We start from the raw sequence: 57,671 nt of genomic DNA on the forward strand, positions 1-57,671 counted from the left end.
AGGGACGCGGCGACGTCACGGAGCTTGAGGTTGCGGTTCTGGGACGCGTTGCGCAGGATCCGGAACGCCTCCTCGGACGAGCAGCGGTTCTCCGCCATGATGACGCCCATCGCCTGGTCGATCACGGCGCGCGAGGCGAGCGCGGCCTTGAGGTCCTCGTTGATCTCCGCCTGGTCCGCCGAGCGCAGGCACAGCCGCAGGGTGCGGGCGACCTCGTCGGCGTACATGTCGGCGGTGGCGAGCGCGTCGTCGTCCCACGCGCCCGGCTCCTCGGAGTACAGGTTGATCGCGATGTCGACGCCCTCGCGCACCGCGCGGGGGATCGCGGCGGCCGACCGGAACCCGGCCTGCCGGGCGGCGTCGGCCCACGCGGGCCAGCGCTCGTCGCCGCGCTCGAGCTCCTGGATCACGATCCGCTCGCCGGTGTCCGCGGACGTCAGGCACGGGCCCTCGTTCGCGGCGAACTCGACCTCGTCGCACTGCGCGGCACGCTCGTCGCTGCTGGCCACGCCGGTGGGCCGCCCCTGCCGCTTGAGCATGATCGCGACGTGCGCGTCGGGCCGGATGCGCGCCGCCGCGGCCTGCGCGACGCCCTCGACGAACTCCTCCACGCCCGCCGCCTCGAGCAGCAGCGTGTGCAGCTCGGTGATCGCGTGCGCGCGCTCGACGGTCCGGTCCATGGGTGCGCTCCTCGGCTCGACGACGTTCACGGGACAAGGATCGCGCGGGCGCCCGGTTCGCGCACGTGCCCCGCGCGAGGCAGGTCGGACGCCCGTCCGGCTCGGGTCGCGAGAAGCGCTTCTCCGGCGCACCATCTGTCCCAAGAGCCGCGTCGGCTCGGTCCTCCAGCCAGCGGGGACGCCCGCCCGGGTCCGCCCGGGTGGGACGGTGCCGCCCGCCACCCGTGGACGGCCCGCCCGCCGGCGTCCGTGTCCGCTTCCGTCGACGACCGTCGGCCCGGACCGGCGTGGGTACCCACGGGCGGGATCGGAGGGGTGCGTGATGAGCACGCGACGGGTTGGACTGTGCGGGACGGTGGCGGCGGCCGGGGTGCTCGCGCTCGCCGCGTGCGCGTCGGGCAGCGGGGAGCCGACGCAGGCCGAGGTGACGTACGGGTCGGACGCCGCGATGAGCGGCGAGCTCACGGTGATGGGGTTCGGGACCGGCGACGACGTGGCGCAGGTGCGCTACGACCGTGCCACGGAGGAGCTCGGCGACGACGTCGACGTCTCGCTCGTCGAGGGCGACCTCGACATCCAGGCGTTCCTCTCCGCGGTCGCGGCCGGAGACCCGCCGGACCTGGTGTACGCGAACCGCGACCAGATCGGCACGTTCGCCTCGCGCGGGGCGATCCTCCCGCTGACCGACTGCATCGCCGCGGAGGACGTCGACACCGGCCAGTTCCGGGAGGCCGCGTCGGGCCAGGTCACGTTCGACGGCGAGGTGTACGCGCTGCCGGAGTTCAACCAGGTGCAGGTCACGATGGCGGACTCCTCGCTGCTGTCCGCGGCCGGGCTCGGCATCGAGGCCGTCAACGGGTCCGACTGGGACGCGGTCACGCAGGCCACGTCGGCGCTGGTCCGCCGCGACGGCGGGGCGCTGTCCGTGATCGGCTTCGACTCCAAGCTGCCCGAGTTCTTCCCGCTGTGGGCCAAGTCCAACGGCGCGGACCTGCTGTCCGACGACGCGCGCACCGCCCAGCTGGACTCCCCGGAGGCGCTCGAGGCGCTCGAGCTCGCGGTCGCCGTGTACGACGCGCAGGGCGGGTTCCCCGCGGTGAAGGCGTTCCGCGACTCCGCGGACTTCTTCGGCGAGGGCAACCAGTTCGCGACGCACACCCTCGGGGCGATGCCGATGGAGAACTGGTACGTCAACGTCCTCAACGAGGTCTCCCCGGACGCGACGCTCGCGTTCGACACGTTCCGCACCCGTGAGGGCGAGCCGCTGGCGTTCGCGACGGGCTCGGCGTGGGCCATCCCGGCGGGCAGCCCGAACGCGGCGGCGGCGTGCCGGTTCGCGGCGACGATGGTCGAGCAGGACAGCTGGCTCGCGGCCGCGCAGGCCCGCGCCGACGCGCGCGCCGAGTCGGGCCAGGTCTTCACGGGCCTGCTGACCGGCAACGCGGACGCCGACGAGGAGATCCGCTCGACGCTCGTCGAGCCGTCCGGCTCCCCGGTGTGGGACCAGGCGGTCGAGGCGGTGTACGAGGCGAACGAGAACACGTTCTCGCTGCCCGCGAACCCGGCCGACGCCGAGTTCAAGGCGGCGTGGCAGGACGGCGTGAACCGCGTGCTCAACGGCCAGCAGGAGCCGGCCGAGGCGCTCGCGCAGGCGCAGGAGGAGGCGCAGGAGGCGCTCGACGACGCCTGGGCCGAGTGGGACGAGCGGTCGGACGGCTGACGTGACGACCACGACGGCCGCCCCGGTGGCCGCGGGTCCCGTCGCGCCCACCCGCACCGCGCGGGCCCGGTCGCGGCGCAACCTGTGGTCCGCCCTGCTGTTCCTGAGCCCGTGGATCGTCGGGTTCCTCGTCTTCACGCTGTGGCCGGTGCTGTACTCCGCGTACCTGTCACTGACGGACTACGACGTGATCAACGACCCGCGGTTCATCGGGCTCGAGAACTACCGCGACATGGCCGCCGACCCGAAGATCGCGCTCGCCCTGACGAACACGGTCGTCTACACGGTGCTCGCCGTCCCGCTGCACGTGGTCGGCGCGCTCGGGCTCGCGCTGCTGCTCGAGCGGGCCGGGCGGTCCTCCGGGTTCTTCCGCACCGCGTTCTTCCTGCCCAAGATGACCCCGCCCGTCGCCGTGGGCGTGCTCGTGCTGCTGCTGTTCAACGGGCAGAACGGGCTGGTCAACGAGGCGCTCGGCGCGGTCGGCGTCCAGGGCCCGTACTGGACGACGGACCAGGCGTGGATCAAGCCCGCGCTCGTGCTCATGAGCATGTGGACGATCGGGTCGACCGTCATCATCCTGCTCGCGGCCCTGCGCCAGGTGCCGTCCGAGCTGTACGACGCGGCACGGGTCGACGGCGCCGGGTTCTGGCGCCGGACGTTCGCGGTCACCGTGCCGATGATCTCGGGGACGCTGTTCTTCGTCGTCGTGGTCAACACGATCGCCGCGTTCCAGATGTTCACCGAGGCGTACACCGCGTTCTTCGGCTCAGGGAACACCACGTACGCGAACGAGGCGGCGCTGTTCTACGTCATCTACCTGTTCCAGCAGGGCTTCGAGAACCTCAACATGGGGTACGCCTCGGCGATGGCGTGGCTGCTGTTCGTGATCATCCTCGCGGTGACGCTCGTGCAGCTCGCGGTCTCCAAGCGCGTCGTCTACTACGAGGGGGACCAGAAGTGACCCGCCGCGTGGGCCGCCCGCTCGTCCTCGCGGCGCTCGTCGCCGCGACCGTCGTGTTCGTCTACCCGTTCGTGTGGCTCGTGAGCGCGTCGTTCAAGCCGCGCGGCGAGGTCTTCGACAACCGGCTCGTGCCCGAGACCTTCACTCTCGACAACTACGTGCAGGTGTGGCGCGAGGTGCCGATGGCCCAGTGGCTCGGCAACACCACGCTCGTGACCGTCCTCGCGGGGATCACCGTGACCCTGTCGAGCGCGGCCGTCGCGTGGGGGTTCGCGTACTTCCGGTTCCGGGGGCGCGGGTTCCTGTTCGGGCTCGTCCTCGCCACGATGATGCTGCCCGGCGCGGTCACGCTCATCCCGACGTACCTGATCTGGAAGGAGCTGGGCTTCGTCGGGACGCTGACGCCGCTGTGGGCCGGGAACCTGTTCGGGAGCGCGTTCTACATCTTCCTGATCCGGCAGTTCTTCCTCGGGCTGCCGCGCGAGCTGTTCGAGGCCGCGCAGCTCGACGGCGCCGGGAACTGGACGATCTTCCGCGCCATCGCCCTGCCGCTCGCACGCCCCGCGCTGGTGCTCACCCTGCTGTTCGAGACCCAGGCCGCATGGACCGACCTCATGCGCCCGCTGATCTACGTGCAGGACTCCGACAAGTTCACCGTCCCCCGCGGGCTCAAGGCGCTGCTCGACCAGTACGGGTTCGGCGGGGAGTGGCACTGGGAGATCGTCGTGACCGCCTCGGTCATCGCGACGCTGCCGATGATCCTGCTGTTCTTCGTCGGTCAGCGGCACTTCGTGCAGGGCATCGCGACGACGGGCTCGAAGGGCTGACGGCGGGGCGGGCGGGCCGGCACCGTGCCGGCCCGCCCGCCCCGTCCGGTCACCACGCCGAGCGGGCGTAGTCCTTGAGGAAGCAGCCGAACAGGTCCTCGCCCGCCTCGCCGCGCACGATCGGGTCGTACACGCGCGCGGCGCCGTCGACCAGGTCGAGCGGGGCGTGGAAGCCCTCCTCGGCGAGGCGCACCTTCGTCGGGTGGGGGCGCTCGTCGGTGATCCAGCCCGTGTCCACCGCCGTCATGAGGATGCCGTCAGTCGCGAGCTCCGCGGCGCTCGTGCGCGTGAGCATGTTGAGCGCGGCCTTCGCCATGTTGGTGTGCGGGTGCCCCGGGCCCTTGTAGCCGCGCGAGAACACTCCCTCCATCGCCGAGACGTTCACGACGTACGTGCGCCGGGCGCTCGCGGCCCGCATCGCCGGGCGCAGGCGGCTGACGAGGATGAACGGCGCGGTCTGGTTGCACAGCTGGACCTCGAGCAGCTCCATCGGGTCGACCTCGTCGACCGTCGCGACCCAGCTGTTCGTGTCGTGGGTGTCCGGGACGAGCCCGCCCGCGTCGATCGACGTGCCCGCGACGAGGCGCTCGAGCGACGCGGCGTGCGCGGTGAGGGCCTGCGCGGTGAGCGCGTCGGCGTCCGCCGCGGCGAGGGCGAGCGCCGGGCTGGTGAGCTCGCTGACCGCGCCGGCGAGCGCGCGGGGGTGGGCGTCGCTGGTGTGCCCGAACGTGCGGATCGCCGGGAGCGGGCCGGCGGGCAGGGGGGCCAGCTCGGCGTCGGCGAGGCGGGAGTACGCGCCGGGGGAGCGGCGCACGGTCTGCGCGGCGTTGTTGATCAGGACGTCGAGCGGTCCGGCGGCGGCGACCGAGTCGGCGAGCGCGACGACCTGGGCGGGGTCGCGCAGGTCTATCCCGACGATCTCGAGCCGGTCGAGCCAGTCGGCGGCGTCGGGCATCGCGGCGAAGCGCCGGGCCGCGTCGCGCGGGAACCGGGTCGTGATCGTCGTGTGCGCGCCGTCGCGCAGGAGGCGCAGCGCGATGTACATGCCGATCTTGGCGCGCCCGCCCGTGAGGAGCGCGCGGCGTCCGGTCAGGTCGGTGCGGGCGTCGCGCTTCGCGTGGTTGAGCGCCGCGCACGACGGGCACAGCTGGTGGTAGAACGCGTCGACCTCGGTGTAGAGCTCCTTGCAGATGTAGCAGGGGCGGGCCTTGAGCAGCGTCCCGGCGGTCGCGCCGCGCGCGTTCGACACGAGCGGGATCCCGAGGGTCTCGTCGTCGATGCGCCCCGGGCTGCCGGTCGCGGTCGCGGCGACGACGGCGCGGTCCGCGGCGCTGATCGCGGCGCGCTTCTGGGTGCGGCGCTGCTTCTTCACGGCCTTGAACAGCCCCGACGTCGCGCGCCGGGCGACGGCGTGCTGGGGGTGGTCGTGGGGGAGTGCGACGAGCTGGTCGACGACGCGCAGGAACGTCGCGAGGTCCGCGTCCCCGACGCCGGGCCCGTGCTCCTCGGGCTGCTCGTCCGCCCGCGCGTCCGGCTGCTCGTCGGGCCGGGCGGCGGTGGGGCGCTCGTCGGTGGGGTGTGCCTCGGCGTCCCGGTGCGGGGCGGTGTCGCGCGCGTCGCGGCTGTCGGTGACGGTCATCGGGATCTTCCATCTCTGCCGCCCCGGGCGGACGACGGGCCTCGCGGGGCCTCGTCCTCACGGGCACACGCCGGCGCGAGGTGCGCGCCAACCGCTCAGCGTACCGGCGGGCGGGCCGATCCCTCGGGTGACGTTCGCCCCACCCGGGCCCGGGTGCGGCGACCCCGAGTCGACGAGCCGCGGGTGTGCGGTACCGCGTCCGCGTCACGAGCCCTCGGCATCGAGCCGCGTCTGCGGTGATATCGTCCGTTTCGTGACGCACTTCCGGATCGCCGAGGCCGCCGAGCTGCTCGGGGTGAGCGACGACACCGTGCGCCGCTGGGTCGACTCCGGCCTGCTGCGCGCCGGCTGGGACAGCGCCGGGCGCCGCCTCATCGACGGCGCGGACCTCGCCGCGCGCGCCGTCCAGAACGCCCGCACCCCCGAGGACCCGGGCGCGGGCGCCAGCTCCGCGCGCAACCGGTTCGTCGGCCTCGTCACCGCGATCACCGCCGACACGGTCATGGCCCAGGTCGAGCTCCAGTGCGGCCCGCACCGCGTCGTGTCCCTCATGTCGAGCGAGGCGGTGCGCGAGCTCGGCCTGCACGTGGGGGCGCTCGCGGTTGCGGTGGTCAAGGCCACGACGGTCATGGTCGAGACGCCCGGCACGAGCCGGTGAGCACGGCCCGCCCGGGACCGCGGTCCGGCGCGACGACGGCGCGGCCGGGCGCGGCACGGGACGGCGGACCACGCCGGGCACCCGGGACCGGGACCGTCTCGCCCCGGCTCCGGCTCCGGGCGACGCCCGGGTCGCGTGCGCGCCGGGCCGCCCTCGCGGTGCTCGCGACCGGCGCCGCCCTCGTCCTCGCCGCGTGCGGGACGCCGGCCGGCGGCCAGGACCCCGTGCGCGTGCTCGCGGCCGCCTCGCTGCACGGGCCGCTCGACGAGCTCCTCGCGCTGCACGCCGAGCGTGCGGGCGGACCGGCGCCGCAGGTGACGTACGACGGGTCGGCGGCGCTGCTCGTCCAGCTGCGCGAGGGAGCCGTCGCCGACGTCGTGGTGCTCGCCGACGCGGCGTCGACCGCCCGGGCCGCGGACGACGGGCCGCTCGCGGACCAGGGCGTCGAGATCGCCGCCAACACGCTCCGGATCGCCGTCGCCCCCGGGAACCCCCTCGCCGTCGCGGGGCTGGCCGACCTCGCACGCCCGGACGTCGCGGTCGTGCTGTGCGCGGCGCCCGTCCCGTGCGGCGCGGCCACCCGCACGCTGCTGGCCGACGCCGGCGTCGACGTCCCGCGCGCGAGCGAGGAGCAGGCGGTGACGGCCGTCCTGGCGAAGGTCGCCTCGGGCGAGGCGGACGCCGGCGTCGTCTACGTCACGGACGTGCTCGGTGCCCGGGGCGCGGTCGACGGGGTCGAGATCCCCGGGGCGGCGCGGGCGCGCACCACGGTGAGCGCGGCGGTGCTGGACGGCGCCCCGCAGCCGGACCGGGCCCGCGACCTCGTCGCCCTGCTCGCCTCGCCGGACGCGCGCGCGGTGCTCGCCCGCCACGGCTTCGAGGCGCCGTGACACCACGGACCGCCCCGCCCGGGGGTGCCCCGCCCCGCACGCTCGGTCCCCGGGTGCCGCGCACCGTGGCGGTCGCCGCGGCCGCGGGGCTCGCCCTGCTCGTGCTGCCCGTGCTGGCGCTGCTCCTGCGCGCCGACTGGGCGGGCCTGCCCGCGGCGGTCACGTCCCCGGAGGCCGTCGCCGCGCTGAGCCTGTCCCTGCGCACCGGTGCGGCCGCGACCGCCCTGTGCGTCGTCCTCGGGGTCCCGCTCGCGGTGCTCCTGGCGCGCTCGGCGACGCGTACCGCGGACGTGGTGCGCGCGCTCGTGACCCTCCCGCTCGTGCTGCCCCCGACGGTCGGGGGGATCGCGCTGCTGTACCTCCTGGGCCGGCAGGGGCTCGCCGGGGAGCACCTCGACGCGCTGCTCGGGGTGCGGGTGCCGTTCACGACCGCCGCGGTCGTGCTGGCCCAGACGTTCGTCGCGCTGCCGTTCCTCGTGCTCGCCGTCGAGGGGTCGCTGCGCACGCTCGGCACCGGGTACGAGACGGTGGCGGCGACGCTGGGGGCGGGCCGCTGGACGGTGCTGCGCCGCGTCACGCTCCCGCTCGCCGCGCCGGGCCTCGCGAGCGGGACGGTGCTGTGCTTCGCCCGGGCCCTCGGCGAGTTCGGGGCGACCGCCCTGTTCGCCGGCAACGTGCCCGGGGTGACCCGCACGATGCCGCTCGCGATCTACACCGCGTTCAACGGCGCAGGGGTCTCCCCGGACACCGCCGTGGCGCTGTCGCTGCTCCTGGTGGCGGTGGCGGTCGTGATCCTCGTCGTGGCCCGCGCCTGGCGCCCGGGGGTGCGCGGATGAGGCCCCGGTGGGGTGCACCGGCAGGCGCCGGCACCGCGGGTGAGGACGGGGGGACCGGTGCGGGCGTCGTGGCGGTCGCCGGCACCGGTCGTGCCCCGGGAGCGGAGGCCGGCGCGCGCGGGCGGTCCCTGCGGGCCGACGTCCGGGTGCACCGGCCCGCCTGCGGCGCCGCCGAGGCGTTCACGCTCGACGTGCGCCTCGACCTCGACCCCGGGCAGGTGCTCGCCGTCGTCGGGCCCAACGGCGCCGGGAAGTCGACCCTCCTCGCGGTCCTCGCCGGGCTCCTGCGCCCGAGCGCCGGGACCGTGCACCTCGCGGGCCGCGCCCTGACCCACGTCGACGCCACCGGCCGGGTGCACGCCGCCGTCCCCCCCGAGCAGCGCGGCGTCGGGCTGCTCGGCCAGGACCCGCGGCTGTTCCCGCACCTGAGCGCCCTGGAGAACGTCGCCTTCGGCCCCCGCGCCCACGGGACCTCCCGCGCCGCCGCCCGCGCCGCCGCCGCGGCCTGGCTCGACGCCGTCGGGCTGCCCGGCCTGGCCGCGCGGCGCCCCGGTGAGCTCTCGGGCGGGCAGCGCCAACGGGTCGCCCTCGCCCGCGCGCTCGCCGCCCGGCCCCACGCGCTGCTCCTCGACGAGCCCGTCGCGGCCCTCGACGCGACCCACGCCCCCCTCGTGCGCCAGCTCCTGCGCGAGCAGGTCACCCGCACCGGCACCACGACCGTCGTCGTCACCCACGACGTGCTCGACGCCGTCGTCCTCGCCGACCGGGTCCTCGTCCTCGACGCCGGCCGGGCCGTGCACGACGGGCCCACCGGCGCCGTGCTCGCCGCACCGCGCGACCCCTTCACGGCGGCGCTCGCGGGCGTCAACCTCGTCGTCGGTGCGGGGGACGCGGGCGGGGTGCGGGCCCCGGACGGGCGCGTGCTGCGCGGCACCGGCACGGTGCCCGACGGCGTCGCGGCCGCCGCGGTGTTCGCCCCGGGGGCGGTGTCCGTGCACACCGAGGAGCCCGTGCACGCGAGCCCCCGCAACGTGTGGCCCACCACGGTGGTGGCGCTCGAGCCGCGCGGGCCGGCCGTGGGGGTCCGCACGAGCGGACGGCCCGAGGTCGTCGCCGACGTCACGGCCGCGTCCGTCGCCGAGCTGGGCCTGCGGCCGGGGGTGCGCGTGTGGCTGTCGGTCAAGGCCACCGAGGTGGGCGTGCACCTGCGTTGAGCAGGGACGGCCCCGGCGGTGCTCCGCTCGACCGCCGCCACCGGCGGGACCGACCGCGCCACCCGCCGCCGCCACCCGCCGCCGCGCCACCGGGCGCCGCCAGCGGCGGGGCGTCAGTCCGCGCGCCGCGTCAGTCCGCGCGGCGCCGCCGCGGCGTCAGGTGAACGTTCGGCAGCTCCGGGGCAGGGATGCGGGCCCCGTCGTGCCCGTCGACCACCCCGAAGCGCTCCTCGCGGGCGTGCTCCCAGTCGTGCCGGGCCCGGGCCACCTCCTCGTGGCTGCGACCCACGAAGTTCCACCACATGACGATCTCGTCCGCGAACGGCTCCCCGCCCAGCAGCAGGAACCGTCCCCCGGCACCGCTGGCCACCGCGAGCCGGTCTCGGCCCGCCCCCAGGTACAGCAGCGGACCCGCCGGCAGCACCGCCCCGTCGACGGTGACGTCACCGGCCAGCACCAGGACCGCGTGCTCGAAGTCCCGGCGCAGCCGCAGCTGCGCGGTCGTCCCCGGGGCGACCTCGACGTCGGCCCCGAGCAGCGGCGTGTGCACGACCGCGTCCGACGCCGCCCCGCCCAGCTCGCCCACGAGCACCGTCGCCACGAGCCCGTCGCCCGTCACCCGCGGCAGGTCACGGTGCTGCGCGAACGCCGCCGGGCCGTCCGCCGCGCTCGCGGGCAGCGCGACCCACAGCTGCGCGCCGTCGAGCAGCGGGCGGTCGCCGAGCGACATCTCCGAGTGGGCGATCCCGTGGCCCGCGGTCATGATGTTGAGCTCCCCGGGCCGCACCACGACGTCGCTGCCGAGGCTGTCCCGGTGGTGGATCTCCCCGGTGAGCGGCCAGGTGACGGTCTGCAGCCCGGTGTGCGGGTGGGGGAGGACCCGCATGTCCGTGCGGTCGGGCCCGAACCGGTCCAGGAAGCACCACGCCCCCACGAGCGGCAGGTCACGCTGGGGGAGCGTGCGGCTCACCTGCATGGCCCGCAGCCCGCCGAGCGGGACGTCCCGCGGCTCCAGCACCCGGTGCACCCGGCCACGCTGCAGCACGGGGTGGCACAGGGTCTCGTCGGGGCGCACGTCGAGGTTCGTCACGCCCCCACTGTCTCAGCCTCACCGGTCCCCGCGGCAGACCTCCGCCCCCCGCGCCGGCCCGCGCGTCGGCCGCACCGCACGCGTCGGCCCGCCCCGGGAACCCCCGGGACGGGCCGACGTGCTGGTCGAGCCTCAGCGCGCCCCGTGACCGCGGCGCGCGCCCGGTCGGCTCACCCCGTCGTGCACGCCGCGCCGTTCAGCGTGAACGCCGACGGCCGCGCGTTCACCCCCGAGTAGGAGGCGTTGAACCCGACCTCGGTCGTCGCGCCCGCGGCCAGCGTGCCGTTCCACGCCGCGTTCGACACCGTCACCGCCGTCCCGCTCTGCGCGAACTCACCCGACCACCCGTTCGTGATCTTCTGGTTCCCCGCGAACGCGAACCCCAGCCGCCACGACGGCACGGCGCTCGCGGACGTGTTGGTGATCTTCACCGACGCCGTGAAGCCCGAGCCCCAGTCGCTCGTCGTGTACGTGACCCGGCACGCGCCGGGGGCCGTGGTCGCGGTCGGGGTGGGCGTCGGGGTCGTGGTGACCGTCGGCGTCGGGGTCGGCGTGACCGTGGGCGTCGGGGTCGGCGTGCGCGTCGCGGTGGGCGTGGGCGTCGCGGTCGGGGTGGGCACCGTGCCGTCGGGGTCGCCCATCACGATGCCGCGCCCGTTCGTGCCGACGTACACGCGGCCGTACACGTCAGGGTCGCCCGTGATCGCCCCGCCCGTCCACGCCCACTGGTGCTGGTCGTCGTTGATGCGGACCCACGTGGCGCCCGCGTCGTCGGACCGGAAGATCCCGCGCACGCCGCCGATCTTCGACGAGGTGTACACCGCCGGGTAGGTCCTGCCGGGGGCCGCCTTGCCGAAGCCCACGACGTCGCCCTGGTCGACGTTCGCGAGGCGCGTGAAGGTCTTCCCCGAGTCCGTCGAGCGCCACAGGCCGTACGCCGACGTCGCCGCACCGCCGGCGAGCCACACGTCGCCCTCGACGCCCGGGACGGCCGCGAAGCGCAGGTTGCCCTCGGTCGGCAGACCCGTCGCGGGAGACGCGGTGAAGCTCGCGCCGCCGTCCGTCGAGACGTACAGCGTCCCCGCGGCGTACGCGTAGAAGGTCTTCGGGTTCACGCGGTCGGACTCGACGCGCGCACCGGCCGGGACGCCCGTCGACGCCGTCCACGAGGACCCGAACGTCGTCGAGACGTGCACGCCGGTGCCGTCGGGGCTCCAGACGATGGTCCCGCCGTCCGCGCTCATCGCCACGGTGCCGGCGCCCGTCACCCCGGGGGGCTCCTGCCCGGCCCACCAGCTGCTGCCCGAGCTCGTGGAGACGCCGATGTGGGACTCGACCGCGCCGTCGACCGCCTGGCCGACCCGCACCATCGTGGCCGGCTCGAGCGCCGCGAAGTCCACCCCGGTCACCGAGCCGTGGTAGGGCTGCGTGTACATCGTCGACGGGACCTTCGTGACGTCGGTGTGCACGAACCCGCCGATGTCCCCGAGGCCCGAGACGAGCTCCACCGCCCCGGGAGGTGCGGCGAGGTCGAGCACCGCCGTCTCCTCGAGGCCCTGCGCGCGCACCGTGAGGTCGATCTTCCCGCCCGCGTCCCACCGCGTGAGGTTGTCGGTGCCGTAGATCGTCGCGCCCGTCCCGTACAGCGCCCGGTCGGAGTCGAACGGGTCGATCTCGAACGACTCCGTCATCCACCCGAGCTTCGGGCTCAGCTCGGGCTCGACCGACTGCTTGCCGAACGTCAGCCAGGGCGCGCCGCTGATGTCCTGGGTGTAGCGCAGCGTCCGCGCCGGGTAGCCCGCCCAGTCCCAGATCCGCGTCCACGTCGCGCCGCGGTCGGTGCTGCGGAACACGTTGATGTCCGGCCACCACGACACCTGCGTCGTGACCATGATCGTGTCCGGGTCCTGCCGGTCGATCGTCAGGCCCGAGTACCCGAACGTGCTGTCCGCGCTCGACGACGGGACCGGGCTGATCTGCGTCCACGCACCCGACGTCGTGTCGAGGCGCCACACGTCGCCCTTGCCGCCGTCGTACGGGCCGCCCGTGTCGGACGTCGCGACGTAGAGCTGCTTGCCGACGTGGTCGAAGACGCCCTTGTGCGGCAGGTACCCGGTCGGCTGACCCGGCACCCGCTCCCACGTCACGCCCGCGTCCGTGGACCGGTAGACGCTGTTCTCCTTGTCGGCCACCCCGACGTACAGCGTCCTCGTGGCCTGGCCCTTCGAGCCCGTCGTCGGGTCGAACGTCGTCCACAGGACACCCTGGTTGTCGGCCGTGTAGTCGTACGACGCGTCCTGCACGTAGTTCCCGACGTTGGGGAAGCTCGTCACCCTGTTCCAGGTGGCCCCGTAGTCCGTGCTCCGCCACAGCCCGTTGCCGCTCTCGGCGCCGTAGTACAGCACCGAGCTCCTGTTCGGGTCGATGCTCAGGCGCTCACCCATGCCGCGACCCGGCATGTTCCCGCCCACCTTGAACGGCAGCACGGTCGTCTTCCACGTCTCGCCCTTGTCGGTCGAGCGCATGATCGCGCCGTTGTTCGGGTCCCAGCCGTTCGTGTACGTCCCGGCCGCCACGTACACCCGGTTCGTCTCGACCGGGTCCGTCGCGAGGCTCAGGATCCCGTTGTGCCCCCAGTCGTCCCAGCCGACGTGGTCCGTGATCGGCACCCAGCGCCGCGTCGCCGGGTCCAGCCGGTACGCGCCCCCGATGTCCGTGCGCGCGTACACGAGGTCCTTCTCCGACTGGTTGAAGACGATCCCGGGCACGAAGCCCCCGCCCACGACCTCCACGTTGCCCCAGGCGTACCCGGTGGCCGCAGCCGCCTCCGGGGCCGAGGCGGCGTCCGCCGCGCTCACACCGACCGCCGCCGCAGCGACCAGGCCGAGCGCCGTCAGTGGCGCCATCACTGGTAGGACACGCATCCGCTTCACTCCTTCGGGAACGGTGGGGTGCCCCCGCAGCCCGGACAGCGGGCCGTGGCGGCGCCCGACCGTATCGAAGCGGTTCGACGCCATCGAGGCCTCGAAACCTTTCAGCGCCACCCCAAGCGCCCATTCCCCCCGAAACGCCCAGCCGATACTGTGCACCGGTACGCGGCACGAGGGGCACGAGGGCAGTTGCAACGACGCAACGGGACACCCAGGCGAGGTGCGTATGACGACATCAGGCCACCCGGCCCTGCTGCGCAGCCGCACCTGGCCACCCCCCGCACCCCCCCTGCACCGCCCCCACCTCCTCCGCTCCCTCCTCGGGCCCGACGCTCCACCCCTCGCCGCGCTCGTCGCCCCCGCCGGCTGGGGCAAGACCACCCTCCTCGCCGACGTCACCACGACGAGCACCGGCGCTCGCGGCTGGCTGACCCTCGACGCCGGCCTGCGTGACCCCGCCGCCCTTCTCGCGCACCTGCGACACGCGTGCACCGAGCTCACCGCCACGCGCGAGCCGTGGACCACCGCGGAGCACGCCGTGGCCGCGCTGCACGAGCCCGGCCCGCCCGGGGTGCTCGTGCTCGACGACCTGCACACCCTCGGCGCCGGCCCCGCCGCGGACGTCGTGACGCTCCTGCTGCGCCACCAGCCCGCCCGCCTGCGGGTGCTGCTCGCCTCGCGGACCACGCCCGCGGCCCTCCTGACCCGGAGGCTGCGCGGCACCGCGACCCAGCTGGACGCGGACGACCTGCGCCTGCGGTCGTGGGAGGTCGCCGAGCTCGCCCGGATCCACGGCGGCCCCGTCGCGGCGTCGGACACCGACGAGCTGGTGCGCCGCACGGGCGGCTGGCCCGCCGGGGTCGAGCTGTTCCACCTCGCGACCCGCCGCCTGCCCGCGTCACGCCGGCGCTCCGTCGCGGGGGAGGGCACCGACCTCGAGCACGAGTACCTGGACCGGCACGTCCTCGGCGACCTCCCGGACGCGACGCGCGAGGTCCTCGTCACGACGAGCGTCCTCGCGCACCTGACGGTCGCGCGCTGCACCGCGCTGCTCGACACGGACGGCGCACGGCAGCACCTCGACACCGCGCACGGACTCGGTCTCCTGACCGCCGAGCCCGGCGACCCCGGCCGGCTCCGGCTGACCGAGCCACTGCGCGCCCACCTCCTCGCCGCGCTCGCGCACCGGGACGGCCCCGCACGCACCCGCGCCCTGCACGCCGCCGCGGCGCACCTCGCGGCCGCCGACGGCGACCCGCACGACGCGCTCGACGCCGCGTGCCGCGCGCACGACCACGCCACGGTGCACCACCTCCTCGCCGTCGACGGCCCGGCGCTCGCCCGGCGCCCCGGTCCCTGGCTCGACGCGCTGCCCGACGTGCTGCGCGCGAGCGACCCGTGGGCGGTCCTCGCGCTCGCGCGCCGCCACCTCGCCGAGGGCGACCTGCGACAGGCCTCGAGCGCCTACCGCACCGCGCTCGAGCACGCCGCGACCCCGGCCGACCGCGCGGGGGTCCAGCGCGAGCTCGCGTGCGTCTCCGCCTGGGTCCCGGGAGCCGACCGGCTGGCCGTCCGGCGCGAGCCCGCCCGCGCCGCGCTCGTGACCCCCGACCGCAGCCGCGCCGGCGTCGCCGCCGGAGACCCGCCGACCCTCGTCCCCGCGCTCGCCGAGCTCGTCGCGGGAGACCCCGGCCGCGCCGCCGCGCAGCTCGGCGCTCTCCTCGACGCCGGCACCGTCCCGCCCGTCGTCGAGGCGCTCGCCCTGCTCGCACGCGCGGCCGCACTGAGCCTCACGGGGGACGCCGCCGCGCACGACGCCCGCACCCGCGCCACCACCGCCGCGCACCTGCTCCGCAGCGCCGCCCTCGAGCGGCTCGCCGACGGCCTCGAGCTCGCCTGCCGTCCGCGCCCGCACCCACGCGCGCTGCAGCACCTCACGGCGAGCGCCGAGACCGCCGGCGACGACTGGGGCGCCGCGGTGCTGGGGCTCCTCGCGCTGTGCGCCGACGTCGTGCGGCGGAGCTCGACCCCCGAGGACGCCGACGACGTCCGCGCCCGGTTCGAGGCCCTCGGCGCACCGGCCCTCGCCGCCTGGTGCACCGCCCTCGCCGTGGTCGCCCACGCGCACGCGACCGCACGGGCCACGCCGCGGACCGCCGGCCGGCACTGCGAGACCGGCGTGCCGGACGCAGCCCCCGGCGAGCGTGCACCGCGCCTGACCGGGGTACCCGCCGCACTCGTCCGGCTGGCCCGCACCGCAGGCGCGACCGACCACGCGACGTCCCCGCCCGGCCCGCCGCGCACCCCGGCGCGCGTCCCGGCGGACGGCGGCGTGGACGGCGGTGCGGACGACCGGCCCCCCACCGCCGGGACAGGCGCGCCCCTCGCACCGTCCGGGCGCAGCTGGCTGGACGCGGTCGCCCGGTCCCTCGAGGCACCCGGACGCGCCCGCCCGCCCGCCCCGGCCGGGTCCGCCGGCGTCGTGCCCCTCACCGCAGCCCGCCGCGTGGCGACCCACGGAGCGGGACCCGCGCACGCGCGGACCGAGCACGCCCGGCTCCAGCCCCGCGGCCCCGTCGCCGCCGTCGACCTCGCGACGCGACCGCACGCACTCGTCCCACCCGCGCCCTCCCCGCTGCCGCCCCTCGCGCGCCGGACGCGCCTCGTCGTGCGCTGCCTCGGAGGCTTCTCGCTCGTGCGCGACGGCCGCCCCGTCTCCCTCACGCACCTGCGCCCGCAGCACCAGGCCCTCCTGCGGGCGCTGTGCGCGCACGCCGGCGCCCCCGTGAACCGCGACCGGCTGCTCGAGTGGTTCTGGCCCGGGCGCGACCCGGAACGCGCCCAGCACAGCCTCCAGGTCGCCGTCAGCGAGCTGCGCAAGCTCCTCGAGCCGGCCACCGCGGGCGCTCGCGGCTCGGTCATCTGCCGGGACGCCGGGGGGTACGGGCTCCAGCTCGGCCCGGACGACGAGCACGACGCGCGGACGTTCGAGCGGCTCCTGCACGACGCCCGGATCTCCGCTGACGGCGCCGCGGGGACCGCGCTCTACCAGGCGGCGGTCGACGCGTACCCCGCCGACCTCCTGCCCGACGACGGGGTGAGCGAGTGGGTGGTGCACGAGCGCGAGCGGCTGCGCAGCTCCGCGGTGTCCGCGTGCCGGGTGCTGGCCGACCGGCACGCCCGCGCCGGCGACCACGCGGCGGCGATCCAGGTGTGCCGCCGGGGTCTGGCCGTCGACGCCTACCAGGACGGTCTGTGGCAGCGTCTCGCGCTCTCGCTCGACGAGGCCGGCGAGCCGGCGGCGGCCGCGGCGGCGCGGCGCGCGTACGCCGGGATCCTGCGCGAGCTCGACGTCCTCGTCGGGCCGGGGCCCGGGCGGCCGGCGGCGGCCGGGCGAGCGGTCGAGGACCCGCCCCGCACCGCGCCGGTCCGCGCCGTCCGTGCGGCCGGCCCGCTGGTCGCCTCGGCGCCGAGGCGCGCGCCGTCCTGACCACGGTCCGACGGCGCCGCCGGTCGCGACGGCCCGGGCGCGCGCCCTCCGGCCCTACGCCAGCCCGTGCCGCACGGCGTACGCGACGGCGTGCGAGCGGTTGCGGAGCCCGAACCGACGCGTGATGTCCTGGATCACGGTCTTGACGGTCCGCTCGGAGTAGCAGAGCCGGTGGGCGATCTCCCGCGTGTCGGAGCCGGCGGCGAGCATCCGCAGGACCTCGATCTCGCGCTCGGAGAGCGCCGGACCTGCACCGGGGCTCGCCGGGGGCGCCGGGTGGCCCGCACCGTGCACGCCGCCGTGCGCCCCGCCGTGCGCCCCGCCGTGCGCAGCGGCGGGCCGCGCGTGGTCGACGTGCGGCGCCGGGGCGGCGGCTGCCGCGCGCAGGAGCGCGGCGAGGCTCGACCGGGTCACGTCCCGGCGCCACAGCACGCCCACGACGCCCGCGGACCGCGCGAGCGCGAAGTCGTGGGCGTCGAGCTCGGTGACCACGAGGACGCGGCGCGGCCGCGGACGACCGGCGGGGTCGGCGGCCGTGAGGTCCTCGGCGCGGACGCGGTCGAGCACGAGGAGCTGCACGTCGGCGGCCCCGCGCTCCGGGCGCGGCACGAGGACGACGTCGGCGCAGTCGCGCAGGAGCGTCTCGAGGCCGGCGGCGCTGAGAACGTCGTCGCAGTGCACGGCCACGTGGACGCGGGGGAGCGGCTCGGCGCGCAGGTGGGGGGTGCGGTCGCCCGCGGGGGCGGCGGTGCGGGTCGGTGTCGGACGCGTGGCGGTCGTCGTCATGGGGGCAGCGTGTCCGACACCGCTCAACAGGGGCTCAACACGGTGTCAACGGGCTCGAGAAACCGATCACGCGTCCAGGTGCGTACGCAATAACGGAAACAGGCGCCAACAGGGGCGCACAGGAAGACACAATGACAGCAGGGGAGGGCCCGGGCTCACGCCCGACCACCGGCGCAGGCTGGCGGGTCGGGGACGGATGCGCCCGCACGCCGGAGACGGTAGAACGAGACCATGAGCACCGTCCCGCGCGACCTGACGTCCGACACCGCCGCCGACCACCGCGCCGAGCGCCCCCTGACCGAGGCCGAGGCGTTCGCCGGGGACGCCCGGACCGGGGGAGACCCGAGCCGCGCGCCGCACTCGCTCTCCGCGACGGAGCAGCAGGCCGACGACGAGGCGATCGCCGCCGCGGACGAGTGGGACGACCCCGCGCGCCTCTGACGGACCCCCACGCACGGATGCGCCTGACCCCTCACCGGGGGTCGGGCGCATCCGTGTGCAGGCAGGACCGTCCGGGCGGGGGACGGCCGGGCCGGCTCAGGTCAGGGCGACGCCCCGCGTCCGCCACTCCTCCAGGATCGCCGTGCCGTCGGCGCCCTGGACGACCGGCACGCCCTCGGCCTGCGTGCGGCCCTCCGCGCGGTTCGCCTGGTCGGTCGACGTCGGCGCGCCGTGCGCGAGGACGTGCTCGGCACCGGTCAGCTGACGGATCACCACCGCGTGCACGCGGTCGGGCCGCTCGCGCACGAGACTCGCGTAGATCTCCGGGTCGTGCTGCCCGTCGTCGCCCACGAGCACCCAGCGCATGTCGGGGAAGTCGCGCACGAGCCGGCGCAGCGTCTGGTTCTTGTGCTCCTGCCCGCTGCGGAACCACCCGGTGTTCGTGGGTCCCCAGTCGGTCAGCATGAGGGGCCCGACGGGGTACTGGTGCCGGCGGATGAACCGCCCGAGGGTCGGCGCCGCGTTCCAGGCCCCCGTCGACAGGTAGATCACGGGCATGTTCGGGCGGTCGGTCAGCAGCGCGCGGTACAGCGCCGCCATGCCGGGGACCGGCTCACGCGCGTTCTCGTGCCGCACGAAGCTGTTCCACGCGGCGATCAGCGGACGCGGCAGGCGCGTCACCATGATCGTGTCGTCGATGTCGCTCACGAGCCCGTAGGGCGTCGTGGGGTCGATCACGAGCACGGGCACCGACTGGCTCGCACCGCCCTCCGCCCGCACGGTGACGTCGTGCCACCCCGGCGCGAGGTCGGCCTCGACCACCGCGTCGATGTAGCCGCCGCGGTCCGCGACGGCGGTGGACGTGCGGCCCGAGACCTCGATCTCGACACGGGCCTCCGGCACCTGGGCGGTCGTGAAGGACCGCCAGCCCCGGACCGCACCGACGTCGCGCGCCTCACGCTCGCTCGTCGCCGTCCCGGCCCCGGGCAGCTCGGCGTCGGGCACCGCGGGGGAGGCGAGGAGCACGCGCGCGAGCACGCGGACCCACCCCGCCGACGAGCCGTACCCGACGTAGGGCTCGACGCGGGCGGTCCACCCGCGGCCGGACAACCAGCGCGCGACCCGCCGGTTGAGCGCGTCCTCGTAGCGCGCCGCGCGGTGCGGGCGCTGGGTCGTGGTCGCGGCGGGTCGCGCGTGGTGCGTCATCGGGGTGCTCAGCGGTCCGCCGCGCCCTTGGCGGCCGAGCCGGCCTTGCCCGCCGCCGACTTCTCGGTCGTCGCGCCGTCGGTGCTCAGCACGCCGCCGGCGGACTCGAGGTGGGCGCGCACGAACCAGTGGAACAGCTCGAGCTCGTGCAGGTGCCCGACGAGCAGATCGTTCGTGACGTCGTCGAGCTCCTCGGTGTCCTTCGCCGCCTTGCGGTGGTCCGTGATCACGCCCTGGTACACCTCGTCGAGCGCACCCAGGTGCTCGATCGCGCCCGCACGGCCGATGGAGTAGTCGTCCCAGGTCCGCTCGGCCACGAGGGCGCCCGGCGTGCCGCGCGGCGGGACGCCCAGCGTCGCGATGCGCTCGGCGACGGCGTCGACCATCGCGCGCACCGCCTCGACCTGCGGGTCGAGCATCTCGTGGACCGCGATGAAGTGCGGGCCGACGACGTTCCAGTGGATGTGCTTGAGCGTGAGCGCGAGGTCGTTGAGCGCGTTCAGGCGGGTCTGCAGGATCTCGGCGAGCGTGGCGCCGTCCTCGGGGGTGAGCGACGGCACGGTGAACTTGGGCAGACCTGTACGACGGGCCATGGTGGGGTGCCTCCTCGTGTCCGGCGCCGTGCTGGCGCCTGGATTCGTGTGCCTCCACCGTGCCCTACGAGCGGCGGGGTCGCATCCGGGCGTCACCGCAGGTGCGGAGCCGGTCCCGCCCGCGAGCGCGCAGGTGGGCGCGTCGCGGGCGGGACCGCGACGCGGCCGTCGGCGACGCTCCTCCGCGCCGGTGGCGGTGGTGGTGGGCCCCGGTCGGAGCGGCCGGGCGAGCGGTCAGCCGACCCGTGGCGGCGGGGCCCCGTCGGTCTCCACGCCGGCTGCGGCCGCAGCGGTGCGCCGCCGCCGGAACCGCCACCACACGACCGCGAGCGCGACGACGAGCAGCAGCACGAGCACCGGGGCGAGGATCGCCGCGAAGGACAGGCCGACGCTCGTGGCGTCCTCGGCGGTGCTCGCCAGCGGGGCGCCGAGACCGAGGGTCGCGGCGTTGACGACCGGCCGGGCGGTCGCCTTCGCCGCGTGCACGACGAGCGCGAGGACGATCCCGATCACGACGGGCACCCAGCGGCCCGACTCGACGAACGCGCCCGGGTCGCTGACGACGGCGGTCTGCGAGGACGAGCCGGCGCCGAACGCGATGCCGCCCGCCGCGGGGCGCACGACCATCTGGACGACGTCGTTGACCGAGTCGACCCCGGGGATCTTGTCGGCGACGACCTCGAGCAGGAGGAGCACCCCGAGCACGACGAGGACCCACCCGTTCGTCAGCCACTCCCACCCGACGGGCGGGTCGACGAGGCCGGTCCAGCGGCCGAGCAGCCCGATGACGAGCAGCGGGACGTACGCGTTGAGCCCGGCCGCGGTGGCCAGGCCGGTGCCGGTGAGCGCCTCGAGCATGCGGTCAGCATCCCACCCGGGGGTCCCGGTGCGCGTCCGGTCTCAGTCGAGCGGGTCGCCGTCCTCGGCGAGCCGCCGGACGACCTCGTCGGGTCCGAGCTGCACGAGGCCCGGCCCGATCTCGTCCCACCACCGGGGTGCGGCCACGGTCGGCCGCTCCCGGCCCCGCAGCGAGTACGGCGTGATGGTCGTCTTCGCCGGGTGGTTCTGGCTCCAGTCGAGCAGGACCTTCCCGCCGCGCAGCTCCTTGCGCATGATCGCCACGACGAGGTCGGGGTGCGCGGCCGCGAGCTCGTGCGCGACGTCCCGGGCGTAGGCACGGACCTCCAGGACGGTCCGGCGCCCGGGCAGCGGCGCGTAGAGCTGCATGCCCTTGCTGCCCGACGTGACCGGCCGGCACTCGAGCCCGTCGGCGCGCAGCCGCTCCCGCACGAGCAGGGCGACCTGGGCGCACGCGTCGAGCCCCGCGGGCGGTCCGGGGTCGAGGTCGATCACGAGCCGGTCGGGGTGGCGCACGCCGCCGCGCGGTCCGACGCGCCACTGCGGGGTGTGCAGCTCGAGCGCTCCCTGGTTCGTCGCCCAGACGAGGGACGCGAGGTCGTCGAGGAACGGCAGCGTCAGCTCCTTGCCCTCGTCCTCGGCCCCGGGGGCGGCGCGCAGCGTCTGGCGCCGGACCCAGTCGGGCGCCGACGCGGGGAGGTTCTTCTCGAAGAATGTCTCGCCGCCGACGGCGCCGGTGAACCGGATGCGGGTCACGGGCCGGTCCTCGAGCTGGCGCAGCAGCGCGGGGGCGACCTGCGTCACGTAGTGCAGCACCTCGCCCTTCGTCGTCCCGGTCGACGGGTACATGACCCGGTCGAGGTGCGTCAGCCGGACCGGGCGCCCGCCCACGTCGACGACCTGGGCGTCGTCCTTCGGCGTCACCGGACCTCCCACGGGTCGACCGGGACCTCGTCGCGCACCCCCCGCACCGCGGGGTGGCGCAGCCGTCCCGAACCGGTGCGCCCCAGGTACGCGACGTCGACCTGCAGCACGGGCTCGCACCAGACGGTGTCGCGCCGGTCGAGCGGCGCGAGCTGCTCGTCGAGCGGGCAGTCGGTGCGGGTGTGCGGCTCCAGCAGGCGCCGCAGCTCGCGTCCCAGCTCGCCGGCGAGCCCGCTGCCGGCACGCCCGAGGTAGCGCAGGCGCCCGTCGGCGGCCGGGGCGGCGAGGTGCACCGCACCGAGCCGCCCGGAGCCGGTCGTCTCGGGGCGCCAGCCGGCGACGAGCGCGGTGCGCGTCGAGCGGTGCGCCGCCTTGAGCCAGTCGGGTGAACGTCGGCCGGGCTGGTAGGTCGACGACCGGCGCTTCGCGACGACGCCCTCGAGCCCGTGCGCGCGGGTGACCTCCCACAGCCCGGGTCCGTCGGGGTAGACCGGGGACAGCGTCGCGGGCGCCGGGAGCTCGAGACGCTCGAGCGTCGCGCGGCGCTCGTCGAAACTCCGCCGGGTCACGTCGACGCCGTACAGCTGCAGGACGTCGAACACGAGGTAGCTCACCGGCAGCGTCCGCGACAGGGCGGCTGCACGGGCGGCGTCGCGCACGTGCATGCGGGAGGCGAGCGCCTCGAACGACGGGATCCCGTCGGCCATCGCGACGACCTCCCCGTCGAGCACCGCGCCCGGGAGGTCCGCGAGCGCCGCGAGCTCGGGGTAGGCGACGGTGACCTCCCGACCGCTGCGCGCGTGCAGCCGCAGGCGTCCGCTGGTGGTGTCGGCGAGCACGCGGACCCCGTCCCACTTGATCTCGAACGCCCACCCCGGGCCGCTCGGCAGGGGTGACCCGGGGGTCGTAGGGGTGGCGAGCATGGGCTGCACGGGTCCATCCTGCCCAGGTAGGCCGTGTTCGGCGCGCGCTCGAACGCGCTCTGCGGACCGGCGAGGCTGCGCGACACGGAGCTCGAGGAGGTGGTCGTCGGTGCGTGCCATCTGGAAGGGTGCCGTCGCCTTCGGTCTGGTCAACGTCCCGGTGAAGCTCTACGCGGCCACGGGGGAGCACGAGGTCCCGCTGCACCAGGTGCACAAGGACGACGGCGGGCGGATCCGGTACCGCAAGGTGTGCAGCGTGTGCGGCGAGACCGTCCAGTTCAGCGACATCGCCAAGGGCTACGAGACCGACGAGGGCGAGCTCGTGGTGCTGACCGACCAGGACCTCGCCGAGCTGCCGCTGGCGACCGAGCGCGAGATCTCGGTCGTCGAGTTCGTGCCTGCCGAGCAGGTCGACCCGATCCTCCTCGCGAAGACGTACTACCTCGAGCCGGAGAAGACGTCCGCCAAGCCGTACGCGCTGCTGCGCGAGGCGCTCGAGGCGAGCGACCGGATGGCGGTCGTCAAGGTCGCGCTGCGGCAGCGCGAGTCGATGGCGGTGCTGCGTGTCCGCGACAACGTGATCTGCCTCCAGACCCTGCTGTGGCCCGACGAGGTGCGTGAGGCGGACTTCCCGATCCTCGACACCGACGTCACGGTCCGCCCGCAGGAGCTCGCGATGGCGTCGTCCCTCGTCGAGTCGCTCGCGGGGGACTTCGACCCGTCGGGCTTCGAGGACTCCTACCAGGCGGCGCTCGAGTCGCTCATCGAGTCGAAGGTCTCGTCGGGCAGCACGCGTCAGGTGCCCGCGACGGCGGCGAAGGACGAGAGCACGGGCGGCGAGGTGGTCGACCTGCTCGCGGCGCTGCAGCGCAGCGTCGAGAAGGCCCGCGCGGGGCGCGGGGGAGCGGCGGACGCCGAGGCCGAGGCCCCCGCACCCGCGACGCGCACGCGTGCGTCGTCGGACGCGGACGGCGACGCCGGTGGCGCCGGTGGCGCCGGTGCTGGACGCAAGCCGGCGGCGAAGCGCGCGTCGAAGGCGTCCGCGAGCGCGAAGGACGACGCCCCGGCGGCGAGCACGAGGTCCCGCCGCGCGAAGGCCGACGACGACGGCGACGCGGCCGCGACCCCGAAGAAGCGCGCGTCGACGGCACGGTCGGGCGCGGCCAAGGAGCCCGCGAAGACCGCGTCGCGTCGTCGGGCGTCCTGAGGCCGTGGGGCACGACCCGGCGGACCTGCGCGAGCGCGTGGTCGCGACGCTGCGGCGTGTCGCGTTCCTGCTCGAGCGGGCGCAGGAGAGCGGGTACCGGGCCGAGGCGTTCCGCGGGGCGGCGCGCGCGATCGAGAGGCTCGGGGCCGGCGAGGTCGCCGCACGCGTCGCCGCCGGGACCCTGACCGACCTCCCGGGCGTCGGCGCGCGCACCGCGCAGGTCGCTGCCGACGTGGCGGCCGGGGGAGCGGTCGCCTACCTCGCCGACCTCGAGGAGCGGCTCGGGGCACGCGCGTCGGACACCGGGCCGGGGGCGGCCCTCCGGGAGGCGCTGCGCGGGGACCTGCACGCGCACACCGAGGCCAGCGACGGGTCGAGCCCGGTGCAGGAGATGGTGCTCGCGGCGATCGACCTGGGCCACGAGTACCTCGCGATCACCGACCACTCGCCGCGCCTCACGGTCGCGAACGGGCTGAGCGCCGCGCGGCTGCGGGCGCAGCTCGAGCAGGTCGCCGCGCTGAACCGCGCGGTCGGACCGTTCCGGGTGCTCACCGGCATCGAGGTCGACATCCTCGACGACGGGTCCCTCGACCAGGACCCGGACCTGCTCGACGAGCTCGACGTCGTCGTCGCGTCGGTGCACTCGAAGCTGCGCATGGGCCGCGAGGAGATGACCCGGCGCATGGTCGCGGCGGTCAGCGACCCGCGCACCGACGTCCTCGGGCACTGCACGGGCCGGCGCCTCACCGGCCGGCCGCGCCCCGAGAGCGAGTTCGACGCCCGCGCGGTGTTCGAGGCGTGCGCGGCGCACGGTGTCGCCGTCGAGATCAACAGCCGCCCCGACCGGCTGGACCCGCCGCACGCACTGCTCGACGTCGCCGTCGAGGCCGGGTGCGTGTTCTCGGTCGACTCGGACGCGCACGCCCCGGGGCAGCTCGACTGGCAGGTCGCCGGCTGCGAGCGCGCCGTCCAGCACGGCCTGGGTCCGGACCGGATCGTGTGCGCCTGGCCCGTCGAGCGGCTCCTCGACCGGGCGGAGCGGCTCGTCGGGTGACGCGCGCGACCCCCGTCCTGGCGTGCGCGGGCCTGAGCGGCCACTAAGGTCGTCCGCGACAGGCCGACGGCGGAGGGGTCCCCACCCCGCCGCCACGGGTGCGGCCTGAACGTCCGGGCGTGTCGCCCGGGCAGGCACGTCCGACCTACAAGGAGCACATCCCGTGAGCGTGAACCGCACCGAGCTCGTCCAGGCCATCGCCGCCAAGGCGGGTCTGACCAACACCGCCGCCGACGCGGCGCTCAAGGCCTTCCAGGAGGTCCTGGTCGAGCAGCTCTCCGCCGGCGAGAGCGTCACCATCCCCGGGCTGCTCGCAGTCTCCCGTGCGGACCGTTCCGCTCGTACCGGCATCAACCCGCAGACCGGCGAGAAGCTCGAGATCCCCGCCGGCTACCGCGTGAAGCTCACGGCCGGCAGCGCCCTCAAGCGCGCCGTCGCCAAGTAGTCGCACCCCCGCGGGCGCCGCATCCGGGCGCCCGACCGGCCCGGGCCCTCGTGCTGACCGCACGGGGGCCCGCGCCGTGCGACCCCGACCCGGGCCTGCACGTGCCGCTCGCCTAGAATCGCCGGTGCGGACGGTTCGTCCCGCCCGCACCCCACCCGCCGCGTGACCGGACGGAGGAGAACCCGTGGCCGTGATCCAGCGCAACACGCGCCAGCGCGCGGAGATCCTCGCGCTGCTCGACGGGCTCGACGAGTTCCGCAGCGCCCAGCAGCTCCACGAGCTCCTGCGCGCCCAGGGGTCCTCGACGGGCCTGGCCACCGTGTACCGCGCGGTGCAGTCGCTCACCGAGAGCGGCGAGGTCGACGTGCTCCGCAGCGAGGACGGGGAGTCGGTGTACCGCCGGTGCGAGCGCCGCGGCAGCCACCACCACCACCTCGTGTGCCGGTACTGCGGGCGGACCGTCGAGATCGACGGGCCCGCCGCGGAGACCTGGGCGGACCAGATCGCCGCCGCGCACGCGTTCGTCGACGTCGAGCACACCATCGAGCTCGTCGGGACGTGCGCGGACTGCCGGGCGGCGCGCAGCGCGCAGCACTGACGACCCCGGCCGCCGCGAGCGCCGCACGGACGGTGCGCCGGCGTGGGGGAGACTGGGACGCGTGAACCGACTGCACGACACCGAGCGGCGCGAGCTCGCGTCCGACAACTACGCCGGGGTGCACCCCGAGGTCCTGGCCGCGATCGCGGCCGCGAACGGCGGTCACCAGACCGCGTACGGCGGCGACGCGTACACCGCGCGCCTCCGGGAGGTCGCCGCGCAGCACTTCGGTGCCGGGGCGCACGCCTACCCCGTCTTCAACGGGACGGGCGCCAACGTGCTCGCGCTGCAGTCCGCGCTCCCGCGCTGGGGCGCCGTGATCTGCGCCGAGACCGCGCACATCCACACCGACGAGAACGCCGCCCCCGAGCGGGTGGGCGGTCTCAAGCTGCTGACCGTCCCGACGCCCGACGGCAAGCTCACGCCGGAGCTCGTGGCCCGCCACGCGTGGGGGTGGGGCGACGAGCACCGCGCCCAGCCGGGCGTCGTCTCGCTCACCCAGTCGACCGAGCTCGGCACGACGTACACCCCCGACGAGGTCCGGGCGATCACCGAGCACGCGCACGGCCTCGGCATGCGCGTGCACATGGACGGCGCGCGGATCGCGAACGCCGCCGCGTGGCTCGACGCGCCGCTGCGCGCGTTCACGACCGACGCGGGCGTCGACCTCGTGTCGCTCGGGGGGACCAAGAACGGCGCGATGTTCGGCGAGGCCGTCGTCGTGCTCGATCCCACGGCCGTGACCGGGGTCGACTTCCTGCGCAAGATCGACATGCAGCTCGCGTCGAAGATGCGGTTCGTCTCGGCCCAGCTCGTCGCCCTGTTCGAGGACGACCTGTGGCTGCGCTCGGCCCGGCACGCCAACGCGATGGCGGCCCGGCTCCGCGCCGGCGTCGAGCGGCTCGACGGCGTCGCCCTGACGTTGCCGACCCAGGCCAACGCCGTGTTCGCCGTCGTCCCGCCGCCGGTCGCGGAGCGGCTGCGCGAGGTCCGGCGCTTCTACGACTGGGACCCGGCCACGGGCTCCGTGCGGTGGATGTGCTCGTTCGACACCACCGAGGACGACGTCGACGGGTTCGTCGCGGCCCTCGAGGGCGAGCTGGCGCGGGTCTGACCGCACGCACGAGGCCCCGCGCGGCCGGTGGGGGACCGGACGCGCGGGGCCTCGCTGCTGTCACCCGGACATCACGGGGGGTGACACGTGGGGACAGGTGCGGGGGGCGATCCGCCCGCCCCCCGCACCTGTGCTCAGGGGCCGGCCGTCAGCCGGCGGTGCACGTCGCTCCGTTCAGGGTGAACGCGGTCGGTGCGGTGTTGGTCCCGGTGTGCGCGCCATTGAAGCCGATCTCGACGCTCGCACCGGGTGCGAGGCTCCCGTTCCAGGGCAGGGACGTCGCGGTGACGGCGGCCCCGGTCTGCGACCACGTCGCGCTCCAGCCCTGCGTCACGGTCTGCCCCGACGGGAATGCGAACCCGAGCGACCAGCTCGACAGCGCCGAGGCTCCGGTGTTGGTGAGCCGGAGGGTCCCCGTGAAGCCGGCGTTCCAGCCGTTCGCGGTGTACCTCACGGTGCACGCACCCGTCGCCCGGTCCGGCGGGGTCGTCACCGCGAGCGGCGTCGACGCGGCCGAGACGTTGCCGGCGACGTCCTTGGCGCGGACCGTGAAGCTGTACGCCGTGGCGGGGCTGAGCCCGGTCACCCCGAGGGTGGTCGTCGTGCTCGTGCCGACGAGCGTCGTCCCGCGGTACACGTCGTACCCGGCGATGCCGCTGCCACCTGCTCCGTCGGTCGAGGCGTCCCAGGCGAGGGCGACCGACGTCGCCGTGCCGGTGCCGGCCCGCAGACCCGTCGGCACGCTCGGTGCCGTCGTGTCGGTCGGGGTGGTCCCGGTCGTCGTGCGTGCGGCCACGGCGGCCGACGCGGCCGAGACGTTGCCGACGCGGTCGGTGGCCCGCACCGTGAAGGAGTAGGCGGTGTCGGCGGTGAGCCCGGTCGCGGTGAACGACGTCGTCGTGGACGTGCCGACGCGCGTCGTGCCGCGGTAGACCTCGTAGCCCGCGACGCCCGAGCCGGCGTCGGTCGACGCGGTCCAGGTCAGCGACACGCTCGAGGCGGTGGTCGCCGCGACGGTCACGCCGGTCGGGACCGACGGGGCCGTGGTGTCGGTGGGCTCGCCGCCGCCTCCCGTCGCCTCGCTGAGCGAGATGCCCGTGGTGCTGGCCGCGCCGCCGAGCTTGACCTGGTGGTCGAGGCTGATGAACTTGCCGCCCTCGGCCCACAGCGCGGGCTTCACGAGCGCGTACTTGGCCTCGTCCCACGACACCCAGTCGTTGCCGAGGAGGCCGCCGGTGTCGCCCGAGTTCGGGTTCAGGACCCAGAACGTGTGGTGCAGGCGGTACTTCGCGATGAGGTCGCGCAGCGCCGTCATCCACTTCTGGTTCGGGCCGCCGTCCATGAAGCCGCCCCACTCACCGATGAGGAGCGGCGCGATGTCCTGCTTGTGGATGTAGAGCCAGTTCGGGTCCCACACGTCGCGCTCAAGCGTCGTCGCGTCCCACGTGCCCGTGAACCAGGGCTGCTCGAACACGAGCGGGCCGTAGTCGTGCGGGGAGTACACGAGCTGGTCCTGGTTCGCCCCGAGGTCGATCGGGTGGTCGGCGACGCCGCGCAGCTGGCCGCCCCACCACGTGTTGTACCAGTCGTCCTTGTTCTTCGAGGTCCAGCTCGCGCCGTCCTTCGGGTACACCGCGGTGCCCTCGACGAAGATCAGCAGGTTCGGGTTGATCGCGAGGATCCGCCTGCCGGCGGTCTCGGCGAAGTGCTTGAAGTTGTCCGCGTCGGTGGTGTCGTTCCACTTCGCGAACTCCGGCTCCGAGAACGAGCCGTGCGGTTCGTTCTTGACGTCCGCACCGATGATCGTGTCGTTGGTCCTGTAGCGAGCGGTGACCCACTCCCACGCCTCGTAGACCTTCTCGGTCGTGATCGAGCCCTTCCACCACATCGGGTAGACGTGCCCGGAGTTGTCCGCCTCGGCGCTGTGCAGGTCGAGGAACACCTTGAGGCCGTACTTCTCGCACAGCTCGAGGAACCGGTCGAAGATCTGCAGGTTGTCCAGGCCGACCAGGTCCGGGTTCGCGAACGTGTTGACGTTCGGCGCCGCGACGGTCCTGCCCTGGGACCACTCGAGGAGCAGCTGCGCGGAGATCGGCACGCGCACGACGTTGAGCCCGCGGTCCGCCATGGCCTTCGTGGTCTGCTCGAGGTTCGCGGACCACAGCCCGTGGAACACGCGCTCGCTCGCGTTGAACCCGAACCAGTTGACGCCGGTCAGCCAGACCTCCTGGCCGGCCTCGTCGACGATCTGGTTGCCCTCGACGTGCAGCCAGTCCTGCGCGGGGGCGGCCTGCGCGGGAGCCGCCAGGACCATCGGGCCGGCGAGGACCGCGGCGGCGGCGGCGGCCGAGACCGCGGCGCGCAGGCGGCGCGGGGCCGCCGACCAGGGTGCGTGGGACACGGAGGGGACCTTCCGGTTCGGTGGTGCTGGTGCTGGTGCTGGTGCTGGTGCTCGTGCTGGTTCGGGGTGCCGAGCCGTGGTCCCCGCCCGGGAGGGGCGGGGACCACGGCCGACGGTCGTGCGGGTGTCAGCCGTTCGTGCAGACCGCGCCGTTGACCGCGAACGCGGTCGGGGCGTTGTTCGTGCCCGAGTGGCTGCCGTTGAAGCCGATGTCGGCGGTCGCACCGGGCGCGAGCGTGGAGTTCCACGACGCGCCGGCGGCCGTGACCGTCGAGCCCGACTGGCTCCACGTGGCGCTCCAGCCCTGCTGGACCGCCTGCCCGTTGGCGAACGAGAACGTCAGCTTCCAGTTGGTCAGCGGCGTGGTCCCGGTGTTCTTCACCTTGACCGACGCCGTGAAGCCGGAGTTCCAGCTGTTGGCCGCGTAGGTCACGGAGCAGGCACCGGCCGGAACCGTGTCACCCGGCTTCGTGGTGACCGACAGCGCCGTCGACGCCGCCGACACGTTGCCTGCGGCGTCCTTGGCCTTGACGGTGAACGAGTACGCCGTGGCGGCCGTGAGGCCGGTCGCGGTGAAGCTCGTGGTCGTCGACGTGCCCACGGACGTGCCGTTGCTGAAGATCTCGTAGCCCGTCACGCCGACCGCGTCGGTCGAGGCGGTCCAGGAGATGGCGGCGGAGCTCTGCGTGACCGCGCCCGCAACGAGGCCCGAGGGCGCCGTGGGAGCGGTCGTGTCGACCGGCGGGACCGTCGTGTCGTTCGTCGTGCGGACCGAGACCGCGGTCGACGGCGACGAGACGTTGCCGGCGGCGTCCCGGGCGCGGACGGTGAACGAGTACGCCGTGTTGGCCGTGAGGCCGGTCACCGTGTAGCTCGTCGACGTCGAGGTACCGACACGCGTCGCGCCCTGGTAGACGTCGTAGCCCGTGACGCCGACGGCGTCGGTCGAGGCCGTCCACGACAGCGCGACCGAGGTGTTCGTGACCGTGCCGGCCGTGACGCCCGACGGCGCCGTGGGGGCGGTGGTGTCGGTTGGGTCGACCGGGCCGGTGCCCTCGATGACCGGGTAGGCGTTCTTCACGAGGGTGACGAACTGGTCCTCGAACCACTGACCCGCGAGCGGGGCGTTGGGCGTGGCGCCCGTGAGCGCGCCGGCGAGCTTCGGGGAGTTGAACGTCGGGTCGCACATGCGGTCGAACCGCTTGCCCTGGTCGTTCGGGATCTCCGACGACGCACCGTCGGACTCGCCCGGAGGCTTGATCCAGACGAACGCGTCGAGGTGCGAGGCGGCGTAGCCCGACGGGGTCGCCTGCGGACGCTCACCGATGCCGGCGCCCAGCGGGTTGCACCACGCGCCGCGGTGCACGCGCTTGTCGATGCGGGACTGGTCGACGTAGGTGTCGAGCGTCGTGCTCGTCGAGGCGGCGGTCGGACGCGCGGGGCCGCCCCAGCCGTTGCGCGACGTGTCGATGAGCATGCCGGTGGTGGCCGGGAAGCCCTCGGCGACGAGCAGGCGGTGCAGGTGGGCGGTCCAGTCGATCTCGTCGAAGTCGGGGTTCCACTCGTAGAACTTGGCGGAGCGGACCTGGCCGCTGCCGACCTGCTTGGTCGGGTCCGTCAGGAACGGCTCGACGAGCGGCGTGGTGTTGGCCGTGTTGGTGACGAAGCCGTCGATCGACGCGAAGCCCGCCTTGGTCGTCTTCGCGACGTCGGCGAAGAGCTTGGCGGCAGGACCGGCGTTCGAGTCCCAGCCGAGCCAGCCCGAGTGCGCCGCGTCGATGTAGTTGTAGACGTTCGGGATCGCGTGCAGCTTGTCGAGCGCGTACTTGACGCCCTCGCGGTAGTACGGCGCCGCCTGCTGGCAGGTCGGCTCCGCGATGTTGGTGATGAGGTTCGGCAGCGAGTCCGGCTCGATCGTCGCCGCGATGCGGATGTCCTGGTACTTCGGGTCGGCCAGGAGCGCCGCGATCGGGTCGATGTACTCCGTCTTGTAGCGCGCGAGCCCGGCGTCCGTGGCGGGCAGCTCGCCGTTCGAGGCGAGCGCGTAGCAGTCGCGACCGGGCAGGTCGTAGATGACGAGGTTGAAGACGAGCGGCGTGCCGGCCTTCTTCTGCGCGACGGCGTTGTCGAGGTGGAACTTCAGCCCGTTGCCGTCCGCGTTGCCGGCGATGGCGCTGATGCGGTCCATCCACACCGCGGTCGGCATGCTCTTGATCGCGCGCATCTTCGCGGCGAGCGAGGCGTCCGAGGCGCGCGTGGCAGCGCTCTCAACCGCTGCCGACCAGGTCGGGTTCACGTACTGCGTCGCACCCGCGTACGGGTTGTCGACGTGCGCCTCGGCCGCCTGGGCGCCGGTGGCGACGAACGTCAGCGGCGCGATGACGAGTGCCGCCGCGGCTGCGGCGGTGGTGGCGGCCCTCAGCCGCTTGGGGATCTTGGACACACGGTCCTCCGGGTTGGGATCGGCGTGCCGGTCCCGAAGCAGGAGGGTCCGGGCACGAGTCGCCCGGGGTGAGTCCTCGGCGACTGCCGTGAACCTCACACGCGGCGCCCCGGCGCGGGCAGCGGGTGAAGCGATTAGGCGTTTCCGCGTTACCTAATCGTGACCTGAGCGCGCTCCCGGTGGGCGCGCTGGGTCGCAGGGTCGCGGCGAGGTGCGAGTCGCGTCCGGGGGCGACGGGGCACGCGTGCTGGAGCCGCGACGACCACGTGCCGCCGCCGGAGCGCGGGTCAGCGCGAGCGGGGACCCGTGCTCCCGCGCACCGCGATGCCGCCGATCGGGACCGTGCGCTCGACGTCGGGCGTGCCGTCGAGCACGGCGAGGACCGCCTCGCCCGCCGCCGTCCCGAGGTCGCCGAGCGGCAGGGGGAGGGTCGTGATCGACGGGGTCGCGAGCCGGCACAGCGCCGAGTCGCTTCCCGCGAGGATCGACAGGTCCCAGGGCACCTCGAGCCCGGTGCGGCGCGCCACGTCGAGCGCCGCGACCGCCATCTGGTCCGAGTCGTACACGACGACCGACGGGGGGACCGGCGCCGTGAGCAGCCGCCGCGTCGCTGCCGCGGCCTCCTCCGGCGTCGCGTTGGTCGCCTCGTGCACGAGCGTCCCGCCGACCGCGTCCATCGCCCGCCCGAGCGCGTCGAGCCGCAGCCGGGTGCGGTGCAGCGTGGCCGGCGCCGTCACGGCGGCGACGTCGTGGTGGCCGAGCTCGAGCAGGTACGTCGCGACGCGCGAGTAGGCCTCGTCCTCGTCGAGCGAGACCGACGCGAGCCCCTGCGCGACCGACGGGGGGCCGAGCACCACGGCAGGCGCCCGCATGCGGCGCAGTGCCTCGACCCGTGGGTCCTGCGTGAGGACGTCGGTGACCACCATGACGTCGAACCGCCGCTCGGCCCACCACTCGCGGTACGTCGTGACGGCCGCCTCGGCCGAGTCCACGATCTGCAGCACGAGGGCCAGCCCGCGCTGCGCGACGACGTCCTGCGTCGCCGTGACGAAGTCGAGGAACGACGTCGCGTGCGCGGCGGCCCCGGCGCCGCGGCTGAGCACGAGACCGACCGCGCGCGGGCCGGTCCGCATGGAGCGCGCCGCCGCGCTCGGACGCCAGCCGAACTCGTCCGCGACCCGCAGGACCCGCTCGCGCGTGGCGGCCGAGACCCCCGGCCGACCGTTCAGCGCGTACGACACGACGGCGATCGACACGCCCGCCGCACGTGCCACGTCGGAGATCGTGGGGCGGCGGGAGAGCGATCCTGGGCTGTCTGCTGCGGGTGTGACCACAATCGCCTAGTGTGTCGCCCGATGCGTGCGAGCGCATCGTCTCGGCTCCGATGACGTGGACGAGGAGTGTGCATGGGCACGATTCGGCGCGGCCCGGTGGCGGCGAGCGCTCGGCGCACCATCGGCGTCCTGTCCCCGGTCGTCGGGGGCTTCTACTTCGGCGGCCTGATCGCCGGCGTCTCCCGTGCGGCACGCACGTCGGGTCACCGCGTCGTCGCGGTGCAGACCTACCCCGCGGGCCTCGACCGCGAGCGCTACCCCGACGAGCCCCTCCTCGAGGTCCCCGTCGCGCTCGGTGCGGTCGACGGGATCGTCATCATCGCGAAGGCGGTGCGCCACGACCGGCTCGCGTCGGTCCAGGAGTGGGGCCGCCCGGTCGTCATGATCAGCGAGGACGAGACGCAGCTCCCGGCGCCGGTCGTCGTCCCCGACAACGCGGGCGGCGTGTGCGCGGCGGTCGAGCACCTGCTCGAGCACGGGCACATGCGCATCGCGTTCGTGGGCAACCTCGCGCAGCGCGACATCCGCGAGCGCTACGAGGCGTACCGCGAGACGCTCGCGGAGCACGGCGTCGAGCCGGACCCGGAGTGGTTCTACGAGACGGTCGACAACCACGAGCAGGGCGGCGCGGACGCGGCCGCCCGGTTCCTGGCGGCGGGCGTGCCGACCACGGCGACGGTCGCCGCGACGGACCGCAACGCGATCGGCTTCCTGCGGGCGCTGCGCGCGAGCGGGCTCGTCCTGCCCCGCGACCAGGCGGTCGTCGGGTTCGACCACACCGAGAGCGGCGCGCGCCTCGTCCCGCGACTGTCGACGGTCGACCCGCACAACGACCGGGTCGGCGAGCTCGCGGTCAAGCTGCTCCTCGCCCGCCTGCGCGGCGAGGAGGTGGCCACGGGCGCGCACCGGGCGCCGGCGACCCTCGTCACGCGCGAGTCCTGCGGGTGCGGCGAGCCCAGCACGACGCCCGACGCGTGCCACGACGACGGTGCGCTCGACACGTACGGCTCGACGCCGGCCCGGGCGCGGCTGCGGCGCCTGTCCGACACCGGTTTCGCAGGCCCGTCGGCGGCGGCGGGAACGCGCCGGGCGGGCGACGAGGCGCGCACGAGCTGGCTGCACGCGGTGGTCGACCCGATCGCGGCGGCCGCCGAGCGCGGGTCGGCTCCCTCCGGTGTCGCCCTGGGCCGCCTCGCGGACCTCACGTCGGCGCTCCAGCCCCACCCCGAGGCGCTCGAGCAGCTCGTGTCGGCCGTCCGGGACCTCGAGAGCGAGCTCATGGGCGCGCTCCCACCGACGTCGGACCGGCTCCCGGTGCTGCGCCGGGTGACGACCGAGGTGCTGCTCACGCTGACCAAGGGCTGCACGCGACCGATGCTCGCGCGTAGCGGGTACCTCGAGCGGACGATCGCCGACCAGTACGAGGTCGACATGGACCTCCTGCGCGGCAAGGGCCCGAGCCCTCGCGCGCTGACGTGGCTCCCGCGGGCCGTGCGCGGACCGGCGTGCCTGGGCCTGTGGGTCGGTCACGAGCGCTCACCGGGCGACCGGGAGATCGAGATCGTCGGGGTCAACGACACGTCCGGCACGCTCTCGCGCCTCATCGGGCTGCGCACGCCAGCGAGCCAGTTCCCGCCCCCGGCGCTCACCCGCGCGGGGACGATCGGGAGCACCGAGCTCACCTTCGTCATCCCGGTGACCTTTGGCGGCAGCGACTGGGGCCTGCTCGCGATCGACGGGAACGTCGAGACCCGCATGACGAGCGCCCGGGACAAGTACAACCACTGGGCCGCCCTGCTCGCGGTCGCGCTCGACCAGGAGCGGCTCGTGGCCTCGCTGCGCGACCAGCGGCGGGCCCTGGAGCAGGCAGCAGCACGCGAGCGGGCGCTGGCCGACACCGTGCGCGCGAGCGAGGAGCGGTACGCGCTCGCGTCGATGGCGGCCCAGGACGGCACGTGGGACTGGGACGTGTCCGCGGGCACGGTCTACTACTCGCCGCGGTGGAAGCAGACGCTCGGGTACGACGAGGACGAGATCGGCTCGTCCCCGACGGAGTGGCTCGAGCGGGTGCACCCCGACGACCGCGACGAGCTGTCCGCGTCGATCGCCGCGCAGCTCGGTGGGGCCCGCACGCCGCTCGAGCTCGAGCACCGCGTGCGCACGTCGTCGGGCGACTACCGCTGGATGATGTGCCGCGCGGTCACCGTGCTCGACGACGCGGGGTGCCCGGCCCGGCTGGTCGGCGCGCTCGTCGACATGACCGAGCGCAAGGAGCAGGAGCTCGCGCTGCGCCGCAACGCCCTGCGCGACCCGGAGACCGGTCTCGCGAACCGCATGCTCTTCCTCGACCGGCTCGGCGCCGCGATCAAGCGCACCCGTCGCTCGGGGGACTTCGACTGCACCGTCGTCCTCCTGCGCGTCGTCGCCGAGCCGGGTCACCCGCTGCGCGACGACGGCACCGAGCTCGGCGACGGGGACGTCGAGGTGCGACGCGAGGTGGTGCGCCGGCTGCGGCGCGCGCTGCACGAGGGCGACTCCGCGGCTCGGCTCGGTCAGGACGAGTTCGCGGTGCTGCTGGACGACGTCGGTGCGGGCGGCGACCCGGTGCGCGTCGAGGAGCTCCTGACCCACGTCCGGACCGACCTCGGCGTCGACGTCGCCGTCGGGGTCCTGTCGAGCATCCAGCGCTTCCACGACGCCGACGACGCGCTGCGCGAGGCCGACATCGCCCTGCTGCGGGCCCAGACGCAGCCCGACCCCCGGCGCCGCTCGACCGTGCGCTGATCGAGGGCGGCCGGGGGCCGGGTCGTGCTGCGGGCGGGCGCGGGCCGGGTGGCCCGGCCGGCTCAGCGAGCGGCGTGCGGGCGGACGTGACGCTCGCGCGAGTCCGAGCGGTTCTCGGGACGGCGCTCGCCGCGGTGCGTGCTCGGACCGGTCGGTCGCGAGGCGCCCTGGCCGGTGCGCGGGCCCGGTCCTTCGTCGACGCGGATGCGCAGCGGACGGCCGGCGACGCGCGCACGCCCGAGGCGGTCGAAGGCCTCGGGGGTCAGGCCGCCGGGGATCTCGACGAGCGAGAAGCTCGGGAAGATGTCGATCTTGCCGAGGTCCTTGCCGGTCAGCCCACCCTCGTTCGTGAGCGCACCGACGATCGCGCCCGGCTGAGCGCCGTGCGTGTGCCCGACCGCGATGCGGTACCGGAGCGCGCCGTCCGGGCGGTGGCTGGTCCGGCGCGGACCGGAGCTCGACGCGGACGACCGCTGGCCGTCACGCTCGGGGGACAGCGACGCCCGGGACAGCGCGTCGTCGAGGTCGTCGCCGTGGGCCGGTCGCGCGCTCGGGCCGGTGTCGCCGACGGCGAGCGCCGCGAGCACCGAGACGAGCTCCACCGGGTCGACGCCCGGGTTCGCGGCGAGGTACTCGCCGACCGCCGTGCGGTAGAGGTCGAGACGGCCGAGGGCCGCACGCTCCTCGACCTGACCGAGCAGCTTCGTCACGCGGTGCGCGGAGACGTCGGCGGGCGAGGGGATCTGGATCTCCTCGAGGCGCTGGCGGGTGGTCCGCTCGATCGCGCGCAGGCGGTGCTGCTCGCTCGGCGTCACGAACGTGAGCGCCTCGCCGGTGCGCCCGGCACGGCCGGTGCGGCCGATGCGGTGCACGTACGCCTCGGGCTCGGTCGGGACGTCGAAGTTGACCACGAGCCCGATCCGGTCGACGTCGAGGCCGCGCGCGGCGACCTCGGTCGCGACGAGCACGTCGAGCGTGCCGTTGCGCAGGCGCTCGACGATCTTCTCGCGGTCGCCCTGCGCGACCTCGCCCGAGATGTACGCCGCGGGGATGCCGCGCTCGACGAGGGCGCTGCCGACCTCCTCGGCCGCGCCGCGGGTGCGCACGAAGACGATGGCGGCCTCGGCGTCCGAGACGGCGAGGACCCGCGCGAGCGCGCCGGTCTTGTGCCGGAACGGCACGACCGCGTACGTCTGGCGGATGTCGGTCACGGTCGACGACTGGCGCGAGACCGTGATCTCGACGGGGTCGGTGAGGTGGTGCGCGGCCACGCGGCGGATCGCGGGCGGCATGGTGGCCGAGAACAGCGCGACCTGGCGCTGGGTCGGGGCGAACGCGAAGATCTTCTCGACGTCCTCCGCGAAGCCCATGCGCAGCATCTCGTCGGCCTCGTCGAGCGCGAGGAAGCGCACGTCGTCGAGGCGCAGCGTGCGCCGGTCGAGGTGGTCCATGACGCGGCCGGGTGTGCCGACCACGATCTGCGCGCCGCGGGCGAGCGCGCGCTGCTGCGGGAGGAAGGGAGAGCCGCCGTAGACGGCGACGACCTCGACGCCGGGCAGGTGCCGGGCGAACGACTCGATGGCCTCGGCGACCTGCATCGCCAGCTCGCGCGTCGGGGTCAGGACGAGAGCCTGGACCTGGCGGAGCTCGGGGTCGATCGCGGCGAGGAGCGGCAGCCCGAACGCGGCGGTCTTGCCGGTGCCGGTCTGGGCGACGCCCGTGATGTCGCGGCCGGCGAGCAGCGCCGGGATGGCCTCGGCCTGGATCGCGGACGGCGTCTCGAAGCCGAGGTCGGCGATCGCGCGCTCGAGCGCCTCGGGCAGGCCGAGGTCGGCGAAGGCGGGGCCGCTGGGGGCGGTCGCGGGCAGCGTGGGGTCTGTCATGGTCATGTGGGATCACCGATCGTGTGCGGGGGAGTGGCGTCGTGGCCGGCCAGGAGGGCCGTCCAGGAGGTCGCTTGTCCCGAACACATCGACGGTGCGGACACCGGCACAGACACACGAGGGAAGCGCGACAAACTCCGGGGGTGCCTCAAGACTACCGGGCAGGCGCCGACCTGGCGTGCTGACCGGGGGTGACGTCGGGCACACGGGCCCAGGACGCCGTGTCACGCGAGGCCCGCGCGCCGCCCCTCGATCACCGGGCACGTGTCCATGACGACGTCGAGCCCCGCGGCGAGCGCGCGCTGCGCGGCCTCCTCGTCGACCACACCGAGCTGCAGCCACACCGCGCCGGCGCCGACCGCGATCGCGTCGTCGACGACGGCCCCGGCGAGCCGCGAGTTCACGAAGACGTCGACGACGTCCACCCGCCCGGGGACGTCCGCGAGCGCCCGGTACCCACGCGCGCCGTGGACGGTCTCCGCCCGGGGGTGGACGGGGACGATCTCGTGGCCGAGCGTGCCCTGGACGTAGGCCGCGACGCCGAACGCCGCGCGCGCCCGGCTGGTCGACAGCCCGACGACGGCCCAGCGCCCGGGGCTCGTCAGGAGCCGGTGGATCACCTCGGGGTTGTTGACGTGGCTCACCCGCTCAGCGAACCACAGCGGCCCGCCCGGCACAGCGTCGACGCCCGGCGGGCACCCGGCAGGCCACGGGGGCCGGCCCTACTGTGAGGGCGTGCCGAGACCATCGCTGACCCTGGCCGCCGACGGCGACGTCCTGCGCGGGGCCTTCGCCGCCGTCCGCCGCGAGCTCGAGGTGCCGGAGGAGCTGCCCGCCGAGGTGCTCGCCGAGGCGCACGCCGCCGCGACGTCGGGCACGGACCCGTACGCCGACGAGCGCACCGACCTGCGGGACGTCCCGTTCGTGACCATCGACCCGCCCGGGTCGACCGACCTCGACCAGGCGGTGCACCTCGCCCGCCGGCCGACCGGGTACCGGGTCCGGTATGCGATCGCGGACGTCGCCGCGTTCGTCCGTGCGGGCGGCGCGATCGACGGGGAGGCGCACCGGCGCGGGGAGACCGTGTACTGCCCGGACGGGCGTGTCCCGCTGCACCCCGAGGAGCTGTCCGAGGGTGCGGCGTCGCTGCTCGCCGCTGTCGAGCGGCTCGCCGTCGTGTGGACGTTCGACCTCGACGCGGACGGGGCAGTGACCTCGACCGATGTGCGTCGCGGCCGGGTCCGCAGCCGCGAGCAGCTCGACTACGCCGGTGTCCAGGCGGCGCTCGGGTCGGCGGGCCGCGACGACCTCCCGACCCTGCTCGCCGAGATCGGGACGCTGCGGGCGCAGCAGGAACGGGCCCGCGGGGGCGTCTCGCTCGGCCGCCCGGAGCAGGAGGTCACGCCGGACGGCGACGGCTGGCGCCTCGAGTACCGGGCGCCGCTGCCGGTCGAGGACCACAACGCGCAGGTCTCGCTGCTGACGGGCATGGCCGCCGCGGGCCTCATGCTCGACGCCGGGGTGGGCGTGCTGCGGACCATGCCCCCGGCCGACCACGAGGCGCTGGCCCGGCTGCGGCGCCAGGCGCGCGCCCTGGGCGTCGCGTGGGCCGACGGCCAGGAGTACGGTGACGTGCTCGCCCGGCTCGACCACACGCAGCCGGCGACGGCCGCGTTCCTCTCCGCCGCGACCGCGCTCTTCCGTGGGGCGGCGTGGACGACGTTCGACGGCACCCCGCCCGCGCAGGAGCTGCACGGCGCGATCGCCGCGCCGTACGCGCACGTGACGGCGCCGCTGCGCCGGCTCGTCGACCGGTACGGCCTCGAGGTGAGCCTCGCGGCGCACGCCGGCCGGCCGGTCCCGGAGTGGGTCACGGCGGCGCTCCCGACGCTCGGTGAGGAGATGGCCCAGGCCGCCCGGCGGTCGTCGGCGGTCGACCGCGCGTGCACGGACGTCGTCGAGGCGGCCGTGCTCGCCCCGCACGTCGGGGAGGTCTTCGACGGGGTGGCGCTCGACCACGACACCGTCCAGCTCACGGACCCCGCGGTCGTGGCCCGCTGCGACGGCGAGGACCTGCCCGTCGGCGAGCGCGTCCGGGTGCGGCTCGTGCGCGCCGACGTCGACGCCCGTGACGTCCGCCTCGCGCTCGACGCGACCGCCCCGGACGCGCCGGTGGCACGCCCGCGAGCCTGAGGCGGCCCGGAGGACCGGCGCCGCGCCGGTGCCCCCGACGGGCCACTTCTCCCCGCGGTCGCTGGTCACCCGCGTGTGCCGGTCCGGCACGCCCGCGCTCCCGCATAGGATCGTCCCCGTCCATCCGGGTCGACGTCAGGGGAGGCAGTGACCGAGCAGGGTGCCGTCTCGGATCGCGTCCTGACCGTCCCGAACGTGATCAGCCTCGTCCGGCTGGTGCTCGTCCCGGTGTTCGCGGTCCTCATCGCTGTCGGCAACGACGGGTGGGCGCTCGTCGTGCTCGCGGTCTCGGGCGCGAGCGACTGGCTCGACGGGGTGCTGGCGCGGCGGCTCGGCCAGGTCTCGAAGCTCGGGCAGATGCTCGACCCCGCGGCGGACCGCCTCTTCATCCTCGTGACGCTGCTCGGGCTGGCGTGGCGCGACCTCGTGCCGTGGTGGCTCGTCGCCGTGCTCGTCGCGCGCGACGTGATGCTGCTCGGGCTGTTCGCGGTCGTGGCGCGGCACGGCTACGGCCCGCTGCCGGTCCACCTCGCGGGCAAGGCCGGCACGTTCGCGCTGCTCTACGCGTTCCCCCTCCTGCTGCTCGCCGAGTGGCGCGAGCCGATCGGGACCGTCTGCTACGTCCTCGGCTGGGCGTTCGCGTGGTGGGGTCTCGCGCTGTACTGGTTCGCGGGCCTGCTCTACGTCGTCCAGGCGCGCCGCCTCCTCACCGTCGACGAGCGCAGCGACGCATGACCTCCCGGCACCGTCCCGCGCCGCGGCCGACCACCGTGCCGCGCGTGGCGGACGCGTCGATGACGCTGCTCAACGAGGTGATCCGTCGCCCGCTCGACCCCGGGTACGCGATGGTCGCCGAGCGGCGCCGGAGCCAGGGCGACCCGCCGCGCTCGAGGCCGCGTCGGGTGCTGCTGCTGCTCACCGCCGTCGGCCTCGGTATCGCGACGACGGCAGCGACTCTCGCGCTGCGGGCACCGGAGCCGTCGGTCCTGGCGGCGCGGACGCTCCTCGAGGAGCAGATCGCGGAGCGCACCGCGAGCGTCGAGCGGCTGCGTGAGGAGAACGCCGACCGCAGCCGGGAGATCGCGGACCTGCAGGCTGCGGTGCTCGCGGCCGAGGACACCGAGCTGCTGGAGCGGATCGCCGCGGACTCGCTCGTCTCCGGTGCCGTGCCCGTGACGGGGCCGGGGCTGCGGATCACCATCACGGACGGCCCCGCCCGGGCGCCCGACGAGGAGGCGCTGTCCCGCGTGCAGGACCAGGACCTGCAGATCCTCGTCAACGGGCTGTGGGCGGTCGGCGCGGAGGCGATCGCCGTGGACGGGCAGCGCCTGACGTCGACCACGGCGATCCGCAGCGCGGGCAGCGCGATCCTCGTCGACCTCGTCCCGCTCTCCGGGCCGTACGTCGTCGAGGCGATCGGCGACACCCAGAAGATGCACACCGGCCTCGCGCGCTCGAGCGTCGGCCCGTACCTCAGCGACCTCACGGTGAGCTGGGGCATCGGGGTCGACATCGCGTCGCAGACCCAGCTCGAGCTGCCGTCGGCCGCGCGACCGGGCCTGCGGTCCGCGAGCGTGCCCCTCGGCGTCCCCCTCCTGGGTGGCGCGGGCGAGGGCCCGGTGGGCACGGGCACACCGACGGGTACCGTGACGGGCGAGCAGCAGGACCCGGCGGGGTCCGGGGGATGACGCGCATGAGGAGGAGCTGTCCGTGATCGCAGTGATCGGCCTGGTCGTGGGCGTCGTGGCGGGGCTCCTCGTGCAGCCCACCGTGCCCGTCGGCCTGCAGCCCTACCTGCCCATCGCGGTCGTGGCGGCGCTCGACGCGCTCTTCGGCGGTCTGCGGGCGCTGCTCGACGGGATCTTCGACGACCGGGTCTTCCTCGTGTCGTTCCTGTCCAACGTGGTCGTCGCCGCGTTCATCGTGTTCCTCGGCGACCAGCTCGGGGTCGGGACGCAGCTCTCGACCGGCGTCGTGGTCGTGCTCGGCATCCGGATCTTCTCGAACGCGGCGTCCATCCGTCGCCACCTGTTCAAGGCATGACGCGCCCACCGGAACCCCGGGAGCGGGCCGAGGTCGACGCCGGACCGGTCGACCCGCCCGCCGAGGCCGCGACCCCCGTCGAGCCGACCCCCGCCGAGGAGCCCCTCGCCGAGGAGCTCGAGGTGCCGCGCCACGACGTGCCCTCGGACGAGGCCGCGTGGGAGCGCGCCGCGCGCGCGGCGGCGCACGACGACGCGCCGCTCGGGGACGCGGGGCCGACGGACGCGTACGACGACGAGGTGGCGCCCCCCACCCGGCTCGTGCCGCGCGTCGCGCCGGCAGCGTCGGTGACCGGCGACCTCGGGTCCGACCCGGTCGCCGCCCCGGCGGGCACCACCGACGACGACGCCGCCGACCGCGCGGTTCCGCCCGAGGGCGAGCCCGAGGCCCTCGGCCCGGCCGGCCACGCGGGCGACGGGGTCCCCGGCGACGCACCCGTCCCCGACGCGCACGAGGTCGACGCACCCGAGGTTGCCACGCACGACCTCGACGCGCACGACCCCGGCGACCGCGACCTCGGGCCGCACCACGACGACGTGTCCGACGGCCCTCCCGCCGCACCCACGGACGAGGTGCACGAGGCCGCGGACGGCGCCTTCCCGCTCGACGCCGGGGGAACTCCGCCCGGTGTCCTGGCGCCCGACCCGGCGTCGACCGGCCCGGGCACGTCCGGGCCGGCACCGGTGCCCGCCGCTCACGCACCCGTCCACGCTCCTGCGCCCGGGCCGGCACAGCCGTCCGGCGACGTCCCGCCGCCCGAGGCCTGGCGCACGCTCGGCCGCAGCCTGCGGCCCCGGGTCAACCGGGCCCAGGTCCTCGCGGGACTGCTCTGCGGGATGCTCGGCTTCGCGGTCGTCGTGCAGGTCCGCCAGACGCACGACGAGGGCCTGTCCACGCTGCGCCAGTCGGAGCTCGTCGGCATCCTCGACCAGACGACCCGCCAGGGCGACGAGCTCGAGCGCGAGGCCGACTCGCTCGAGCGGACCCGCCAGAAGCTGCTCAGCGGCTCGACCAGCAGCCAGGCCGCGCTCGACGCCGCGATGAGCAGCGCCGCGACGCAGGGCATCCTCGCGGGCCGGCTGCCCGCCGAGGGACCGGGGCTGAGCATCACCGTCGCCGACCCCGACGGCGTCGTCGCGGCCCGGTCGCTGCTGAACCTGCTCGAGGAGCTGCGCAACGCGGGCGCCGAGGCCGTGCAGCTCAACGACCTGCGGATCACCGCGAGCAGCTACGTCGTCGAGGGCGAGGGCCGGGGGGTCGTGGTCGACGGCGTCGCGGTCGAGCCCCCGTACCGGTGGCTGGTGATCGGCGACCCCGCGACCATGGGGAACGCGATGGAGATCCCGGGCGGGGCGTTCGCGACCATCCGCAACGACGGCGGGCGCCCGACCGCCGTGCAGCAGGACGAGCTCAGCATCCTCGCCACCCGCACGGTCCCCGAGCCCCGCTTCGCGACCCCGCTCGCGCCCGAGGAGGGCTGACGCCGGTCCTGCGTGGGGTGTCCGTGCGGGTCGACCGGAGTCGCGTGCTGCATGCAGGGGCTGCGTCCGCATAGGCTGTGCGCGACCCGGCACCCGTGCCGTGGTCGTAGGCACGACGAGTCCCGGGAGGCGGCATGAGCGACGAACGGCACCTGCCCGAGCAGCGTGGTGCGCAGGACGCCGGGCAGTTCGCCCGGACGTCGTCCGACACGACGATCAGCTTCGGCAACCTGGACCCGGTCGACCTCGACCTGGTCGCCCCCTCGGGCCTCACGGCCGACGAGCTCGCGGCGGTCCAGGCGCTCCCGCCGACGTCGGCGCTCCTGATCATGCAGCGGGGACCGTCGGTCGGTGCGCGCTTCCTGCTCGACGCCGAGCGCACCGTCGCCGGGCGCAGCACGGACGCGGACGTGTTCCTCGACGACGTCACGGTCTCGCGCAAGCACGCGGAGTTCGTCCGCGAGGGCGACGAGTTCGTCGTGCGCGACATCGGCTCGCTGAACGGCACGTACGTGAACCGCCGACGCATCGACGCGGCCGCGCTGCGCGCCGGTGACGAGGTGCAGATCGGCAAGTACCGCCTGACGTTCCACCCGAGCCCGGCGCGGGACGGCGACCGTCGCGGCCCTGCGAGCTCTGCCGACGCCCGGTCATGAGGGCGGGCGAGCGCGCGTCCCGGCTCGCCGCAGGCTCGGAGGGTGTCGCATCGGGAGCTCCTGACCCGCAGTCGGGCGAGGACGCCGTCGTCGAGCCGTGGCCCCGGGGCATCTCGCGCCGCGCGTCGATGCGGATCTCCGACGTGCTGGCCGCGCTGCGCATCGAGTTCCCCGCGGTCACCAACAGCAAGCTCCGTTTCCTCGAGGAGCAGGGGCTCGTCGAGCCGGTCCGGACGCCCGCGGGCTACCGGCAGTACAGCCCGGCGGACATCGAGCGGCTGCGCTACGTGCTGCGCCAGCAGCGCGACCGCTACGTCCCGCTCAAGGTCATCGGGGAGCAGCTCGCCGCGCTCGACGCGGGGGAGGACGACGAGCCCGCACCGCGTGCCCAGCTCGCGACGCGCGACGGAGTCGTGCAGGGCCCGGCGGTCGCGGCGCGCTACACGGGCGACGCGCTCGCCCGGGAGGCGGGCGTCGACGTCGCGCTCGTCGACGAGCTGGTGCGCTCGGGGGTGCTGCGTCCGAGCGTGTCCGGTCACTTCGACCCGTGGGCCCGGGACGTCGTGGTGCTCGCGGCGGCGCTCGGCGAGCACGGGGTCGACGCGCGTCACCTGCGCGTCTTCCGCGCGGCGGCGGACCGCCAGGCCGACCTGGTCGAGCAGATCGTCGCGCCCTGGCGCGGCCAGAACGCCGCGTCGTCGCGTGCCCGCGCCGGCACCCTGGCCGCGGAGGTCGGCGAGCTCTGCACGCAGCTGCACACCGCCCTGCTCCGTTCCGCCGTCTCGGGTCTCACGTCCTGAGCGGTGCGTCACGAGGCGCGCGAGCGCGCGGGGTTCTCGTGCAGACGCGCGGCCGTTCGGGTCGTAGCGTGAGGGTGTGGCGGACGACGAGCAGCTGGTGCAGGTCGAGGTCGTCGGGGTGCGTCAGCACCTCGTGGACGACGAGCTCGTCGTGCTGCTCCTGGACCCGGCCGCGGAGCTGTTCGTCCCGATCCTGATCGGCCCGACGGAGGCGACCGCCATCGCGTCGGCGCAGGCCGGCATCGTGCCGCGCCGGCCCATGACCCACGACCTGCTGTGCGACGTCGTGGCGGCGCTCGGGTCGGCGGTCGCGACGGTCGAGATCACCGAGCTGCGCCAGGGCGTCTTCCACGCGGCGCTCGTGCTGGCGTCCGGGGTCCGCGTCGACTCGCGCGCGTCGGACGCGATCGCGGTGGCGGTGCGCGTCGGCTGTCCGGTGCTGTGCGCCGCGGAGGTCGTCGCGGTCGCCGGGATCGAGGCGTCGGACGGGCCGTCCGAGCAGGAGGTCGAGCGTTTCCGCGCGTTCCTCGAGCAGGTCAGCGCGGAGGACTTCCTCACGGGCCAGGAGCCTGGCGACCCGGGGACGCACGACGAGGACACGGAGGAGGACGCCGGCGACGACCCGGAGCAGCGACCCGGCGCGTGAGGATCTCACCCTCAAGCAGAGGGTGAGACACGCCGGAGCGACACGCCGGTTCGGCGCGTCGCTCCGCGTCGTTGACGCCCCCAGGGTGCAGGCTTAGCGTTGCAAGGTCAGACATCCGAGGCAGGACGGCGCCGCAACGCACGACGCGGCCTCCTGAGCAGGCGCCGATCAGGGCGGGTGCGGGCGGTGAGTGGAGGACTCGTGAGCGGCAGCGGGGAGAGCGTGGAGGTCGCGGGCGGGGTCCCGCAGCGCGCGCAGGGGCTGCTGTTCGGCGACGAGCTGCCGGACCTCGACACGGCGACGGGGTACCGCGGTCCCACGGCGTGCCGTGCCGCCGGCATCACCTACCGCCAGCTCGACTACTGGGCGCGGACCGGGCTCGTCGAGCCGACGATCCGCCCGGCGACCGGCTCGGGCACGCAGCGCCTCTACAGCTTCCGCGACATCCTCGTGCTCAAGGTCGTCAAGCGGCTGCTCGACACCGGCGTCTCGCTGCAGCAGATCCGCGCGGCGGTCGGCCACCTGCGCGAGCGCGGCGTCGACGACCTGGCCCGCATCACGCTCATGTCCGACGGCGCGAGCGTCTACGAGTGCACGTCCGCCGACGAGGTCATCGACCTCGTGCAGGGCGGGCAGGGCGTCTTCGGCATCGCCGTGGGGCGCGTCTGGCGCGAGGTCGAGGGCACGCTCGCCGAGCTGCCGACCGAGCGCGCGGACGACGACGCGCACGACGCCGTCCCGGCCCAGCCGAGCGCGGCGGACGAGCTCGCGGCGCGCCGGCAGGCCCGCACCGCCGGCTGACCGGAGCACGAGAGGACCCGGGTGCGCACAGCGCACCCGGGTACCGACGCGTGCGCCGGCTGACGGCTGCTGACGGCTCAGCGCGAGCCGGGTGCCCGCAGCGCGCGCTCGAGGAGGTCCTCGAAGACCTGCGCGAGCTCGGCGGCCGCAGCCCCGGGCCAGGCGTGCACCGGCTGGGCGGCGCCCTGCGCCTGCTGCAGCGCGGCGCGCTCCGGGATCTGGGGGGCCAGCACGAGCGGTCCGTAGAGCGTGCGGAGCTCCTCGAGCCGGAACGCCTGCTCGACCGAGCGCGAGCGCACCCGGTTGACGACCACGCCGAGCGGCTGGAGCGACGGCGCGACGCCGCGGCGCAGCTCGTCGATCGTGCGCATCGCCCGCCCGACGGCCATGACGGAGAACAGCCCGGGCTCCGTGACGATCACAGCCCGGTCGCTCGCGGCGAGGCCGGTGCGGGTCAGCCCGCCCAGCGACGGCGGGCAGTCGACGAGCACGAGGTCGTACCCGCTCACCCAGGAGAGCGCGAACCGCAGGCCGTCGAGCCCACCGCCGGCGTCGTCGAGCCGGTCGTGGCGCACGGAGCGGGACGAGCCGACGAGCACGTCGAGGCCGTCGTCAGCCCACGAGCTGGGCACCGTGGCCCGCAGCATCGTCTCCGCGGTGGGGTCGTCGAGCACCGCGGCGACGTCGTCCTGGCCGTCCGCACCCGCGCCCAGCGCGAGCGTGCAGTCGGCCTGCGGGTCGAGGTCGACGACGAGCGTCCGCAGGCCCAGCTCGAGCGCCGCCGAGGCGAGGCCGAGCGTGACGGACGTCTTCCCGACACCACCCTTGAGGCTGCACACTCCGAGGACCAGCACGGCGTCACGGTAACGCCGTGATCAGTCCTCGCACGAATCCCTGCGCCGAAACAGAACCGTGGCAGGATTCCGACCGGTGCCCCGCACCGGTGTTCGGTATGCGGTTGGTCATGACCGGCCCCGGCGCCGGTCGCTACGGTGCTGCCGAATCTACGGATGGGGTGAGTCGTGTTCTCCAAGGTGCTGGTCGCGAACCGCGCTGAGATCGCCGTGCGGGCGTTCCGCGCCACGTACGAGCTGGGCGCGCGCACGGTCGCCGTGTTCCCGCACGAGGACCGGAACTCCGAGCACCGGCTCAAGGCCGACGAGGCGTACCCGATCGGGACGCCGGGCCACCCGGTGCGTGCCTACCTGGACATCGAGGAGATCATCCGCGTCGCGCACGACTCGGGCGCGGACGCGATCTACCCGGGCTACGGGTTCCTCTCGGAGAACCCGGACCTCGCCCGTGCGGCGCAGGCCGCCGGGATCACGTTCATCGGTCCTCCGCCCGAGGTGCTCGAGCTCGCGGGCAACAAGGTCCGCGCGCTGCAGGCGGCGCGCGACGCGGGGATCCCGGTGCTCCCGTCGACCGCGCCGTCCAAGGACGTCGACGAGCTCATCGCCGCGGCGGACGAGGTCGGCTTCCCGATCTTCGTCAAGGCCGTCGCGGGCGGTGGCGGGCGCGGGATGCGTCGCGTCAACACCCGGGAGGCGCTGCCCGACGCGCTCGCCGCGGCGATGCGCGAGGCGGACGCCGCGTTCGGCGACCCGACGGTGTTCCTCGAGCGTGCCGTCCTGCGCCCGCGGCACATCGAGGTGCAGATCCTCGCGGACGGCGAGGGCAACGTCGTCCACCTCTTCGAGCGCGACTGCTCGCTGCAGCGGCGCCACCAGAAGGTCGTCGAGATCGCGCCGGCGCCCAACCTGGACCCGGCTGTCCGGGACGCGCTGTGCCGCGACGCCGTGGCGTTCGCCCGGAGCATCGGCTACCAGAACGCCGGAACCGTCGAGTTCCTCCTCGACACCGTCGGCGAGCGCGCGGGCGAGCACGTCTTCATCGAGATGAACCCCCGCATCCAGGTCGAGCACACGGTGACCGAGGAGGTCACCGACATCGACCTCGTCTCGTCGCAGATCCGGATCGCGGCGGGGGAGACCCTCGCGGACCTCGGGATCTCGCAGGAGACGGTGCGGGTCAACGGGTCGGCGCTGCAGACGCGCATCACGACCGAGGACCCGGCGAACGGCTTCCGCCCCGACACGGGCCGGATCATCGCCTACCGCTCGCCGGGCGGCGCGGGCGTGCGCCTCGACGGCGCGACGGCGACGGCCGGCTCGGAGATCTCCGGGCACTTCGACTCGATGCTGGTCAAGCTCACGTGCCGTGGGCGGGACTTCCCGACGGCGGTGCGCCGTGCGCGTCGCGCGCTCGCCGAGTTCCGCATCCGCGGGATCCGCACGAACATCCCGTTCCTGCAGGCGGTGCTCGCGGACCCGGAGTTCGCGGCGGGCCAGGTGTCGACGTCCTTCATCGACGAGCGCCCCGAGCTGCTCGCGGCGCGCGAGAACCGCGACCGCGGGACGCGGCTGCTGTCCTACCTCGGCGACGTGACGGTCAACCGTCCGCACGGCCCGCGGCCCTCGGACGCGATCGACCCGCGCACCAAGCTCCCGAAGGTCGACCTGACCGCTCCGGCGCCGCACGGCAGCCGCCAGCGCCTGCTGGAGCTCGGTCCCGACGGCTTCGCGCGGGCGCTGCGCGAGCAGACCGCCGTGGCGGTCACGGACACGACGTTCCGCGACGCGCACCAGTCGCTCCTCGCCACGCGCGTGCGCACGCACGACCTGCTGGGCGTCGCGCCGACGCAGGCCCGCGCGCTGCCGCAGCTGCTCTCGGTCGAGGCCTGGGGCGGGGCGACCTACGACGTCGCGCTGCGGTTCCTCGGCGAGGACCCGTGGGAGCGGCTCGCGGCGCTGCGCGAGGCCATGCCGAACCTCGCGATCCAGATGCTGCTGCGCGGGCGCAACACGGTCGGCTACACGCCGTACCCGACCGAGGTGACCGAGGCGTTCGTGCGCGAGGCGACCGCGACGGGCATCGACATCTTCCGGATCTTCGACGCCCTCAACGACGTCGAGCAGATGCGGCCCGCGATCGACGCGGTGCGCGAGGCGGGGACCCCGGTGGCCGAGGTCGCGCTGTGCTACACGGGCAACCTGCTCGACCCGGCGGAGGACCTGTACACGCTCGACTACTACCTGCGCCTCGCGGACCGCATCGTCGAGGCCGGCGCGCACGTGCTCGCCATCAAGGACATGGCGGGTCTGCTGCGTCCGGCCGCCGCCGCGAAGCTCGTCACGGCGCTGCGGTCGCGGTTCGACCTCCCGGTGCACCTGCACACGCACGACACGACGGGCGGCCAGATGGCGACGCTGCTCGCCGCCGTGGACGCGGGGGTGGACGCGGTGGACGCGGCGAGCGCCGCGATGGCCGGCACGACGAGCCAGCCGCCCATGTCCGCGCTCGTCGCAGGGCTCGAGCACACGCCGCGCGACACGGGCCTGAGCCTGCGCACGGTGTGCGACCTGGAGCCGTACTGGGAGGCGGTGCGCCGTCTGTACCGGCCGTTCGAGTCGGGCCTGCCCGGTCCGACGGGCCGCGTGTACGAGCACGAGATCCCGGGCGGGCAGCTCTCGAACCTGCGCCAGCAGGCCATCGCGCTGGGCCTCGGCAGCCGGTTCGAGGACATCGAGTCGACGTACGCGGCCGCTGACCGGATCCTCGGCCACCTCGTGAAGGTCACGCCGTCGTCGAAGGTCGTCGGGGACCTCGCGCTGCACCTCGTCGCGCGCGGGGCGGACCCGGCGGAGTTCGCGGCGAACCCGCAGGACTTCGACATCCCCGACTCGGTGATCGGCTTCCTGTCCGGGGAGCTCGGCGACCCGCCCGGCGGCTGGCCCGAGCCGTTCCGCTCGCGCGCCCTCGCGGGCCGCACGGTGCGGACGGCGATCACCCCGCTCAGCGACCAGGACCGCCAGGACCTGGACGGGGACTCCGCGACGCGCCGCGACCGCCTGAACCACCTGCTGTTCGCGGGGCCGACCAAGGAGTACGAGACGTTCAACCGCGCCTACGGGGACGTGAGCGTGCTCGACACGACGCGCTACCTCTACGGCATGGCGGCGGGCGACGAGGTCGACATCGTGCTCGGGCGCGGCGTGCGGCTCCTCGTGGCGCTCGAGGCCGTGGGCGAGGCCGACGAGCGCGGCATGCGGACGGTGATGTTCACGCTGAACGGTCAGATCCGCCCGCTGCAGGTGCGCGACCGCACGGTGGAGGTCGACATCGCAACCGCCGAGAAGGCCGACCCCGGCACGCCCGGGCACATCGCCGCGCCGTTCGCGGGTGCGGTCACCCCGGTCGTGCAGGAGGGTCAGGCGGTCGAGGCCGGGCAGACCGTGGCGACCGTCGAGGCCATGAAGATGGAGGCCGCGATCACGACCCCCGTGGCCGGCAAGGTGCAGCGGCTCGCGATCGGCGCCGTCCAGCAGCTCGAGGGCGGCGACCTGGTGATGGTCGTCGCCTGACCCGGCGGGGGTCGGCCGCCTGCCGCGGTCGACCTCCCCGGGGCGTCCTCGCCTGGCGGGTGCGACCCGTGGGACGACATGCTGGGCCCATGACGACCGAGCTCAGCTTCTGGGGCCATGCCTGCATCCGTCTCGACCGGGAGGGTCGGCGCCTCGTCGTCGACCCGGGGTCGTTCAGCTCGCCCGACGCCCTCGCCGGTGCGCACGCGGTGCTCGTGACGCACGAGCACGCCGACCACGTCGTGCCCGACCAGCTGCGTGCGGTGCTCGAGGCCCAGCCCGAGCTCGAGGTGTGGGCGCCGGCGTCGGTCGCGGACCAGCTCGCCGGGGTGACCGGCGGTGCGGAGCGCGTGCACGCGGTGGTCCCGGGGGACCGGGTCACGGCCGGGGGGTTCGACGTCGTCGTGGTCGGCGGGAGCCACGCCGTGATCCATCCCGACGTGCCGGGGATCGCGAACGTCGGCTACCTGGTCGACGGCTCGGTGCTGCACCCGGGCGACGCGTTCGACGTCCCGGAGGGCGCGCACGGCGTCGACGTGCTGTGCCTGCCGGTGGCGGCGCCATGGCTCAAGGTCGGCGAGGCGATCGAGTTCGCCCGGGCGATCGGCGCGCGCACTCTCGTCCCCATCCACGACGCGCACCTGAGCGGGGCCGGGAACGCGCTGGTCGACCGGCTGGTGTCCGGCCTGGCGCCGGGGGAGTACCGGCGCCTGTCGATGGGCGACAGGCTCCCGCTCGGCTGACCCGGCGGTGCGCCGCGCTGCCCGCCGAGCGCACCGCCACTACCGTGGACGGACCCGACCGAAGGAGCGCCCTGTGACCATCCCCGTGCCCGAGAACCCCGACGTCGCGCAGCCCGCCACCGTCCCGGGGGCGTCCGAGGAGGTCGAGCTCCTCGAGGTCGACGAGACGGTCCCGCCGCGCCCGGAGGAGGAGATCGCCGACGTCGCCCGCTCCCTGCCCGACCCAGACGGGCACGGAGGCACTCCCGAGGCCGAGGTCACCGCACGCGAGCTGCCGTGACGGCAACGGTCACGCGGCTCGACGAGGACGACTGGGAACGGCTGGCGGAGGTCCGGCTGCGCGCGCTGCGCAGCGACCCGGAGGCGTTCGCGTCCTCGCTCGCGCGCGAGGAGCTGTTCCGGGAGCAGCACTGGCGGATGCGGCTGCGGTCGAGCCCCTGGTGGGTGGCAACCGTGGAGGGTGGCCCGCCGGTCGGGCTGGCCTGCCTGATCGAGGAGCCCGGGTCGCCCGGCACCGACCGCCACCTGGTCGCGCTGTGGGTCGACCCCGCGGTGAGGAACCGCGGCGTCGGCACGGCGCTGCTGGCCGCGGCGGAGGGTGCGGCGCTCGACGTGGGGGCGGAGACGCTGTCGCTGTGGGTACGGGAGGACAACGCGGCCGCCCTGCGCCTGTACGACGCGCTGGGCTTCGCGCCCACGGGGGAGCGGCACCCGGTACCCGGCCGCGAGGGGCTCGTCGAGCTCCGGTACGCGCGCGCGCTGACGCCGGAGAGCACGGCGACCGCCTGACGCGCCCCGTCGGACGGCCGGACCCGCGCGGGTCCGGGCACGCGTCGTGGTGTGGGCGCCTCGGCCTCGTGCGCTGGCTCTGCCGGCGTGCCGTGGGGTGAGGGCGCCGTCGGTCGTGCGGGGCCGCGCCCGCCCGGTCGGCGGTCGGGGTGCTCCCGAGGCTGTGCTCCGAGATGGCGGCTGCGGTCGGCGCCGGCCGTCGCGCAACTGATGGTTGCGCAGTGCGCCGGAGGGGCGTAGCGTCATGCGCAACCAAACGTTGCGGGAGGATGCCATGGAGCTAGGAACGATCGAACGGGAGATCTACGTCGACGCGTCGCCCGAGGTCGTGTTCGACGTCGTGAGCAGCCCGGAGCACCTCACGGGCTGGTGGCCCGACGAGGCGCGCTATGCGCAGGTGCCCGGCGCACCGGGGGAGATCGTCTTCGGCGACCCGGCCGACGGCGGGGTGGTGGTGGCGTTCACCGTCGTCGACTCGCGGCCGCCGCGCACGTTCTCCTTCCGCTGGACGCACCCTGCGGGGGAGGTCGCCGCCCCGGGGAACTCGCTGCTCGTCACGTTCGAGCTGACCTCGTCGGGCAGGGGCACGCTCCTGCGGATGACCGAGACCGGCTTCCGCGAGCTCGGCTGGGAGGCGGCCGTCCTCGAGCAGCAGTACCGGGAGCACGTGACCGGCTGGGACTTCTTCCTCCCACGGATCGCTCCCTACGTCGCGACGCTCGAGGTGCGGCCGTGAGCGCCGCCATGGTCGAGGTGGTCGACGACGAGCTCTGGTCCGCCGTCGGTGACCCGACGCGGCGCCGCATGCTCGACCTGCTGCTCGCCGACGGTGGGGGAACCGCCACCACGCTCAGCCAGCACCTGCCCGTGACCCGTCAGGCCGTCGCCAAGCACCTCGGCGTGCTCGACCGGGTCGGGCTCGTCACGGCGGCACCCGCCGGCCGCGAGAGGCGCTACCAGGTCGACGAGGCGCAGCTCGCGCGGGCGGTCGCCCAGCTCACCTCGGTGGGCACGACCTGGGACGCCCGCCTGCAGCGCATCAAGCGCCTCGCCGAGGCGATCGAGCGCGCCCAGCAGGGCTGAGCCGGGGGCAAGCGGGACCGACGCCCCTGCGGGCGGACCGATGTGTGGGCGGCGGCCGGTGCGTGGAGCGCCCCGGTGGGGGAGGGCGACGCACTCGGGCGGGCTGCGCGACTCCGGTACGGCCGGCGCGCGGTCCGAGCGGTAACCGCCGACCACCCAAGACTTCACGCCCGCAGGACCGGGCGCACGCAGAAGGGGGCGTACGGGTCGCGCACACGAAGAACCGAGCACACACGAAGGATCGAGCACACGAAGGAGAGACGAGATGGTGGACATCCTGCACAGGGTCGGGGCCGTGACCCCGACGACCGCCGCGGTGTACGACGCGCTCACGAGGGTCGACGCGCTCGCGGCCTGGTGGACCGAGGACACGCAGGGGAGCGGTGACGCGATCGGTGACACCCTCGCGTTCCGGTTCCCCGCCGGCGGCTTCGACATGGAGGTGGTCGACCTGGTGCCGTCGGAGCGCGTCGTGTGGCGCGTGGTCGACGGACCCGAGGAGTGGGTCGGGACGACCGTCGAGTGGGACCTCCGTCAGGAGGGCGAGCACGCGATCGTCCTGTTCGCGCACCGCGGCTGGCGCGAGCCGGTGGAGTTCATGCACCACTGCAGCACCAAGTGGGCGTCGTTCCTCCTGAGCCTGAAGGCGCTCGTGGAGACCGGCGCGGGTGCTCCGGCACCGCGGGACGTGCGCATCGACAACTGGAACTGAGCGGACGCGTCGAGGGTCGGCAAGGGGAAGCGGACTCCAAGGGCTCCGCCCTCCACGCGGAAATGTCATAATGTGCATTATCGGCGTTACGTCGACGGTGACGGGCACAGGCGATCGGGGTGCCAGGACGTGGTTCCCGAGCTCCTGACGACGCACGACTGCGAGCTGCACCGCCACGACACGCAGCCTGCCGGGCGCGCACGCACGAGCGCATGTGCAGACGCCGGCGCCGACCGCAGACCGCGGCCGACGTCGGTGCCGGCGTGCAGCACGGCGCCGGCGGCGTCGATGTGCCCGGCGACGCCGACGTGGCTCAGCGCGTCGGCGTCGCTGACGGCACGGCGGTGCGACTCGGACCGTCCACGACGAGCCCGAGCTGATCGTCCGGTCGCCGAGCCGCCCCGAACCGAACCAGATCGCGACCCGTCCGGCGGGATGACGCGCAAGCGCCCCGAACGCCTCGGCGCTCGCGGTCGTGACGCGAGTGCTGCTGCTGCGGACGCTCCGCCGTCGAGTCCGGCTTGCGGCTTGCTCGCTCAGGGTGCCCCTGGCTCTCCCCGGTGCTGCCGCCGCTGAATACGGAGATAACGGACATTATCTACGTATTGCTTTCGCTAGACGCATCCTTGACTCTAGTCGCCCGAGACGTGCACCGGTAGGTTGCTCCCCTGACTCCGCGCCGAGCATGACGGTCGAGAGAGTGCACGGCACGGTCTTCTCGTCGCTCTCCCGGCTCCGCGCCGTCCCGGTCGAGCGTCGACGCCGGCGCGCGCACTCCCCCGTTCCCCATGTTGGTCAGGTCGTCGGCCAGGCGATGCGCGCGGACGAGAGCTGGAGGGGGTTCGTGTGGAACCCCGGCACCGAGGTGATGACGGATCTCGGGCGCTTCGCGAGGACGGGAGTCGTGGGCTGCGGACATCAACGACGCCGGGAACGTCGTCGGGACGTCGTCGGTCGAGCCGGCTCCGCCGGTTTCCTGTGGTCGGCACGCACGGGTCGCATGACCGCGGTGCCCGGGATGGCGTGGGGACCGGCATCAACGAGCGCGGCGACGTGGCTGGCTGGCAGGTGACCGAGACCGGTACGAGGCGGCCGCCGTGTGGCCGCGGTCCCTCGGGTCGGTCGTGCGCCTTCCGGCCCTCGACGCCGGGCAGCCGCCGGACATCGGCCCGGGCGGGTGGTCGTCCCCCGGGGACATCTCTGACGAGGTCGCGGTCGCCGGGCGGGCGTACGGGTACCGGGACGACGGGAGCTTTCTCGAGACGCCCGTGATGTGGGCGCCGCGCCGGTCCTGAGCGTCGCGCACCGCCGACGCAGCACGGGCGAGGGCGGACGCGGGCAGCTCGCCTGGGCCCGAGCGGGGCTCCCGGCGTCGGTGTGGGGCGCTGGTCCTGCTCGACCGCTCCCCCGCCTGCGTTCCTGCGGCCCGCGCTCCGAGGTCCGACGTTCGCGTGGCCGGGTGATGTGGGTGGTGCACGGCAGACTGCCCGCATGGGCGGCCTGAGCTTCGCGGACGAGGTCGACGTCAGCCCCGACTCGCCGCTGCTTCCCGTGTTCGTCGAGTGGGTCACCGTGCTGACCGGCGAGAAGTCCCGGGCCACGGTCCGCGCGTACGTCGCCGACGTCCAGCTCGTCGCACGCCTGCTGACGGAGATCCTCGGGCGCGAGGTCCCGCCGTCCCTGGACGGCACCGCCTCGCAGCGGGTGCCGGCGGGTGTGAGCCCGACGACCTATCACGAGACGGTCCGGCTCGTGTCCGTGCTGACGCTCGGCGACCTCCACCCGCGTCACCTCGCGGAGGCGTTCGCCGCGTTCGGGTCGCGGGCCCCGGACCGGCGCCGCGTCGTGCGGCCCGGGATCGACCCCGAGCCTCGGCGGGCGGCGACCCGCCGGCGTGCCGCGGCCGCGTGGACGGCCTTGTGCGAGCACGCACGTGCCCATGGCCTCCTGGCCGCGAACCCGATGAAGGACCCCCGGATCAGCAAGGGCCCGAAGCCCACCTACTCCCCCACGCCGTTCGAGCTCCACGAGGCCGAGCGTCTGCTGCGGACCGTCGCCACGCCCGACGTCGCCCGGACGTCGCGACGCCCGTGGCCCGCCCGCGACCTCGCGCTCGCGTCCGTCCTCCTGACGTCGGGGATCCGGCTCTCGGAGGCCTGTGCCGTCACGGTCGGCGACGTGCGCGACCTGACCGGGTCACCCCACCTGCACGTGCTCGGCAAGGGCAACAAGCACCGCACCGTCCCGCTCGCCCGGGCGACGGTCGGGACCGTCGAGGCCTACCTCGCGCAGCGCGAGGACACCCTCGCCCGACCGGGGGCCTCCGAGGCGCTCTTCGTGCAGCGCGACGGACGCCCGTTCACGCCACGCGCGATGCAGCACCTCGTCTACCGCTGGTACGCGCGCGCCGGGATCACACCCCGCGGCGAGTCGTGCGTGCACGCGCTGCGGCACACGTTCGCGACGCAGCTCGTCAACAGTTCGGCGTCGATCGTCGAGGTGATGGAGCTGCTCGGGCACGAGAGCCTCGACACCACGAAGAGGTACCTGCAGTCGGTCGGGCACGGCCTGCGCGACGCGGTCGAGGCGAACCCCGGCGCGCACCTGGTGCACGAGGTCACGCGTCCCGACCCGGTCGTCGACGCGCGGCGCTGACGCAGGCAGCACGGTGCCGGGCAGGACAGTGCCGGGCACCGCCGCGGGCGTCCCCGGAGCGCGACCGGTCCGGGGACGCGCACCGCGCGCACGCGTCAGGCGCGGGCGTCCTCGAGGCGGCCCAGCGCGCGGACGTCCCGGACGCTGACCTCGGCGACGCGGGGGTCCTCGGCGGCGAGGGCGGCGCGGACGGTCTGGAACGACAGCCGCAGGCCCCGGGCACTGATCGCGAGCCCGGCCGGGGCGATGACGCCGGTGCGGCGGTCCTTGCCCGGGTGGATCCGGATCCACAGCGCTGCCGGGTCGGAGCCGCTGAGCCGGCGCACGACGTCGCTCCGGGCGGCGAGCCACACCTCGAGCGAGCGGCGGGCGGGGTCCGGCAGCGGGACGGTCCCGCCGCGCAGGGTCACGACGTCGTGGCGCGGCCCCAGGTCCTCGACACGCAGCCGGGCCAGGTCGTTCTCGCCGGCACCGGTGGCGGCCAGCAGGTGCACGTGCGCGGAGAACCGAGCCCACACGGCGGCGGGGACTCCCCAGGGGCTTCCCGACGACGCCATCGACAGCAGGTACCGGCCCGCGCGCGGGTCGTGGACCGCTGCTGCGGTGTCCGGCCTGCTCAGGGCGTCCCCGACGTCGGCGAGCCCGGGCACGAGGTGGTGGTCCCGGACGAACTCGGTGAGCGCCCGCGCGGCGCTCGCGCGCGCCCGGACGCCGGC

At 75.0% G+C, this 57,671-nt stretch carries 50 protein-coding genes (2 of these 50 only partly in view); 33 read left to right on the forward strand and 17 right to left on the reverse strand.

The features are described 5' to 3' along the window. Positions 1 to 680, reverse strand: partial view of a GAF and ANTAR domain-containing protein gene (locus NXY84_RS10665; RefSeq protein ID WP_258727043.1) — the 5' portion only. Its footprint begins 70 nt before the window's first position; the window shows 680 of its 750 coding nt (coding positions 1-680); it begins with the start codon at positions 678 to 680; its stop codon lies off the left edge, out of view. Positions 681 to 1,002: 322 nt separating this feature from the next. Between NXY84_RS10665 and NXY84_RS10670 the strand changes: the two genes are divergently transcribed. The 3 genes from NXY84_RS10670 to NXY84_RS10680 are packed head-to-tail and all read left to right on the forward strand — an operon-like array spanning position 1,003 to position 4,188. Beyond that, complete coding sequence (locus tag NXY84_RS10670) at positions 1,003 to 2,400, forward strand: ABC transporter substrate-binding protein (protein ID WP_258727044.1); 1,398 nt, start codon at positions 1,003 to 1,005, stop codon at positions 2,398 to 2,400. Position 2,401: 1 nt separating this feature from the next. Further along, on the forward strand, positions 2,402 to 3,361 hold the full coding sequence (locus tag NXY84_RS10675) for a carbohydrate ABC transporter permease (RefSeq protein ID WP_258727045.1): 960 nt from the start codon (positions 2,402 to 2,404) through the stop codon (positions 3,359 to 3,361). Next, the gene (locus NXY84_RS10680; RefSeq protein ID WP_258727046.1) at positions 3,358 to 4,188 is read left to right on the forward strand and encodes a carbohydrate ABC transporter permease; all 831 of its coding nucleotides are present in this window, start codon (positions 3,358 to 3,360) and stop codon (positions 4,186 to 4,188) included. The genes NXY84_RS10675 and NXY84_RS10680 overlap by 4 nt, the downstream gene beginning before the upstream one ends. A gap of 49 nt (positions 4,189 to 4,237) precedes the next feature. On the opposite strand, the gene NXY84_RS10685 is transcribed toward NXY84_RS10680, so the two are convergent. After that, the gene (locus tag NXY84_RS10685) at positions 4,238 to 5,827 is read right to left on the reverse strand and encodes an SDR family oxidoreductase (RefSeq protein WP_258727047.1); all 1,590 of its coding nucleotides are present in this window, start codon (positions 5,825 to 5,827) and stop codon (positions 4,238 to 4,240) included. A gap of 253 nt (positions 5,828 to 6,080) precedes the next feature. Between NXY84_RS10685 and NXY84_RS10690 the strand changes: the two genes are divergently transcribed. Genes NXY84_RS10690 through NXY84_RS10705 form a run of 4 tightly spaced genes read left to right on the forward strand, consistent with a single transcriptional unit; the run spans position 6,081 to position 9,425 of the window. Beyond that, positions 6,081 to 6,485 carry a TOBE domain-containing protein gene (locus tag NXY84_RS10690; protein WP_258727048.1) on the forward strand — a complete coding sequence of 135 codons (405 nt, stop codon included), beginning with the start codon at positions 6,081 to 6,083 and terminating at the stop codon, positions 6,483 to 6,485. Beyond that, positions 6,482 to 7,375: a molybdate ABC transporter substrate-binding protein gene (modA, locus tag NXY84_RS10695; RefSeq protein ID WP_258727049.1), complete on the forward strand. Its 894-nt coding sequence runs from the start codon at positions 6,482 to 6,484 to the stop codon at positions 7,373 to 7,375. The genes NXY84_RS10690 and modA overlap by 4 nt, the downstream gene beginning before the upstream one ends. A gap of 53 nt (positions 7,376 to 7,428) precedes the next feature. After that, complete coding sequence (locus NXY84_RS10700) at positions 7,429 to 8,211, forward strand: ABC transporter permease (RefSeq protein WP_258727050.1); 783 nt, start codon at positions 7,429 to 7,431, stop codon at positions 8,209 to 8,211. Beyond that, positions 8,208 to 9,425, forward strand: a complete 1,218-nt coding sequence (locus tag NXY84_RS10705) for a sulfate/molybdate ABC transporter ATP-binding protein (RefSeq protein ID WP_258727051.1) — start codon at positions 8,208 to 8,210, stop codon at positions 9,423 to 9,425. The genes NXY84_RS10700 and NXY84_RS10705 overlap by 4 nt, the downstream gene beginning before the upstream one ends. A gap of 130 nt (positions 9,426 to 9,555) precedes the next feature. Here NXY84_RS10705 and NXY84_RS10710 read toward each other — a convergent pair whose 3' ends face one another. Both NXY84_RS10710 and NXY84_RS10715 read right to left on the reverse strand, forming a co-directional pair. Next, on the reverse strand, positions 9,556 to 10,515 hold the full coding sequence (locus tag NXY84_RS10710) for a pirin family protein (protein WP_258727052.1): 960 nt from the start codon (positions 10,513 to 10,515) through the stop codon (positions 9,556 to 9,558). 170 nt (positions 10,516 to 10,685) lie between these two features. Beyond that, entirely contained in the window at positions 10,686 to 13,421 is a 2,736-nt protein-coding gene (locus NXY84_RS10715) for a cellulose binding domain-containing protein (RefSeq protein ID WP_309485081.1), read from the reverse strand. A gap of 250 nt (positions 13,422 to 13,671) precedes the next feature. Here NXY84_RS10715 and NXY84_RS10720 point away from each other — a divergent pair, with 250 nt between their 5' ends. Beyond that, on the forward strand, positions 13,672 to 16,935 hold the full coding sequence (locus NXY84_RS10720; RefSeq protein WP_258727054.1) for a winged helix-turn-helix domain-containing protein: 3,264 nt from the start codon (positions 13,672 to 13,674) through the stop codon (positions 16,933 to 16,935). Between the two features lie 54 nt (positions 16,936 to 16,989). Here NXY84_RS10720 and NXY84_RS10725 read toward each other — a convergent pair whose 3' ends face one another. Further along, positions 16,990 to 17,721 (reverse strand): helix-turn-helix transcriptional regulator, encoded by a 732-nt coding sequence (locus NXY84_RS10725; RefSeq protein WP_258727055.1) that lies wholly within the window; start codon positions 17,719 to 17,721, stop codon positions 16,990 to 16,992. A gap of 231 nt (positions 17,722 to 17,952) precedes the next feature. Here NXY84_RS10725 and NXY84_RS10730 point away from each other — a divergent pair, with 231 nt between their 5' ends. Then, the gene (locus tag NXY84_RS10730; protein WP_258727056.1) at positions 17,953 to 18,162 is read left to right on the forward strand and encodes a hypothetical protein; all 210 of its coding nucleotides are present in this window, start codon (positions 17,953 to 17,955) and stop codon (positions 18,160 to 18,162) included. A 96-nt stretch (positions 18,163 to 18,258) separates the two neighbouring features. Here NXY84_RS10730 and NXY84_RS10735 read toward each other — a convergent pair whose 3' ends face one another. From NXY84_RS10735 to NXY84_RS10755, 5 genes are all read right to left on the reverse strand, one after another. Beyond that, a complete protein-coding gene (locus tag NXY84_RS10735; RefSeq protein WP_258727057.1) occupies positions 18,259 to 19,368 on the reverse strand; it encodes an App1 family protein in 1,110 nt (369 codons plus the stop codon). A gap of 8 nt (positions 19,369 to 19,376) precedes the next feature. After that, the gene (locus NXY84_RS10740) at positions 19,377 to 19,961 is read right to left on the reverse strand and encodes a Dps family protein (RefSeq protein WP_258727058.1); all 585 of its coding nucleotides are present in this window, start codon (positions 19,959 to 19,961) and stop codon (positions 19,377 to 19,379) included. Between the two features lie 234 nt (positions 19,962 to 20,195). Continuing rightward, positions 20,196 to 20,819: a DUF4126 domain-containing protein gene (locus NXY84_RS10745; protein ID WP_258727059.1), complete on the reverse strand. Its 624-nt coding sequence runs from the start codon at positions 20,817 to 20,819 to the stop codon at positions 20,196 to 20,198. 42 nt (positions 20,820 to 20,861) lie between these two features. Further along, positions 20,862 to 21,743 carry a non-homologous end-joining DNA ligase gene (gene ligD / locus NXY84_RS10750; RefSeq protein ID WP_258727060.1) on the reverse strand — a complete coding sequence of 294 codons (882 nt, stop codon included), beginning with the start codon at positions 21,741 to 21,743 and terminating at the stop codon, positions 20,862 to 20,864. Then, positions 21,740 to 22,666: a DNA ligase gene (locus NXY84_RS10755; RefSeq protein WP_258727180.1), complete on the reverse strand. Its 927-nt coding sequence runs from the start codon at positions 22,664 to 22,666 to the stop codon at positions 21,740 to 21,742. The genes ligD and NXY84_RS10755 overlap by 4 nt, the downstream gene beginning before the upstream one ends. Before the next feature lie 109 nt (positions 22,667 to 22,775). On the opposite strand from NXY84_RS10755, the gene NXY84_RS10760 reads away from it, so the two are divergent. The 5 genes from NXY84_RS10760 (at position 22,776) to NXY84_RS10780 (ending at position 27,084) form a co-directional block, all read left to right on the forward strand. Next, positions 22,776 to 23,873, forward strand: a complete 1,098-nt coding sequence (locus tag NXY84_RS10760) for a Ku protein (protein ID WP_258727061.1) — start codon at positions 22,776 to 22,778, stop codon at positions 23,871 to 23,873. Between the two features lie 4 nt (positions 23,874 to 23,877). Next, positions 23,878 to 24,927 carry a PHP domain-containing protein gene (locus NXY84_RS10765; protein ID WP_258727062.1) on the forward strand — a complete coding sequence of 350 codons (1,050 nt, stop codon included), beginning with the start codon at positions 23,878 to 23,880 and terminating at the stop codon, positions 24,925 to 24,927. Positions 24,928 to 25,090: 163 nt separating this feature from the next. After that, positions 25,091 to 25,372, forward strand: a complete 282-nt coding sequence (locus tag NXY84_RS10770) for an HU family DNA-binding protein (protein ID WP_034628582.1) — start codon at positions 25,091 to 25,093, stop codon at positions 25,370 to 25,372. A gap of 193 nt (positions 25,373 to 25,565) precedes the next feature. Beyond that, positions 25,566 to 25,970, forward strand: a complete 405-nt coding sequence (locus tag NXY84_RS10775) for a Fur family transcriptional regulator (protein WP_396126396.1) — start codon at positions 25,566 to 25,568, stop codon at positions 25,968 to 25,970. Positions 25,971 to 26,022: 52 nt separating this feature from the next. Then, the gene (locus NXY84_RS10780; RefSeq protein WP_258727181.1) at positions 26,023 to 27,084 is read left to right on the forward strand and encodes a threonine aldolase family protein; all 1,062 of its coding nucleotides are present in this window, start codon (positions 26,023 to 26,025) and stop codon (positions 27,082 to 27,084) included. A 148-nt stretch (positions 27,085 to 27,232) separates the two neighbouring features. Here the strand turns inward: NXY84_RS10780 and NXY84_RS10785 are convergent, their stop codons facing one another. From NXY84_RS10785 to NXY84_RS10795, 3 genes are all read right to left on the reverse strand, one after another. Then, positions 27,233 to 29,398, reverse strand: coding sequence for a cellulase family glycosylhydrolase (locus NXY84_RS10785; protein WP_258727182.1), 2,166 nt, complete (start codon positions 29,396 to 29,398; stop codon positions 27,233 to 27,235). 214 nt (positions 29,399 to 29,612) lie between these two features. After that, complete coding sequence (locus NXY84_RS10790; protein ID WP_258727064.1) at positions 29,613 to 31,928, reverse strand: glycoside hydrolase family 6 protein; 2,316 nt, start codon at positions 31,926 to 31,928, stop codon at positions 29,613 to 29,615. Positions 31,929 to 32,215: 287 nt separating this feature from the next. Then, positions 32,216 to 33,202: a LacI family DNA-binding transcriptional regulator gene (locus tag NXY84_RS10795; protein ID WP_258727065.1), complete on the reverse strand. Its 987-nt coding sequence runs from the start codon at positions 33,200 to 33,202 to the stop codon at positions 32,216 to 32,218. Positions 33,203 to 33,334: 132 nt separating this feature from the next. Here NXY84_RS10795 and NXY84_RS10800 point away from each other — a divergent pair, with 132 nt between their 5' ends. Next, a complete protein-coding gene (locus tag NXY84_RS10800) occupies positions 33,335 to 36,046 on the forward strand; it encodes a substrate-binding domain-containing protein (protein WP_258727066.1) in 2,712 nt (903 codons plus the stop codon). 62 nt (positions 36,047 to 36,108) lie between these two features. On the opposite strand, the gene NXY84_RS10805 is transcribed toward NXY84_RS10800, so the two are convergent. Next, positions 36,109 to 37,935, reverse strand: a complete 1,827-nt coding sequence (locus tag NXY84_RS10805; protein WP_258727067.1) for a DEAD/DEAH box helicase — start codon at positions 37,933 to 37,935, stop codon at positions 36,109 to 36,111. A gap of 218 nt (positions 37,936 to 38,153) precedes the next feature. Next, the gene (locus tag NXY84_RS10810) at positions 38,154 to 38,573 is read right to left on the reverse strand and encodes a CoA-binding protein (RefSeq protein WP_258727068.1); all 420 of its coding nucleotides are present in this window, start codon (positions 38,571 to 38,573) and stop codon (positions 38,154 to 38,156) included. 91 nt (positions 38,574 to 38,664) lie between these two features. Here NXY84_RS10810 and NXY84_RS10815 point away from each other — a divergent pair, with 91 nt between their 5' ends. The 9 genes from NXY84_RS10815 (at position 38,665) to NXY84_RS10855 (ending at position 46,549) form a co-directional block, all read left to right on the forward strand. Beyond that, on the forward strand, positions 38,665 to 40,122 hold the full coding sequence (locus NXY84_RS10815) for an RNB domain-containing ribonuclease (RefSeq protein WP_258727069.1): 1,458 nt from the start codon (positions 38,665 to 38,667) through the stop codon (positions 40,120 to 40,122). Between the two features lie 147 nt (positions 40,123 to 40,269). Continuing rightward, complete coding sequence (locus tag NXY84_RS10820) at positions 40,270 to 40,857, forward strand: CDP-alcohol phosphatidyltransferase family protein (RefSeq protein ID WP_258727070.1); 588 nt, start codon at positions 40,270 to 40,272, stop codon at positions 40,855 to 40,857. A 44-nt stretch (positions 40,858 to 40,901) separates the two neighbouring features. Then, the gene (locus NXY84_RS10825; RefSeq protein ID WP_258727071.1) at positions 40,902 to 41,810 is read left to right on the forward strand and encodes a DUF881 domain-containing protein; all 909 of its coding nucleotides are present in this window, start codon (positions 40,902 to 40,904) and stop codon (positions 41,808 to 41,810) included. A 22-nt stretch (positions 41,811 to 41,832) separates the two neighbouring features. Then, positions 41,833 to 42,165: a small basic family protein gene (locus NXY84_RS10830; RefSeq protein WP_034628570.1), complete on the forward strand. Its 333-nt coding sequence runs from the start codon at positions 41,833 to 41,835 to the stop codon at positions 42,163 to 42,165. Further along, positions 42,162 to 43,646 carry a DUF881 domain-containing protein gene (locus NXY84_RS10835; protein WP_258727072.1) on the forward strand — a complete coding sequence of 495 codons (1,485 nt, stop codon included), beginning with the start codon at positions 42,162 to 42,164 and terminating at the stop codon, positions 43,644 to 43,646. Before NXY84_RS10830 ends, NXY84_RS10835 begins: the two co-directional genes overlap by 4 nt. A 134-nt stretch (positions 43,647 to 43,780) precedes the next feature. Further along, positions 43,781 to 44,302, forward strand: coding sequence for an FHA domain-containing protein (locus NXY84_RS10840; protein WP_258727073.1), 522 nt, complete (start codon positions 43,781 to 43,783; stop codon positions 44,300 to 44,302). Continuing rightward, positions 44,299 to 45,102 carry a MerR family transcriptional regulator gene (locus NXY84_RS10845; protein WP_258727074.1) on the forward strand — a complete coding sequence of 268 codons (804 nt, stop codon included), beginning with the start codon at positions 44,299 to 44,301 and terminating at the stop codon, positions 45,100 to 45,102. Before NXY84_RS10840 ends, NXY84_RS10845 begins: the two co-directional genes overlap by 4 nt. A gap of 76 nt (positions 45,103 to 45,178) precedes the next feature. Then, positions 45,179 to 45,748 (forward strand): bifunctional nuclease family protein, encoded by a 570-nt coding sequence (locus NXY84_RS10850; RefSeq protein ID WP_258727075.1) that lies wholly within the window; start codon positions 45,179 to 45,181, stop codon positions 45,746 to 45,748. A 201-nt stretch (positions 45,749 to 45,949) separates the two neighbouring features. Then, complete coding sequence (locus tag NXY84_RS10855; RefSeq protein WP_309485082.1) at positions 45,950 to 46,549, forward strand: MerR family transcriptional regulator; 600 nt, start codon at positions 45,950 to 45,952, stop codon at positions 46,547 to 46,549. Between the two features lie 77 nt (positions 46,550 to 46,626). Here NXY84_RS10855 and NXY84_RS10860 read toward each other — a convergent pair whose 3' ends face one another. Further along, positions 46,627 to 47,403, reverse strand: a complete 777-nt coding sequence (locus NXY84_RS10860) for a ParA family protein (protein WP_258727076.1) — start codon at positions 47,401 to 47,403, stop codon at positions 46,627 to 46,629. Positions 47,404 to 47,571: 168 nt separating this feature from the next. Here NXY84_RS10860 and NXY84_RS10865 point away from each other — a divergent pair, with 168 nt between their 5' ends. The 9 genes from NXY84_RS10865 to NXY84_RS10905 all read left to right on the forward strand — a co-directional run bounded on the left by NXY84_RS10865 (position 47,572) and on the right by NXY84_RS10905 (position 56,955). After that, positions 47,572 to 50,973: a pyruvate carboxylase gene (locus tag NXY84_RS10865; protein ID WP_258727077.1), complete on the forward strand. Its 3,402-nt coding sequence runs from the start codon at positions 47,572 to 47,574 to the stop codon at positions 50,971 to 50,973. Between the two features lie 89 nt (positions 50,974 to 51,062). Next, positions 51,063 to 51,716 carry an MBL fold metallo-hydrolase gene (locus NXY84_RS10870; protein WP_258727078.1) on the forward strand — a complete coding sequence of 218 codons (654 nt, stop codon included), beginning with the start codon at positions 51,063 to 51,065 and terminating at the stop codon, positions 51,714 to 51,716. A 73-nt stretch (positions 51,717 to 51,789) separates the two neighbouring features. Then, entirely contained in the window at positions 51,790 to 51,996 is a 207-nt protein-coding gene (locus NXY84_RS10875; protein ID WP_258727079.1) for a hypothetical protein, read from the forward strand. Then, entirely contained in the window at positions 51,993 to 52,505 is a 513-nt protein-coding gene (locus tag NXY84_RS10880) for a GNAT family N-acetyltransferase (protein ID WP_258727080.1), read from the forward strand. The genes NXY84_RS10875 and NXY84_RS10880 overlap by 4 nt, the downstream gene beginning before the upstream one ends. A gap of 274 nt (positions 52,506 to 52,779) precedes the next feature. Then, a complete protein-coding gene (locus tag NXY84_RS10885; RefSeq protein ID WP_258727081.1) occupies positions 52,780 to 53,241 on the forward strand; it encodes an SRPBCC family protein in 462 nt (153 codons plus the stop codon). Continuing rightward, positions 53,238 to 53,588, forward strand: coding sequence for an ArsR/SmtB family transcription factor (locus NXY84_RS10890; RefSeq protein WP_258727082.1), 351 nt, complete (start codon positions 53,238 to 53,240; stop codon positions 53,586 to 53,588). The genes NXY84_RS10885 and NXY84_RS10890 overlap by 4 nt, the downstream gene beginning before the upstream one ends. Before the next feature lie 265 nt (positions 53,589 to 53,853). Beyond that, the gene (locus NXY84_RS10895; protein WP_258727083.1) at positions 53,854 to 54,300 is read left to right on the forward strand and encodes an SRPBCC family protein; all 447 of its coding nucleotides are present in this window, start codon (positions 53,854 to 53,856) and stop codon (positions 54,298 to 54,300) included. Positions 54,301 to 55,424: 1,124 nt separating this feature from the next. Beyond that, a complete protein-coding gene (locus NXY84_RS10900; protein ID WP_258723136.1) occupies positions 55,425 to 55,595 on the forward strand; it encodes a hypothetical protein in 171 nt (56 codons plus the stop codon). Between the two features lie 196 nt (positions 55,596 to 55,791). Beyond that, positions 55,792 to 56,955 (forward strand): tyrosine-type recombinase/integrase, encoded by a 1,164-nt coding sequence (locus NXY84_RS10905; protein ID WP_258723137.1) that lies wholly within the window; start codon positions 55,792 to 55,794, stop codon positions 56,953 to 56,955. A gap of 95 nt (positions 56,956 to 57,050) precedes the next feature. Here NXY84_RS10905 and NXY84_RS10910 read toward each other — a convergent pair whose 3' ends face one another. Further along, positions 57,051 to 57,671 carry the 3' portion of a hypothetical protein gene (locus NXY84_RS10910; RefSeq protein ID WP_258723138.1) on the reverse strand. 231 nt of this gene lie beyond the right edge of the window, so 621 of the gene's 852 nt are visible here — the last part of the coding sequence; its start codon lies off the right edge, out of view; its stop codon occupies positions 57,051 to 57,053.

This window comes from Cellulomonas sp. NS3 (assembly GCF_024757985.1).
Lineage (GTDB): Bacteria > Actinomycetota > Actinomycetes > Actinomycetales > Cellulomonadaceae > Cellulomonas_A.

Bases quoted from the DNA above. Each gene is read 5' to 3' on its own strand.
- NXY84_RS10670 (WP_258727044.1), top strand. From the start codon at position 1,003: ATGAGCACGCGACGGGTTGGACTGTGCGGGACGGTGGCGGCGGCCGGG.
- NXY84_RS10685 (WP_258727047.1), bottom strand. From the start codon at position 5,827: ATGACCGTCACCGACAGCCGCGACGCGCGCGACACCGCCCCGCACCGG.
- NXY84_RS10705 (WP_258727051.1), top strand. From the start codon at position 8,208: ATGAGGCCCCGGTGGGGTGCACCGGCAGGCGCCGGCACCGCGGGTGAG.
- NXY84_RS10715 (WP_309485081.1), bottom strand. From the start codon at position 13,421: ATGGCGCCACTGACGGCGCTCGGCCTGGTCGCTGCGGCGGCGGTCGGT.
- NXY84_RS10720 (WP_258727054.1), top strand. From the start codon at position 13,672: ATGACGACATCAGGCCACCCGGCCCTGCTGCGCAGCCGCACCTGGCCA.
- NXY84_RS10725 (WP_258727055.1), bottom strand. From the start codon at position 17,721: ATGACGACGACCGCCACGCGTCCGACACCGACCCGCACCGCCGCCCCC.
- NXY84_RS10730 (WP_258727056.1), top strand. From the start codon at position 17,953: ATGAGCACCGTCCCGCGCGACCTGACGTCCGACACCGCCGCCGACCAC.
- NXY84_RS10735 (WP_258727057.1), bottom strand. From the start codon at position 19,368: ATGACGCACCACGCGCGACCCGCCGCGACCACGACCCAGCGCCCGCAC.
- NXY84_RS10740 (WP_258727058.1), bottom strand. From the start codon at position 19,961: ATGGCCCGTCGTACAGGTCTGCCCAAGTTCACCGTGCCGTCGCTCACC.
- NXY84_RS10745 (WP_258727059.1), bottom strand. From the start codon at position 20,819: ATGCTCGAGGCGCTCACCGGCACCGGCCTGGCCACCGCGGCCGGGCTC.
- NXY84_RS10755 (WP_258727180.1), bottom strand. From the start codon at position 22,666: ATGCTCGCCACCCCTACGACCCCCGGGTCACCCCTGCCGAGCGGCCCG.
- NXY84_RS10785 (WP_258727182.1), bottom strand. From the start codon at position 29,398: ATGGTCCTGGCGGCTCCCGCGCAGGCCGCCCCCGCGCAGGACTGGCTG.
- NXY84_RS10800 (WP_258727066.1), top strand. From the start codon at position 33,335: ATGGGCACGATTCGGCGCGGCCCGGTGGCGGCGAGCGCTCGGCGCACC.
- NXY84_RS10805 (WP_258727067.1), bottom strand. From the start codon at position 37,935: ATGACCATGACAGACCCCACGCTGCCCGCGACCGCCCCCAGCGGCCCC.
- NXY84_RS10835 (WP_258727072.1), top strand. From the start codon at position 42,162: ATGACGCGCCCACCGGAACCCCGGGAGCGGGCCGAGGTCGACGCCGGA.
- NXY84_RS10840 (WP_258727073.1), top strand. From the start codon at position 43,781: ATGAGCGACGAACGGCACCTGCCCGAGCAGCGTGGTGCGCAGGACGCC.
- NXY84_RS10845 (WP_258727074.1), top strand. From the start codon at position 44,299: ATGAGGGCGGGCGAGCGCGCGTCCCGGCTCGCCGCAGGCTCGGAGGGT.
- NXY84_RS10870 (WP_258727078.1), top strand. From the start codon at position 51,063: ATGACGACCGAGCTCAGCTTCTGGGGCCATGCCTGCATCCGTCTCGAC.
- NXY84_RS10885 (WP_258727081.1), top strand. From the start codon at position 52,780: ATGGAGCTAGGAACGATCGAACGGGAGATCTACGTCGACGCGTCGCCC.
- NXY84_RS10895 (WP_258727083.1), top strand. From the start codon at position 53,854: ATGGTGGACATCCTGCACAGGGTCGGGGCCGTGACCCCGACGACCGCC.
- NXY84_RS10905 (WP_258723137.1), top strand. From the start codon at position 55,792: ATGGGCGGCCTGAGCTTCGCGGACGAGGTCGACGTCAGCCCCGACTCG.